Origin of the sequence: Marinobacter sp. OP 3.4, from assembly GCF_036224885.1 — a bacterium.
Taxonomy (GTDB): Bacteria; Pseudomonadota; Gammaproteobacteria; order Pseudomonadales; family Oleiphilaceae; genus Marinobacter.
In genome coordinates this window covers 1-46,428 of the sequence record NZ_JAVVLT010000084.1, presented here as the reverse complement: position 1 = coordinate 46,428, position 46,428 = coordinate 1, and the positions used below count along the sequence as shown (strand labels likewise).

The window sequence follows — 46,428 nt, the reverse complement described above, 5'->3', positions numbered from 1 at the left end:
ACGCCGCCCCAGGAGGGCGACGTCACGACGAACTCGACTTTTACAGTTCTTGGGCGGTGGGCCGCAAGATAATCTCGTTAATATCGACATCGGCCGGTTGCTCGATGGCATAAACGATGGCCCGCGCCACGGCATCGGCATCAATCGCAACGCTGTACAGATCTTCTGCCGCTTTCTTGGCATTTGGATCGGTAATGGTGCTGGTGAGTTCGGTCGCTACGGCACCCGGTGAGATGTTGGTGCTGCGAATCTCATCACCGGCTTCCATCCGCAAGCCTTCCGAGAGGGCTTTGACTGCGAATTTCGTTGCGCAGTAAACAGCGGCACCGGGGAAGAGCTTGTGACCGGCGACAGAGGACAGGTTTATCACGTGGCCGCTGTGCTGTTCCCGCATGGTGGGCAACACCGCCGCAATGCCGTACATCACACCTTTGATGTTTACATCCACCATCTGGTCCCACTCGTCTACCTTGAGCGCATCCAGCGGTGCCAATGGCATCAAGCCGGCATTATTGACCAGCACATCGATCCTGCCAAAAGCTTCTTTTGCCGAGGCGGCCAGGGCTTCCACCTGTTTGCGGTCGGTTACATCGGTGACCTGCCAGATGACTTCGGCGCCCTTGGCACTCAGGTCCTCAGACAGGGCTTTCAGGCGGTCTTCTCGGCGTGCTGCTAGCACCAGTTTTGCGCCGCGGTCGGCCAGGCGGCGGGCCGTAGCTTCACCGAGGCCACTGCTGGCGCCGGTGATAATCACAACTTTGCTATTGATCAGATCGTTGGTGTTGCTCATGGTTTGTTTCCTTTTGGTGATAAAAGTTTTCTTCAGGCGCTGACTTCGAGTTCTTCCAGCGTTGGGTAATCGGTATAGCCGCGCTCATCGCCGCCATAAAATGTGCTGTCGTCCCACTTGTTCAACTCGGCGTGCTCGCGGAAACGCGCCGGCAGGTCGGGATTGGCAATAAACGGACGGCCAAAGGTGACCAGGTCACAACGGCCAGCGCTGATGCGCTTGCGCGCTTCCTCTGCGGTATAGGCACCGTTGGCAATATAAGTGCCCTTGAATCCGGCCTTGATAACGTCGATCACTTCTTCCGGGCGGCCATTGGCATGGTTGCCCTGGAAGGAATCTTCAACCACTTCCAGATAGGCAATGCCCAGATCATTGAGGCGACTGGCAAAAGCACCGAAGGTTTCCACTGGATCTTCGTCATACATGGCATTGAAGCTGCCGGTCGGGCTGATACGCACACCGACGTTTTCTTTACCCCAGACGTCGATGACCGCTTTCACCACCATCAGCGGCAGGCGCATGCGGTTTTCCACCGCACCGCCAAATTCGTCGGTGCGCTGATTGCTGCCGCTTTTGAGGAACTGGTCCAGCAGGTAGCCATTGGCAGCGTGTACCTGAACACCGTCGAACCCTGCGGACTTGGCGTTGATGGCGCCCTGACGAAACTGCTCTACGATAGCCGACATCTCACCTGCGTCCAGAGCTTTTGGTTCCGGCACATCCACCATTCCTGAATCGGCACTGATGAAGGTTTTCGCACCCTCAGGCTGGATGGCAGACGGAGCCACTGGCTTATTGCCATCTGGCTGCAGGGCGGTGTGGGAAATCCGGCCTACGTGCCATAGCTGAGCGTGTATGCGTCCACCGGCCATGTGCACGGCAGTTGTTACCTTCTTCCAGCCCACAACCTGTTCCGGGGAATGAATGCCTGGGGTAAACGCATAGCCTTTGCCCTGGGGCGATACCTGAGTGGCCTCGCTCAAAATCAGGCCCGCATCGGCGCGCTGCTGGTAGTACCGGGCATTCATCTCATTCGGGATATCGCCGGGCTGAGTGGAACGGGCCCGGGTGAGGGGCGACATCAGTACCCGGTTGGGAAGGGCAAGATCGCCCAGAAGATATGGCTGAAACAGTGGATCGTTTGGATTGCTCATTAAGTATCCTTCCTGAGGATGAAATGATTTTAATTAGACCAGTCTACTAGTCGAATGGCGAAAAAAAAGGAAGTGTCAGGCAATGCCAAGACACTGACGGAAAAAGACGGAAACAAAACGCTCCATCGGCTCGGTGCTCTTCAGGACTTTGGCTCTCAGGATGGCGCCCTCCCAGCCTGAAAGCAGAAAGCTGGCTACATCGGCGGGAACGATGGATTCATCCACTTCTCCAGCCAGTCTGGCTTCTTCAATGCAGCGCTCGAAACGCTTTTCCCAGCCTTGAAATACAGTATCCAGACGTTTGCGGAAAACTTCATCTTGGCCGGCCAGTTCCTGGCCAAGATTGCCAATGAGGCAACCGCGGGTGAACTCGCAACTGGTCATGGTTTCCTGGCCGGTGTCGAAGTAGGCGCGAAGACAATCAAGGCAGGAACGACTGGTGTCGTTGAAAATCCGATCCAACTTTGCGTCATATTCCTCGGCGAAGAAATCAATGATGGCGAGTCCGAAATCGTTTTTACTCTTGAAATAATGGTAGAACGACCCTTTGGGCACGCCGGCCGATGTTAGTACGCCGTTGATGCCTGTCGCGCCAAACCCTTTCTGGCCGATCAGGTCGGCGCCGGTCTGGATGATGTGGTAACGCGTGTCAGTGGATGTCATGGTTGCTATAATAGACCGGTCGTCTACAATGAGTCAAATTCGTATAACCCGAGACATGTTGTCCGGAATAGCCGAATTACCCCTGAACTGTATTGAAGGAGTCTGCCAGTGATCAAATCCCGTGCCGCCGTGGCATTCGCGCCTAACAAGCCGCTGGAAATCGTAGAAGTTGACGTTGAAGCGCCAAAAAAAGGCGAAGTCCTGGTTCGCATCGTTGCGACCGGTGTTTGCCACACCGATGCCTATACCTTGTCCGGCGCCGATTCGGAGGGCATTTTCCCAGCCATTCTGGGCCATGAGGGCGGCGGTATTGTCGAAGCGGTTGGCGAGGGCGTGACGTCTGTAGAAGTCGGTGATCATGTTATTCCGCTGTATACGGCCGAGTGTGGGCAGTGCAAGTTCTGCACGTCCGGGAAAACCAACCTCTGTGGCTCCGTGCGTGAGACCCAGGGTAAAGGTGTGATGCCCGACGGCACCTCCCGCTTCAGCTACAAGGGTGAGCCGGTATATCACTATATGGGCTGCTCCACCTTCTCCGAGTATACGGTGCTGCCGGAAGTCTCGCTGGCAAAAATTCCCAAGGAAGCGCCGCTGGAAAAAGTCTGCTTGCTGGGCTGTGGCGTCACCACCGGTATCGGTGCCGTGCTCAATACTGCCAAGGTGGAAGAAGGCGCCACTGTAGCCATCTTCGGCCTGGGCGGTATCGGCCTGGCGGCGATTATTGGCGCCAAAATGGCCAAGGCCAGCCGCATCATCGCCATTGACATCAACCCGGGTAAATTCGACATCGCCAAGGACCTGGGCGCCACCGATGTGGTCAACCCCAAGGATTACGACAAGCCGATCCAGGAAGTCATTGTGGAAATGACCGACGGCGGGGTGGATTATTCCTTCGAGTGCGTCGGCAACGTCCAGCTGATGCGCTCGGCCCTGGAGTGCTGTCACAAGGGCTGGGGCGAATCCATCATTATCGGGGTGGCCGGTGCCGGTGAGGAAATCAGCACCCGTCCGTTCCAGCTGGTCACGGGCCGAGTCTGGAAAGGCTCTGCGTTCGGCGGGGTGAAAGGCCGCACCGAGCTGCCGGGCTACGTGGAAAAGGCCAAGACCGGAGAGATTCCGCTGGATGTCTTTATCACTCATGACATGAAGCTTGAACAGATCAATGACGCCTTTGACCTGATGCACGAAGGCAAAAGCATCCGTTCGGTGATTCACTTCTGATGTTCCGCTTTCGCTTCCGTCTGCGTTACGGTGAATGCGACGCCCAGAGCGTCGTGTTCAACGCCCGGTATGCGACCCTAGCGGGCACCGGTCATAAGTTATCTGGTGCTAAGTTCCCGCAAAGAAACGAAGAAGATCCCTGGCGACGACCGGCCACTCCCGCTCCGCCTGAAATGTGTGACTCATCCCTTCGTAGGATTTGAAATGACCACCCTCGCGTTTGGATCAGGCTCCTCCAGTCGCAAACAAAAGTAAACATTTGAAACCGATTACACCTTTATCTTTTTCGCAACGGCGTCAGTCAATGCTTCCGCCAGAGCGCGCACGCGCCGAGACTGTGATCGCCCCGGAGGAAACATCATCTGAAGAGGGGTCGGCGGCGGGCTGTACCCCTGCAACAGAGGCACCAGCCTCCCGGATTCAATGTCGGGCCCAACTTCCAGTTCTGACTTGAGGGCAATGCCAAGGCCATCAAGCGCCCATCGTCGCACTAAAGAGCCATCATTAACTGTCTTATTGCCACGCACCGTCACACTCATTGGGCTTTTCTCGGTACCAAAGCGCCACACATTGTCAGGGATCGCTCCGAACCGCATGACCAAGCAGTTATGTCGAATCAGGTCGGCAGGCTCTTGCGGTGCGCCATGTGCAGCAATGTATGCAGGAGATGCGCAGACAATCCGGCGATGGTGTCCAAGGTTTCGGGCCCTCAAGGTGCTGTCTGTCAACGTGCCAAAGCGCAACGCAAGATCGAAACCTTGGCCAACGATGTCCACATATCCGTCGGACAGGTGCAATTCGACTGAGATCGCGGGATGCTCAGTTGTGAAGGTCGAGATCACATCCGAAACGAAACTGCGGCCCAGACCGATCGGTGCACTGATGCGGATCGGCCCCGACAGTGTCTCGGCCCCGTGGCGGATTCGAGTGTCGAGGTCATCGATCTCGGCCAGCACCTCTTTGGCACCACTAAGCAAGGTCCGGCCTTCTTCGGTCAGGCTTAGCGACCGTGTGGTGCGGTTGAAAAGAACAACGCCGTAATGTGCTTCCAGAGCGGCAAGCCGCTCGGAAACCGTGGTTGCAGAAAGGCCCACCTCACGGCCGGCAGCGACAAGACTGCCTTTCTCGGCGATGGTTAGAAAAAGGCGGATGTTATCAATCAACATTAAAAGGAAGTTCCGAATTATCTCTTGTGATCTTATCGATTTATCCGACCATGGCAAACAGTTAAATGACTCGGCCTCTGTCAGGAAATTCCGAAAACCGAAGGCGATCGGGTTACTGGAACAGGGTATCTCCGTAAAAAATAATGTCCGGATTTTCCGGATTATTATTTCGTGTTTCGATCGTTTATCCGGCAATGGAAGGCTTGTACATTTGGTCCATCGAAACCGTCGTCACAAACAGTGGCGTGCCGTGCATCCCAAGCCACTTCTGGAGAACGAAAATGAAAGCTATCGGCTATACCATTAATGGCGCAATTGACCGCGCCAACGCCTTGATCGACCTTGAGATCGAAAAACCCACCGCGACCGGCCATGACATCCTCGTCAAGGTCGAGGCCGTGTCGGTTAACCCGATCGACACGAAAATCCGCCAAAGCCGCGCTGCCGAGGGCGGTACGCCAGTGATCCTCGGTTGGGACGCCGTGGGCGAGGTTGTAGAAATTGGCGACAAGGTTAGCCAGTTCAAAACCGGCGACAAGGTCTGGTATGCGGGTGCGATCAACCGCCCCGGCACCAATGCCGAATACCACCTCGTTGATGCCCGCATCGTCGGCCACGCGCCGAAAAGCATCGAAACGTCCGCAGCTGCCGCCTTGCCCCTGACGACACTGACAGCCCAGGAGATGATCTTTGACCGCCTGAAGGTCACCGATTCCGTGCCGGGTGCCGCGAATGCCATCGTGATCATTGGCGGCGCGGGCGGCGTTGGCTCTATTGCGATACAGCTTCTGCGCGAGCAGACCGATCTGACCATCATTGCAACGGCCTCGCGCCCCGAAACGCAAGAATGGGTCAAGGAGCTGGGCGCGCATTATGTCGTGGACCATTCCAAATCCTTGTCGGAACAGATTGCAGCCCTGAACATCGGCGCGCCAGGGTTCGTATTTTCGACCAACTATTCCGAAACCTACGTGCCGCAGATCGTCGAATTCATTGCGCCTCAGGGTCGGTTTGGCCTGATTGACGATCCTGAAGTGTTTGACATCATGCCATTCAAAGCTAAGGCCGTGTCGATTCATTGGGAGCTGATGTTCACGCGTTCGCTGTTCACCACCGACGACATCGCGCGTCAGGGTGAAATCCTGGATGCCGTCGCTGCTTTGATCGACGCCGCGAAGATTCGTTCGACCGCGACCGAGAGTTTCGGGACGATCAATGCCGAAAACCTCAAGCGCGCCCATGCCCTGATTGAAAGCGGAAAAGCGAAGGGCAAGATCGTTTTAGAGGGTTTCTGAAAGGCAGGTGAGCAGGCTTGATCAGGTCATAAAATTACCTGTGAAAAGCTCAACGGATAACTTGCTGACCAAAGTGGTGAGAGATCAAGGCGCTTGGAGCGTTTGCGTTTTTGGGGTTGGCGGTGACTGCATTGATACTTGCCGCCACGGCAATGCAAAACAGGATGAGCGTATGGCACTGAACGATCTTCTCTGGCGGCGACCGCGCCATTACATGGATGTGGATGATGCACACGACCATGTTCACTGGGTCGAACTGTTCTTCGATCTGATCCATGTTGTCACGATCTTCATTCTGGGGAACTAACTTTCCCACCATCTGGACTGGCCGGGCTTCTGGATTTTCACCGGTCTGTTCCTGGCGATTTTCTACGCCTGGGCAGACAGTTCGGTCTACAACTCGCTGTATATCTCCACGGACATGCCGCATCGCGTGGCGATGGCACTGCAGATCGTGACGATGATGGTGATTGCGGCGGCGATTCCAGACGTGGGCGGTAAAGGCTGGGTGTATTTCGCGCTGGGCTACGCGCTGAATCGGGCACTGACGGCCTATTTGTATTGGCGTGCGCGTTGTGTCGACAGCGCGGGTAACGAGTTGGCGCAGGAGCAGGGGCGGAATTTCTTCGTATTGGCCGGGTTGTTCGCGGTGTCGGCTTTTCTACCAAAACCACATGCTTACTGGGTTTTCGGTGCCGGCGTGGTAGCCATTCAGCTGCAGTACATGCTGCCGCGCGTCGGTACTCTGCGTTTCGAGCGCTTCGTGCCGAGTCTTGGCCATATCTCGAAGCGTTTCGGCCTGCTGATGTTGATTCTGCTGGGAGAGGGCTTCTTCAAGCTGGTGCTAACGCTGGCGGATAAGGGCATCTATAAGGTTGGCGCGGGGACGCTTTTCAATGTGACCATGGGCGGTTTGTCTCTCTTCGCGCTGGCCTGGATCTATTTCGACAGCGTCGGCAATGCGAAGCCGAAGAGCCGCCATGTCGATGTACTGGTGGGATACTGGCTGGGACACATCGCGATCCTTTGGAGCGCGGTGGCGATTAGCGTCGCGCTAGCCGGTGAAGTTTATGTCGGTCTGCAGGAGCCTTATCCTGAAGGCTATGGTGCGCTCGGTTCGGTCGGCCTCGCCGTTTTTCTTGCGGCGCTCTGGACGCTGCAGCGGATGGTGGCCAATGACGATGCCAACTGCCACTACCACAGCACTGGTTTGAGGGTGTTCGGTATTTTCATGGCCTTGGTCCTATTGGCCGTTCACCCTTTCGTGCCGTCGATTTTCGGCAACGCTCTTTGGGGGCTGGCGCTGTTCTCACAGATTGTCGTGCCGATTTATCGAGCTGTTAGGTCGATAGGTACTGCTGATGGCCACTAGCTGGCTGTCAATAAATCGAGCGGTGTCATTTACTGAGCACTGTCCAAGCTCCGCTTCTCGGCTCGGGCTTGTAGTGAACAGTACTTATGAACGTTCGCTTTGCGACCCCTGGTCACATTCCGGGCTCTGAGAAAAAGCGCAGGCGTTACGCCCGAATCTGAATGCCCGCTTTGCGACCGTAGCAGCTAAACAAAAGCGGTAAGCGTCCGGCTATCACACCTTGTCAGGTATAGCCGGCTTCCAGTTGTGGGGCAACAGCTCGTCGATGGCGTTGTTCTTCTGCGTCGGCAGGCGGGTCAGCACATCCTTCAGGTAGGCATAGGGATCATGCCCATTCAGCTTCGCCGACTGGATCAGGGTCATCACCGCAGCCGCACGTTGACCACCGCGCAGTGATCCCGCGAACAGCCAGTTGGAACGGCCCAGCGCCCAGGGCCGGATCTGGTTTTCCACCCAGTTGTTGTCGATGGGCACAGCACCATCGTTCAGGTAGCGCGTCAGCGCTGCCCAGCGTTTGAGGCTGTAATCCAGTGCTTTGGCCGTGCCGGAGCCATCCGGCACTTTCTGACGGTGGGCCAGCATCCACTGATGCAGCGCATCAGCAATGGGTCTGGCTTTCGCCTTGCGGATCTCCTGCCGTTTATCCGGTGGCAGTTCTTTGGTTTCCCGCTCGATTTCGTAAAGCGTACCGATGTACTCCAGGGCTTTTGCGGCCAATTCGCTCTTGTTGGCTTCGTGCAGGTCATAGAACTTCCGCCGGGCGTGGGCCATGCAGCCGATCTCAGTGATGCCGTTGCCGAACCCGGCCTTGTAGCCGGCGTAGTCGTCACAGACCAGCTTGCCCTGCCAGTCACCCAGGAAGGTGCGGGCGTGTTCGCCCGCCCGGCTTGGGGCGAAGTCATAAACGGTAGCTTTCAGGTCCGAGAACGGCGTGGTGCAGTAGGCCCAGACGTAGGCTTTGTGGGTTTTCTTCTTGCCCGGGGCCAGCATGCTGACCGGGGTTTCGTCTGCGTGCAGAACTCCGTGTTCCAGCAAGGCGCTTCTCAACGCATCCACCAGAGGTTGCAACTGCACACCGCAGGCACCGACCCATTCGGCCAGAGTTGAGCGCGGGATTTCGAGGCCGGCACGGCCGAAGATGCGTTCCTGACGATACAGCGGCAGATGGTCGGCGTATTTGGCCACCAGCACCTGGGCCAGCAGACCGGCGGTGGGGATGCCCTTGTCGATCACCTGCGGTGGCACCGGTGCCTGGATCAGGGTTTCGCATTTGTCGCAGGCCCACTTGCCGCGGATGTGCCGCTCCACCGTGAACTCGCCCGGGACGTAGTCCAGCTTCTCGCTGATGTCTTCGCCAATACGTTTGAGCTGGCAACCGCACTGGCAGTGGGTGTTGTCCGGTTCGTGATGGATCAGGGTGCGGGGTAGTTCTGGTGGCAGCGGGGTGCGCTTAGGCTTCTGCTTTGGCCGGGCCGCTTTCTGCTCCTCGGTCATCGCATGATCCAACTCGGCTTCGATGGCGGCCAGGTCGCTGTCGATCAGTTCGTCCAGCAGCTTCCCCTGAACCGCATCCAGTTGCTCACTGCGCCGGGCATACTTGTGACGCTTGAGGATAGCGACTTCGTGGGTCAGCTTCTCGATGATCGCATTGCTGCGCACCAACTCTCGCTCCTTCCGGCCCAGGACTTGATCTTTGGCGTCCAGAGAGTCCATCAGTTCCGTCGCCAGGGCACGGAGCTGATCGGCAGAGAGTTGGTTGATATCGGGGCGCTGAGTCATGCCGCCTAGTATGCCAAGTCCCTGTGCGGCAAGCGATTCGCGATTATTGCTATGGTCAATTAGTTCAGCTTGTGGTTACAGAATCGAGATCACGCCGTCGGCCCCAATACGCTGCCATGGCAAGCCCTGAACCAGGGCGGACAACTGTTCCTCACTCAGGCGCAGTTGGTCACCGCGCCAGGCTTCGCCCCAATGGAATTTGCCCCGGTTCAGCCGGCGGGCACACAGCCAGATGCCAAGACCATCGTGGATCAGAACCTTCATCCGGTTGCCCCGTTTGTTGGCGAACAGGTAGGCGCAATGGGGTCTGGCTGAACCGAACACCTGAACAACCCGGGCCAGAGCCTTGTCCGGTCCTGCCCGCATATCCAGCGGTTCGGTGGCCAGCCAAATCTCGTCAATGCGGATCATCCCAACAGATCCCGCAGCAAAGCGGCGCACTGGTGGGCCTGCTCCGCCGGCCACTCCACCACAACTGAACCACTGGCACGGGGAATCTCGATACGGATAGGGCTACGCTTGTCTGAGACTGATGGGTTGCCCGGTGCAGAGGTTGCCGCAGGCAGATTAACCGGGACAAAGCCAGGCGTTGTCGAAGGTGTTTTACCTGCTCGTCGAGCCTCACTGATCCAGCGCCGGACCATGTTGGCGTTGAGGCCGTTATCCAGTGAGATCCGGGAAACGGATGCGCCGGGTTCCAGGCATTGGGCAATGATCTGGGCTTTGAATTCTCGGGAAAAGCGGCGACGACGCTGGTAGGGTTTGGTTACGCTTAAGTCGTTCATGTTAAGTGTCCACTAGAAAATAAGTGGACACTATCCTGACGGCGGCAGCGACTGGCTCAAGATGGGATTACCGGACGCTTACCAAAAGCGAACATTAAAGATAGACGAATACGCAACAATCATTGGTATCGCTGGAGGAAGTTTTGCTCTCGTCAATCAGAACGTATATTCAAAAGCGGCTCCAGACCTTGAACTTTCCTGCATGGTTCTTGAGATCTCAGCGAAAACCTTTAAATGAATTGCGGATGCCGTCGACAATGTTTGTTGTCGCCTCGACTACTCCATGGATCTCGGCTTCAGCAGTCAATGCCAATTCTTCAGTAGATCTCTGATTGCGCTGGGCCGGGGTTCGAACCTCATCGGCAATGACGGAAAAGCCTCGGCGCTGCTCGCCAGCGCGGAGTGCTTCGATGGAGGCATTAAGGACAAGAAGGTTTGTCTGCTCGGCTATGATCGGACTCCACCCCATTCAATGACACTCGGTGGAAAGTGCAACGACGTTTATAGCTCCATCATAAGACACATCGTTTGTCCTCAAGGAACCACTTAACGCGTCTGGATAATACACCTCTGAAACTTTGATGGCCCAACGCGCTACTTCAAGAGTTCGAACGAGGCTCTCGCGGGTCTGATTAAAACGCGGCAGGGATTCCGGCACGAGCTGCTAGCGATTTCTTGCTTGCTGGCCAACCGTCGCAACATAAAGTCCTTAACCGTTACTCAATGCAGAACGTGTGTCCCAGACCCGCAGAAAGTCTCGATCAAAAACTCGGCCCTGATGTCCAGGCTGAACCAGCCCCAGAAGTTGCTGTTTAGCGCTCCAGAACCAGTGCAACCACGATGCCGGCCAGTAAATCGCCTCGGATGTTGGAAAGCCAGTCGGCTTTGAGTTTGTTAACCATAGTTGAGTTTCCAGTGCACTCGTCAAAACAGGAAGGGTGTCAGCGGGTTCTCTTTATCAACGAAAAGGCAGGTTACGAACACAACTTGCGGTGACAACGAGAGTAAAACGCGGGAAAACGGGTCGGAATTGCCCACCGACAGCGGGCGCGGAGCTTATCAAACTACAGGTTAAAAGGTAAGGCGCACGAGACAATAGCAGCGGATTAAACACCACTAATCTACATATTCGATTTATATCTCCTTTTTTATTCATTTTACAGATAACAATTTAAGGCATAACGTAATTCCATTAGATAATAAAGGAAAGCGTTATGTACAAAGGTCTTGGGTTATGTGTTCTATTCACCATCGGTGGTTTTTTGCTCACCGCGCTGACAGGCGACCGCGTCAGCCCGCTGGTGTTTGCTCTGGTGCTGGGGGTCATCGTCGGGAATCTTCCCATGCCATGGAAAAGCCAATCCGTTGAGGCCGGACTGAAATTTTCGACCCGCTGGCTGTTGCGCACAGGCATTGTGCTGTTCGGATTTTCCGTCACCATGCAGCAGGTCTTTGCGTTGGGGCCGCGCATTGTGGTTCTGGATCTGTTGGTCATTGTCACTGTTTTGTTTGTTGGCTACCAACTGGGCACCCGCTGGTTCAAGCTGGACCCGGAGACTGCCCTGCTGACCAGTGCGGGAAGCGCCATATGCGGGGCGGCGGCCATTCTGGCAACGGAAGCCACGATTCGGGCGCGGCCTGCCACTACGTCCATGGCAGTGGCAACGGTTGTATTGTTCGGTAGCCTGGCCATGGTGGTGGAGCCCGTGTTGTTTTCGATGATCGGCTGGGATCAGGGCCTGTATGGCATTTACATCGGTGCCACCGTGCACGAGGTCGCTCAAGTGGTTGCGGCCGGCAATGCAATTGGCCCAGAGGCGCTGGCGAACGCGGTTGTCGTCAAGCTGGTACGCGTGATGCTGTTGGTACCGTTCCTGCTGCTGGTGGGCAGATGGTGGCTCAATCGCCACGCAACCAGACAGGATGGCACCCAATCCGTCGGTAAACTGACCGTTCCCTGGTTCGCGTTCGGTTTTGTGGCGGTGGCGCTGTTTAACAGCGTTGTCACGCTGCCGGAAGCCTTGCACGAAAGCCTGACGCTGACGGGCCAGATCGCACTTACCATGGCTATGGCAGCGCTGGGTTATGAAACGCGCATGTCGAAGCTTCGCGCCCTGGGGATCAAGCCTTTTGCTCTGGCACTGATGTTGTTTGTACTGCTGATCGGTGGCGGGCTTGCGGTGACTCCGATGATTGCACTGGCCTGAAATGCTGGACGCAATCGCCCGGGGTGGGTATTACGACGCTCTGTTAAAAAATCGCTCAAGCCGGGTTGTCAGAAACTGAATGGTGTGGCCGCTGTGTCGCCAGAAATGCCAATACAGCGGAACACTCAGGGCCTGATTTTCTGCAATCATGCCGTAACCCACTCCGGCCAGTGCAAACTGGACAAATCCCTGCGAGGACGGGCACAGGTGATAGCGAAAACCGCCGTGATACCCAAAGCTGTCCATGAACCGATGCTGTAACTGGTCGTTTGGGCCGTAAACGATGGCGGGTGCGCGGCTCAGCGAGTCCAGGCTGATACCGTCTGCGAAGAAGTGGTCCCGAAACTCCGGCGAAGGCCCACGTCCTGATCCTCAATCACCAGATCCATCAGCACATCTTCCTGACTGAACCTAATGCAAATGATTCAACAGTTTCTGGCCCGTCGGGGTTGGCCGTTGTAGCCTTTTTCAATGTGATTCGTGGCAGCCTGGTGGCTTTTTTGCAGGTGCCAGCACTGCGTCCGTGATTTGGTTCGGTGCCATGATGGCTGCCATCGCACTGCATCTTGCCCGTAACGGTCTGCAGGGGCCCATGATCTGAACAGGTTCCAAACCTACGTCGGGAATAAATTCCGGCCCGGCAACGCCCTTGGCCCCTGAGTTCTTATCCGACCGGCTCGATCTTGGCATCGCGTTGCCACAGCATGGAGGCGGTCGGCTTTCATTCAGCGTTCGGGGCTTTCAGCATGCATCCAACCATCGGCCAATACGTTCTATCCTTCATCGCTGTTGCCGGAACGGCAATCGGTATCAGCTTGCCTGCCAATGCGGCTGAATCCACCCGCTTCGAGCGCGGGGCCAAGGTTTACAGCCAGCAGTGTGCGGCCTGCCATCAGGCACAGGGCCAGGGCATACCGGGCTCGTTTCCGCCCCAGAAAAACCACACCGCTGAACTGTACAACGCCACCGACGGCATTGGTGGCCGCCAGTATCTTGGCCACGTGCTGCAATACGGTTTGACGGGGTCCATCGAAGTGGGGGGCACGGCGTACAACGGCAACATGCCCGCCTGGGGCGGTGCCCTCACGAACCAGCAGATCGCGGATGTGCTGAACTACGTGTTGACAGCCTTTGGTAACGAGCAGCGTCTTGCGGGAGAGTTTCAGCCCTACACCGCTGAGGAGATCAAGGCGATTGCGGGCCAGAACCTGTCCGGCAAGGACGTGTACCAGTTGCGACAGGCGGTGCTGGGTCAGTCAGTAGCGCCATCCCGGGAAGGTCCAACCGCCCGGTCGGCCCCAGAGCTGAGCCTGGAGAACGCCATCCGCGATCCGCTTTATGTGGCCGTCCAGAACAGCGGTATTGTAAGAGCCTTACCGTCAAAACAGGCCTGGCCTGGCGTGGCAGGGGCGCACTACGATGCTCTGAGCCCGGATGGCTCTCGCCTGATGGTGTCTGGTTTTAAAACCGGTAATGTCTATGTTCTGGATACGGCCAATGGCGACGTCATGGCCAGTGTGGCGATTGGCGAGGTGGCCCAGGGCGTCAAGATCTCACCGGATGGCCGCTATGGCCTTGCGGTTGCGCCGACCCAGGGCGACGTTGCAGTGATCGACATGAACACCCTCGAACTGGTGAAGAAAATTCCGGTGGGCAAGGTACCCCACAATCTCATCTACAGCGCCGACGGCAAATTTGCCTACGTCACTTTGCAGGGCGAAGGCGCTCTGGCAGTCGTGAACATGCAAACCCTGGAAAAACAGCATCAGATTCCGACGCCGGGGCTTGAGACGCCTCACAACGTTGACATCAGCGCCAACGGCCAACGGCTGTGGCTGCGCGACTTTACGGGCAACGTGGGCGTGATGGACCTGGCCAGTGAAACCATGCTGAAAACCTTCAAGGTGGGCAGTGGGCATGGCGGCATCGACGTGGTGCCCGGCGGGAAATACATCGCGACCGGGGCGATTTCCGCGTCCGCCGTGACCCTGATCGACCCCGAAAGCCTGGAAATTGTCAAGAACGTCGATGTGGGCGTCGGCCCCCATGGCGTTCGCGCCAGCCGTGACGGCCGGTTCATATACGCCTCTGTCACGGCGGATAACCAGATTGCCGTGATTGACAGCCAATCCTTGAAGGTCGTTCGCCGGCAACCCGTGGACGGCAAGTTCCCGTTCTGGATTGCGGTTCCCGGCAACCCGTAAAAAAATGTGGCGACAGGGAATAAACTGAACACAGGCGACGTCTTTGGTTAACAAGTCCACCGATTCCAAACGGGCACACAAAATGCGCAGCACCGGAAGCAAGCAGCAGTTTGACACCCTAGTACGCCCCTGGCGTTACCGGCTGTACGGTGTTGCGCAACGCCAGTCCGCCTCGACTGAAATAGCGGAAGACTATACTCAGGAAACCCTGCTTCGGGCCTGGCGGGATTTTGGCCAGTTGGACGACCAGGTAGCAATCTATGCCTGGCTGCTCAGAATTCTCAACCGTGTGGTTGCCGATGGCTACCGCCGGGACAATCGGCGGCGGCAACTGGCCCCGGTACTCACAACCGAAGACGCCGTGCTGAGCGAACACCCCTGCGCCGCTCCCGGCCCGTTCGAGCAGGCACTGAAACATCAGACCGATGCGCAGGTGATGGCCGCCGTTCGCGACCTGCCGGACAACTTCCGGCAGGTGGTTCTGTTGAGGGACTTTGAAGATCTGAGCTATCAGGACATTGCGCAGATTCTGGACCTGGCGCCAGGCACGGTGATGAGCCGCCTGTCACGAGGCCGTCGCCTGCTGGCCGAGCGATTGATCAAGGTGGCATCCGACAATCCGGCTGCCAGTGACAACACGCACACAAGGGTGACCCCCCATGAGTGATAAGCCCTCTATCACCCCCTCTTCGGAATCCCATCAGTGGTCTGACCTGCACCACCAGATTCAGGACTGGCTGGCGGGCTATGCCGATGGCGAGCTGGATGAGCATCACATCACTCTGGTTGAAGCTCACCTTGCTGGCTGTGAGGCCTGCCGACACGATGCCGAACGCCAGCGGATGCTTTCTGAACGACTACAAGAGATACCCGCGCCCAGATTGTCCCCCGCATTTGCCAAGCGCCTCGACGATACCCTTGCCAGCGTCCAGACCAGCGACAGGCGCCCGGTCGGTCAGAAGCCTCTGGAAGGCCTGAAACACTGGTTGACCCGCCTGAGCCCATCGGCTGTCATCGGAGGCGGCGGCTGGGCGGTGGCCATGGTGCTGGCGGCGATGCTTCTGGTACCCAGCCTGACGCCCGAAGATCCCAATCAGATGGCGGTGGCCAGTCAGATTCCCATGGTCAACGACGTGCTGGCCGATTATCAGCGGGTGGTGGGCAACGATCTGCGCACGCCGTCTGACGACGCCGACCTGTCGCCGCCCATGCAGTGGGCCAATGGCCGCGTTCTGGCCCGTTGGACAACCAGAGTAGGTGGCGAGCCCGCCGAGGCCTACGCCGTGCGGCTGGGCAACAGCCTGATCGTTCAGTACCAAATATCGGAGCGCGTGTTTTTCCGGAATCCGGACGTGCGACAGGCCGTGGCCCGTGCCGGTGATTTTCGAACCCGTGACAACGAGCTGGAAGTTATTGGGTTGCCGATGCGGGCATCGGGCTTACTGGTTGTGGCGCCATCGGGCAATGTGCCACCCATCGACAAGTCAGCGATGAGTGCTTCCTGAACCGACCTCGGTGGTTATTTTCTAATCAATCCCTACACTTAACTCATGCATTCGCAATCAGCCCAACAACAAAACCGGAACCAGTCCGGAGTGATCAACAATGAGGGAAATACCATGTCGATCAATGATTCGCCCGCCATTGCCTCCCAGTCTCCGGCAGAGTCAATCCAAATGAGCCGTCGGCGCCTTTTATTGGGCTCCGCCGGTGCCATGGCGTCCGTCAGTCTGCTGGGGCTCAGCCCGCTGGCCAAAGCCGCAGAGCCCAAAACGCTGCCGGACTACGTTCGCTGGAAAAACGCCAATGACGTCATCGTTCACAGTGCCAACACCATCGAAACCGAACGGGGAGCGATTGGCAGTGGTGTGGTCACTGACAGTGACAAATTGTACGTGCGCAACAATCTGCCAGCCCCGAATGCCGATATCGTTGCTGACCGCGATGCCTGGAAAGTGACTTTTGAAGGCGTGAATGGCCCCCAGTCCCTGACCCTTGGCGACCTTAAAAAAATCGGCGTGGAAACTGTGACCACGGTGCTTCAGTGTTCAGGAAACGGGCGGGCCTACTATCAGCACGGGCCGGGGGGCACCCAGTGGGGCACAGGTGCGGCCGGTTGCCTGATCTGGACCGGTGTGCCATTACGGGAGGTTGTCGCAAAACTGGGCGGCGTGAAACCCGGGATGAATTACATCACCAGCACGGGCGGCGAGAGCCTGCCTGCCGGGCTGGACCCGAAAACCATTATGGTGGAACGGTCCATTCCCCTGAAGGCTCTGGATCAGGCCCTGCTGGCCTGGGACATGAATGATGAGCCCATGCCCCTGGCCCACGGCGGCCCTTTGCGCATGGTTGTGCCCGGCTATTTCGGGGTCAACAACGTGAAATACGTGGATCGGGTGGCGTTCACCGAGGGCCAGTCGGACGCCAAGATTCAGGCCTCCGGCTATCGCATTCGTCCCATTGGCGAGAAAGGAGCACCCGATCAGCCGTCCATGTGGGAGATGCCGGTCAAATCCTGGGTTACCGCCCCCCTGACCACCGCCAGCCAGGGCAAAAACCTGGTGTACGGCGTTGCCTTCGGCGGCATGAATGCTGTCAGCAAGGTGGAGGTGTCAGCCGACGGTGGCGAAACCTGGAAGACCGCCCGCTTCCTTGGGCCCGACATGGGGCGTTATGCCTGGCGGCCGTTTGTGGTGTCGATGGATCTGAGCGCCGGCGATCACCGGATTGTCAGCCGCGCAACCGACACCGAGGGCAATACCCAGCCGCCCACACGCACGGAAAACGAGCGCGGATACGGCAACACCAGTTGGAAAGACCATGGCGTGACCGTCACCGTTTCATAAATGCATGAACCTTGTGGCGGTTCGCCCGCCGGGCCGCCCGTTTCTTTGACCGAACCAGGATTTTCCATGTCACTACGTACACTGTTATTCGCTGTACTTGTCTCTGCGTCTGCCACCGTGATGGCGGATGAACAACTCGAACTGGGCAAGAAGGTGTTCACCGAGCAGGCTCAACCCTCCTGCACCATCTGTCACGCACTGAACGATGCAGGATCGGTTGGCGAAATTGGCCCCAATCTGGACGAGCTCAAACCCTCTGCGGAGCAGGTCCGCAATGCGGTAAAGAGTGGCGTGGGGATCATGCCAGCGTTCGGTGATTCGCTGTCGGAGCAACAGATCGAGGCCGTTGCTCACTACGTTGAATCCGTAACCGGGAAATAAACGCAGGAGGGACCGCCGTGCCGGTCCCGGAGTTCACCCAACCCTGCTGAGTTGCCTAGACCTTGTGCACCTCGTAATAGCGCATCATGCCATTGTCCTCGTGCTCCATATTGTGACAATGGTAAGGATAGAGTCCCGGGAAGTCGGTGAAGGTCAGCGCAATCCGGACCCTCTCTCCGGGCAGCACCAGCACGGTGTCGTGCAGCCCTGAATCCACGATGCCGGCCGCCAACTGCCCGGCAGCTAGTGCATCGGCGTAGCGTCGGCTTAGCACCCTGAACTGCAATCCACGGACATGCATGGGATTCGGTATCATGGTGTTGTTGAAGAACTCACAAACCTCGCTTTCGCCCAACAAAACAACTTCGCCATCGGCCACCGTCGCACCTTCAAACTGACGACCTTTGATGGTAAAGCCTTGCATCAATTTCATGCCAAGCCGGAACAATCGGGGGGGCTGTGATCGTGTCCGGGCGTGGCAGGTCGGCCAGTTCATTGCTCAGCCGTTCAGGGTGTGTGGATATTTACCCCATGTCAAAGCCTAAGTTTGGGATTTGACATTTCCTTGATAAATCCTTCAACAAACCTTGACCCACCATCCAGTCTGGACTTCCCCCACTAAACACGACAACCCCGAGCCTCAAACGGAGGCAAATTGGGCGGCATTGAAGGCCATTCCGAATGTTCGCTTTGCGACCGAGCCGAGCTTCCCAAGCTCTTAGACGCATGCGGACCCCCGCACGTTCATGATCCCTGAGAATGTCTGGCGCTATGGTGGTGCCATTGACCACACTAAAGGGCGGCAAAATTCAAATCGACTTCGTGACTAGAACAGAGATTTAACCCCCTTCCTTTTGTGGATTGTCCGTTGGAAAATGGTACAACAATGCCCAATCGGAGCGACTTGTATGACAACAGGAAAAGCCCACAGTCTGAGTGATCTCGTGGCCCAGTGTAGCCCGGACGCCCCGACTCCAGATACGCTCCGAGAATGGGAGCGGATAGAGCCAGTTGGATTGGAACTGGGCATCACGCGGCACACAATCGACGTTGTTCATCAGGCGATACGAATCTGGGAGTCGTCGGAACGAGCATTGGATTGGCTCCAGCGGCCCATTCAAGCGCTTGAGGATGAAAGGCCCTGCGATCTGTTGGGTACCCCTGAGGGGTGTAGCCGGATAGCGTCGGTCCTCCAGAAAATTGAACATGGTGAATTCAGCTGATCCTGCAGATTAATACTCACTTTTTCATGTTCATCGTGCTCGCCTGTGAGAATGCTACTGCTACCCAGGAATGTTGGCTAAACCAAACCGAGCACTAAGGCATTGGATTGACCGAAATGTGAATGGATCCTTATGTTGAGGCGTTTACATGACCAATCAAATCCTCTCTGAGGTTGCAGTTAGCATCTCAGAGCTTAAAAAAAATCCTATGGCGGCAGTAGATTCTGGGAAGGGCTCTCCAATCGCTGTTTTGAATCGGAATAAAACCGCTTTTTACTGCGTTCCTGCTGCAGTTTACGAGGCCATGCTCGACAGGCTGGATGATCAGGAGTTGATTGCCGTTGTTAACGAGCGCATTGCAGAACCAAGTATTCGAGTGGATCTTAATGAGTCGGCACTGTAACTCGCCGATATCTGGTGATTCCTCCGGCAACCCGGAGTTGACCATAAAACAGCCAATATCCGGCATAAATACCGCCCATTTTCATAGGGCCGAAGAAGCTCGGCGAGGTTCTCTCCATGCGACTGGCACCCTTCTTTTGTGGTCAGTACAGAAACTGAACATCGGAGCTTTTAACTCAGATATTCAAGGCGGGTCAATTTTATTGGGATAAAAGCAGAATCACTCCGTGAGTCCCTGGGCCGGATAACACAAGACATTTTTCTGCTGTCGAGACAGAGCTGATCTGATGCCCACGTAAGAGCTTAGGTAATGACTCCATGCTCCAACCGGCCAATTAACGTTCGGACCTTTTCTATGCCTTTCGGTGTGCTCATGAGTCCCTGAGGAGGTCGATTGCCAAGCCCTCGCTGAGCCGTTCTCATCCATTTCATGGCAGCCAGTTCATCGCCTTCAAATAGGGCTTTAGCCTCTTTTATGGCGAGCTCACGCAGTTCTTCTGTAGTCTTTGTTTCAGTCATTGGTCCGGCACTCCGTTAGCTCAGTTTGTCAGAAACACCATCCCAGCATTCCACACTTTTCGATCGATGCAAGGCATCTCCAAGCTTTGATTACAGGTTTGTAATTTTTGGTCAAATTACATTTTTACGGAAATTAGCCAAGAAAAGGTTCGCCTACAGGTCGTCACAATGACTCTCATCACTTTTGAGGAGAGCAGTATGGCTGACCACACCTATGCACTGAAAACGATCTCGCCTAAGGATGTTGAGGAATCCCCTTTATTGAGGGCTACCCACTTTCTTGAACAATTCGCAGCGCTACCCTTTCGGGCAAGCGCTCTGGATGAGTTGCCTGAGCCAGCAATCTTGGACTACCTGCACCGCCATCCGATAGTGGTCGAAGAGAGGAAGAAAAAGAAGAAAAAGAACGAAAGGGAGAAGGAGAGCAAAACCGAGAGCGACCTTATTTACATTGTAACGGGAAATCTGCGATCTGCGGTCTTGATCTCTTGTTTGAACCCTGAGACCCAAATTCCTGTTTTGGTTGAAAGTCCTCCAATCCCCACCGACATTTTGCTCACTGAAGTGATCGAGCGAGAGCTTTTGAATTTGTCCCTGATGGCAATGCAAACAGGGGGCTATGCCAAAGCTATCTCTTCTTTATTTGTCTTCATGAAGAGGTATGGCTCTGCTAGTTCGATCTTCCCTACAAAGAGTCGCTTATCCCAGATCTCTGGCGTGAATCGCAGAGAGATTTGAGCCAGGAACCTCCGATTATTTATCAAAAGTTAGGGAGTAAATGATGTCCCCGAGTGTTGCGCTTGAGCGGCTTATTCAGCCACCTGAAACCCGCGCCCAAATCCAGACTGTCGCCACAGCTTTTTTGCCGATTGCGGATCGAATGTCGTCGATTCTTGAGAAAAAGAGTCATCTTAATATGGATGAGCTGCGCAGGGTATTGCCGGAAATTATTGAGGTTTGTCGGGATATTATCGATGGTTTCTATGTTGACGAATTTTGGCATCCGACCTCTGACGAAAGGCCAAAAATCACTCCGTATCCTGTCTATGCCGCATTGCTGAAAATAGGAGAGCAAGGCTTTCTAAACAGCGAGCAAATGTCGATTCTGGCCCAGGTGTTTTTCTCAATCTGGGTCGGGGTTCCCGAGGCGCCAGATGGAAAAGTTCCGCTCTCGAACCTGCAAAAGGTTTTTCTGGAGTTCCGGCGAGCTCATCTTTGGATGGATGGACTTGAGAGCGTTGATACCTCGGAGCCCGAAAATTGCTATACCACGCTTGACCAATTGGAACAGCGACTTAGGGAGCGTGGTGACCTGCGAGCGGGGCATTTGTCGCCTATCCGTCGACTACTAGGACTGTCGTTGCAAAAAGAATCCCTCATTGAGCGGAGTGTGCGAACTGAGACTGAAAACCCGGCTGATACAGATGAGTATGAGAATGGGGCCGACAGCGACTTTGAGATGGAGCGAATTCCGATCGATGTTGAAGCAAGTGATGAAAGCGATTCCGCTGCGTTGATTGAGTGCTGCTCTTTCTCTATTAGGAGTGTTGGAGACCAGGACAAACTATTCCAAACAGCAGAGCGCAATGCACTCCCATCAGATGACCTTGTTCACCGGCCCATGGTTGTAACAAGCCAAGGATCCTCAACGCATCGCAACTCTTGGGCTGGAAAAAATGGGGTTGCTAGAGATCGCGCAAAATCCGATCAGCTTCGACGTTCTAATCAAACGCTGACAAATCGTTGGGAGCGGCCGACGGAGTACGAACTCTATGTTTACTGGAACGCGGTAACTGAGCCTGTTGATGCGGATCTCTCAGCTGCATTGGCACTCCTTTTGGTTCTTTTAACTGGGCGAGAGCTAGATTTGGTTCTGGAGACGCAACTGAAATCCCGGCTGGATGATTTGCCGGAACGTGGAGAAAACGGGCGAATATACATTTGCTATGAGTCTTCAGCTTGGCAAAGCGCCGCCCCGCAACCGGTACGGAAGACGCAGCTTGACGTAGAACTTCGGCACCAATTGGTTCAGACCGTGCGTTCGGTGCGGATGCCCGTTGTAGTTCCTCTCTGGAACCTGTTGGAACGTCATGTTGGATCTGATCCTCGTGACTGGCGTGGCGCGCTTTTCAAGAGCAACGAAAAAAAGAATATTGCGGCACGAGTGGATGCCTTGTTTGCTCGAATTAGGACGCAAGCGGACACCAGGCTGACTTTAAAAAGAATTCGACGAGCGTTGTTTTACCGTTTGTCTGACGGTGCCGGTGACATGGTTGAGGCGGTTCTCATTGCCGGTGAACACAAGGATGTGAGTCGACATGCCGGAATCCACTATTACTGTGCCTATGAATCAGATCTGCAAGAAAGTTACTTGCAGGCTATTTCACAGCTAGTGCCCGAATCTCGTAACACGTTGCATCCGGTAGCATTGGTGCAATCTGATCGGCGTATCGGTTCCCCTTATTGTCCTACACCTGACGCGCTGAGGCAGCTGGCGACGGATTTGAAAACGCATTTCCAGGTAACTTTGCGTCAGCCAATCGGGAAATCGACGCTTGCCGATATTCATAATGCATATACGTTATACACGGTCCTTCTTCTTTGCTTGTGCACTGGGTACCGAAGCGTTCAGGCGCCCCTATCTCGGATTACAGATGTAGATCTCAATCGCAGGTATGCGGTGATCGCGGACAAGGAAAGCGACCATTGGAGCCACTCGCGTATTGTACCTTTGACCGAAAATATCTTGAGTCACTGGGAGTATTATTTGCGCCACCGGCGCCATGTGGTGCGAATGGTCGAAGCGTATCTGGGCGAGCCTACCCCGGAGCATACCTTCTTTTTTCTCTCAACACCGACTCAGAGAATTGCGAAGCCGACCGCCGTAACGCCTGATGGGATTGAGGGCCACCTTTCACCATTCTCACGTTTACCGCTAAATGTTGGGCGTCATCTCCTGCGTAGTGAGCTGATACATCGCAAAGTCCCCGTTGCATTAGTGGATGCCTTGATGGGGCACTGGGTGGCGGGTCGAGAGCCCATGGGGAGATTCTCTACGCTGTCGCCGATTGAGTACAAGAGAGTTCTGGTGCCAGTGCTAGAGGAGATTCAAACGGAACTCGGTTGGACGCCGCTGAGAGGTTTGGGCTGATGGGTGATACAAGAGCCAAAAATAAAACGCTGCACGGCGATGAGCGGCGCGAGCACGAGCGGGCAAAGGTCGTAAAGCGCGAACGTGATGCTGTGGATCACATTCTTGCCCAGTCTTTTCCAGGGTTGGTTACAGGTGCTTTGCCTAATCCAATCGATGAGGGAATGATCGCGCGTATTTTCGATACTGTCTGCGCTGATGTGACAGGACATGCACTGCGCATCCGTCACAATCACTTGGTGAGGCGTCTCGATGAGATCGCCAAGAAGCATAGCCTCGAAATCCCAAACCGAGATTTTATGACAGTCGTTCGAATGGATACGCCACCGATGACGCCGCGGTCCTTTGAGCATAAATCGGCTTATCAGGAGATTGAGGTAGATTTCTGGAACAGCTTGGACAGTAGGGATTTGGCTGGGAACGAACGCCTGATGCATGATGCTGGCCGATTGATATATTCCATGATTTGGTTTGGCGGGCTATGCGCCCAGAAGCGGCTCAATGCCATCTGCGAAGTCATTTGCCACGGTTTGCAAACTGCAAAAAAACAACTTGGGGCAAGGAAGTTCTATTGGGTGGAATGTGATGAAGGGGCGGCATGCACCCGTTGGTTTCCTGACCCAGTCACGCTGTGTCTCCTGCATCGCTTTAATCGTGAGCATGGTTTGAAAGCGTTTCCGAGCGCTCCACCTGATTTTCTATTGGCAACGTTTGTTAAACGGATCACATCCACAAAGAATGTTGTCTCCGAGGACAAACACGATAGGTTTCTCCGTAATTTGATGGATGCGGCTTCGACAGTAGCATCGCTCGACATCATGGGAATTGCCGGTTTCGTACAAAACGCTACCGGCGTCTCCGCGTCTATGCATCCCGACGCCTGGATTAGATTGATTACCGGCCAAATTCCAACAATCCGGCACAGCAAATCGCCCAAACCCACCTCGGAGTTGATTAAGAGGGAATCACCTTGCCCGCTTTATGGATTAAAAGGCGAAAATGCCAACGAGGCAATGGAAGCAATCGCTCAAGCGTTGGCGCTCGACAAGGGGGTGAAGCGGCTTTCCAAAAAAAGTCTGAGCTACAAGGCTCTCATGAAAATTGCCAGTGCGAATTCCTTTTCACCCATCGTTAGGGTTTTGGCCTCGTGGTGCGCTTGTTTAAGATTTTCCGTGACAGACAGTTCTCTACAACGGTACCTGTCAGAGTTTGCTGAACCACTTGTCGCAGAGTTGATTGATGAAGAGGACCTCAATGATCTGGACGAAGATGATTGGGAAGGGCTGTACGCGCAGCTGCTACAGGCCAGCTCATCAATCCAACAGCGAGCCTACCGCTCTGGCGTTCTCAGACGATTTCATCGTGACCTGGTCACACAGTACGGTTTGCCAGACACGTACATTGAGGGAGTGAGCAGTAACGGTCAGGTGGATGCTGAGATATTAACGCCCGCAGAATATATGAGGGCTATGTCTATACTCGATGATGAGCCAGACCGACGGCTAGCTGAAGCAAGACAGATTGCACTCATATTCGGCTATCGGTGCGGTATGCGGCGAGGGGAAATCCGGCGATTGCTGCTTCGGGATTTGCAGGGATTGTATGAGCCCGCCTTGGCATATCCGACTTTAATTGTGCGGGGGAATAGGTTTGGCTCCACCAAGACGGCCAACGCCAACCGGGTGTTGCCACTATGGGCTCTTCTAACTCACGCTGAATTGGATTTGGTCCGGCGTTGGTATCGCCGGCGGGTCTTGGAGCAAACATCGAAGAAACCTAACCAATTGCTCCTGTGTGAGTTGCATCAGCCAAATTTTTTGATGCCGCCTAAGGCATTGATCGAACCAGTTCAGGATGCGATGCGAATCGCCTCGGGAACGCCGGGGCTGAGCTTCCATAATCTGCGACATTCCTGTGCCACGTTTAACGCTGTGCGATTGATGGAATCCTATCCAGGAGAGCTTTTCCCCGTTGAATGGGCCTGCAGTGATGACGATGAGATCGTCATGCCTCACTGGGGAAAGAACTGGTATGCGGTTTTGTGTGGGGAAGAGCAGTATGTGCCTGCTATCGATAAGCTTCAGTACCTAAGTTTTTTGATGGGCCACGCGACTCCGGGGCAAACCACCCGAGTATACACACATCTTCTGGACGTCACGGTTGGCCTGATGCGTTGGGCAGTACCGATGAGTCCTTTTTCAAACGATCGTCAGGCGGAGCTCCTGGGTTTTACCCGGGATAATTTTGATCAGCTGCGTAAACGTCGAGGTCTTAAAAAGGGTTCTACTCTTCCTCAACTGGCCCTGGTGTTGGGCCATTTTAAAAATCGGGGGGAGGTAGCCGTAGACAAGTCATTCGCTGAATATCAGCCGTTGGTCTCATCAGCAGTAGGGCTCAAGCCTGAGACACAGGATATGCCGGAATCGGCCTTGTTGGTTTATCGTGCGCTTGATCACATGGCTCAGCTCGTAAAGAACGGTGCAAAACTGGAAAATGCGATTGCTGGGACCGCAGACGTGTTTGATTTGTCCGAGTCTTGTTTGGCTCGGTGCCATAGGCGTGGCGAGTGGTTGATGGACCAATATGCACGGCATTTCAAAGAGGACCACCCGGGTCAACGCAACGCATTTACGTTGGGCAAGAGACCGAATGTCCACAGCATTGCTCACCGAGTTGGAGTGGGTGGAGTGGACAATCCTGTCCAGCGCACGTGTCCGGCGCCACCCAAACCAACTGCATCGTATCCGGCCGTCGAGAAGATGTATGAAAACCTGGTCGAACTTGCTCGCTCGGATGCTAAACGCTTTGTCGCGCTTGTAGAGAACGTTGTCAATGCGGTGCAGAGGAGCCACACGCAGTTGAAATTTTCTTCGACCGAGAAAAAAGTTTTATATCTCCAGTTTCTGAAGGTTATAGGTTTTCAGAAACTTGCGTGGGTAGATGTGCGTGCGCCCGAAAACGGTCCTGATAGACAGCAAATGAAGACATATTGGAGTAAGGAGCTGTCTCTGCCCGAATCTCGTGTTCGGGTGCGTTGGGATGATCCTGCAGGCCCAAGAAATGCAATGGGTGTCGCTCAAATAGTGGTCGATCAGCCCACTAAAGGTTTTGGTGGGCGCTCTCTGCAGCATGGCATGACAGCTATTCGATTTGTGGCATTTATCGCGCTGATTGGATTCGCTGGACGAGTGTATGTTGATGATAAAATCCAGAAGGAGAGGGCCATCCGTGGCCGCTGAATATAGTCCTTTTCTAAGGTGAAATGAGGCGTGTCGAGGAGTTAGTCAGGTGCGTTGACGCTGTGTGCATCAGTTCTGACTGGAGTTGTGCGGCAAGCAGGTGGGATGACTGCACAACCATAGCCCTTGGATCTGGCTGTGTAGGGCTTCCGATGCGGTACATCGAGGCGATAATAAACTGAATAGTTCGCGCCGCCTCAGGAAGTTTTTGCTCTAGTCGTTTTAGGTCTTCCGCCAGCAAGCCCAAGCTCTTCAAAACAACCTTTAGGTAATCGACTGGTTTAGCGTCATATAACTCAATCCGGCCTACCCCATGTAGAAGTCCCGCAATAGCCGCCAGCCAGCGTTCCGCTTCGTTATAACCGCCGCATGCATCGAATGATCGTATGGCTACATCAAGGCCGTGTCTTGCCAGGCTGCCTGGCTGTTGTAGGCCATCTTCTTGCATTGCGCCATTCAAGAAGCGCAGCCCAACTGATGGTCGACCCAGTACTCGTCGAACAAAATCAGCTAACGGTTGCACCGGGCATGCGTCGATGAACAGTTCAATATCGACCACCAGATCTGGGTAGACCAGTTTCGACTCAGGCAAATGCAGCAGCGTGTCAGGCGTGTCCAGCAGAATGACGGTGTCTGAGCGCGACACGGCATTCCCCCGCTCACCCTCCCAGAGCATCAGCTGAACAGCGCAGTCTGGGATTTGTGTGAGCTGAAGATCCCGGTGAGGCTGGAACATCACGACCTGGTACTGCTCGAAGGAATTTTCGATAGTCAGTTCTAGAACCGGCAGGTGCTCCCCGTTCGGGATTTCCGTCAAATGGGTAATAGTCCCGATGAAAATTTCCGGCTCGGTTTTCCAGGTGGTGTTGACGACAATGCTCATGCAAAGTCCTCCTGTGCAGAGTGCAGAAGACGTTCGAGATTGTTGAGCAGTTGCGGCAGCGGGTCCTGAAGGGCCTCGTCGTCCATCAACCACATCTCATTTTCCACCCAGTGAGTGAGCGCAGCGAGATTCGAGCTTTCGTCGCCTTCTCCAAGAATGGCGACGAGGTGCGTTCCGTCAGGAATTTGCATGGAAAAGGCCAATGCACTGGCCAGGCGCGTCGCGAAAGACTTTCGGCTGATAGAGAACGGCTGGGAATAGTTCATGAGCTACCTTCCTTTGTGGGATCAGTTTTAGCATTGAATTCGTTGATCAGCAGGCGTTCAAAAGCGCTGCCATCACGACGAGTGAGATTTGGCACGTATCGTGAGTAAACCCTGAACAACATTTCCGTGGTGGTGTGGCCCATCTGCCGGGCAATCCATTCAGGGTTCTCACCAGCGGCTAGCCACAGCGTCGCTGCGGTATGGCGGGTCTGGTAGGGCCTACGTTTACGCAGCCCAAGGTGACTGAGCAGCGGGTACCAAACCCTTTTCGTGACGTTGTTATGGTTAAGCGGCCCACCTGTTCTGGTACAAAAGACGAATTCATTTCCGCCAGTAGCCTTTTTCTGGTCCTCAAGTGCATCGACGACCAGTTGAGACATCTCAACGTGACGATAGCTACCATCGGTTTTCGTCTGCTCGATTTCCCCGTTCACTAGCGCCTGGCGAACCAGAATCTGCCTGCGCTGAAAATCGACGCAATCCCACTGCAAACCGTCTATTTCACCGGTCCGAAGACCGGTAAAGAAACGCACCGTGTAGTAGTTTCTGAAGTCCGCCCGAACCGTAGCGAGAATCAGCCGAACTTCTTCCAGAGAGAACGGTTCCACATCCGATCGGGGCACCTTCAGTGATTTGATCCCTTGGTAGGGTGAGGTAAACTCATATCGGTTGGCTGCCTCTCCCAGAATCATGCGCAATGGCGTCATGATGCGGTTGATACGGCTGGCGGAAAGTGGCTTTTTGCTCCGGGTTTCTACTTTGGCGAGTGACGCCCGGAACGAAAGAATTTCCTGCCTGGTGATGTGGCCAACCTCCGACTCTCCAAATTCCGGAATCAGATAGTTCTCCAGCGTTCCCTCAATCGTTGCGATGTAGGAGCGGCGCCACTGAATCCTCATTTCGTCCAGCCATGTTTGTGAAAACTCACTGAACAGCGGCGTGTCATGAGCCGCCCGAGCGCGCTGCAATTCAGCTTGCCGGGTAAATTCCTGCGCCTTGGGACTGTCGGGGAAATACGAGTGGTACTCGAAAGTCCCCAACGTGATTTCCGCTTCGATACGTTTCAGAATCGCTTGAAGCTTTTTCCGGTTAGCGGGTGTGTTGTCGAGGGCGGTCTGCTCTCGGCAACGCTTTCCGCGGTACTTGAAATCGAAAAACAACTTTTGCGTGGATTCACGCACTCGAACGCTACCCATTCATGCGCCCTCCGTTAGCCATAGGAATTGCAAGGGAGTGGTGGCCAGAATGTTCAAACATGTCCCTCTCAATCGGCTCCCACAGATACAAAATCTTCCGGCCGCCGAACGGCCTGATGTAGTGCACACCTTCAAGCAGAACCGAATCTTTCAGACGCTCCCGGATGGTCCGAGCGTCGTAACGAATGCGTTCCGCAAGCTCTTCGGTTGTAAGGTATTCTGTACTTTTCATATGTAGCTCCTTTGCGCTTTATGATGCGTACACGCTACATAATATGCGAATAAGCGACGCTGTCAAGCGTCTTTTGTAGATCTTGCTCAACATTGGATGAAAGTGGGCTGCTGATTCGGTAGAATTGAGGTCTTAGCTGAGGATGCCCCAATGATTAGATTCCGCCTAAAAGAGCTGATCGCCGAGAAAGGATTCCAAGAAAATCGTAGGGTTACACTGGATGAGGTTTCGAAAGAGACTGGGATTCATAGGACGACCCTGTCCAAAATAGCGAACCAGCGTGGCTACAACACGACGACAGAAATCCTGGACAAGCTTTGCATCTACTTTGGAGTGGAGCTGCAGGAAGTGGCACAGCACGTTGAAGAGCCAGAAGATGATGATTGAGAACCATCGGAAGGAAATCTTGTAAATTTCACCATTGGTGCAAGAGTCACGAAGAGCTGGATGTTCGATGCCAGCCAACGCTGCGGGCACATCGGAACGAACGTTTAACTGTTGAGTTTATTAACTTTTCCCACCTTTCTATACCTCCCCCTCCAGGGGGTGAGGTTCTAGCTTCCCTCGTGAAATCTCGCTATGGTAGCCTCAATGACCTTTGGTCGTTTTTCTAAAAATTATAATCACTCGCGGTACCACCGAACGGTTAAGGACATAGCGTGCAGTTCAAACGGTTGCTTGACACCCTGGCTCGGTCGTCAGCTCAAGCGGTTACAACGCTGGGGGCGGGACAAAAAGAGCAAAACGAGCTCAAAGAGTACCTCTACGTCGAAACGAGGATTGAGAAAGACTTCAGAGACCTTCTGAATTCGAACCTTTCGTCAAAAAGTGTCATCTTCTTGTGTGGCTCTTCCGGTGACGGAAAGTCTGAAATTCTAAAACGCTATTACGAGACCTACTCGGACAGAATCAGGTTTCACCTAGATGCTACTCATGCGTTTAAACCCGACCAAGATGCAATTGAAGCGTTAGATCAGCTCTTTGACGAGCATCGTGAGTCGGACAAGCCGCTGGTCATTGGAATAAATGTCGGGATGCTATTTAACTTTGCATCTCAAGGACATCCCCGCCACGAAAACATCAGGAGTGCCATTGAATCCTACCTCCAAAGTGGGGACGAAATTTCAGTCTCATACAAGTTCCTTAACTTTGAACAGTATCCGAAATTCAGTATTGAGGACGGAAAGACCGGATCGAGCTTTATCAGTGAACTGTTTTCGCGCGTAGTTGCCTCCAATGAAAAAAATCCGCTACATCTTGCATATCTGGATGCGGTGCGAACGAATCCCAGCACTCTGACTCTGAACTATGAGTTACTCAAACACGAGCAGGTGCGTGATCGGATAGTCCACTTGCTTCTTTCTGCTAGATTAAAATTTGATCAATTTCTTTCTGCGCGGGCTCTGCTCGATTTCGTTCACCATTTGATTTGCGGCCCCAGCTTGCTTTTCAACAATCTATTTGTGGCTGGTCACAATGACTTGAGTGACGTTATCAGCCATTTTGACCCATGCACGATTAGGTCTCGGAATATTGATCAGTTCCTCATTCAGCATCCTCTAGGTATCAGAGAAGAGGCTTTCGATGAGTTCCAGAATTCAGTGCAGGAAACCCTTGGCATAGTCGACATTGAGTCGGCTGGTTGGTTGCGATTTTTCTATCTGTTTCAGGATATCGCCATTGGGAATAACTTTCATCAACGTTTCAAAAAGGATTTTGAACAACCACTTTACGACAGATACATTGAGATTTGGCGTTTACATAAAAGCTATGATGGAAGCGCTGAGGAGCGTCAAAAGCTGAGAAGTTTCTATAAGGATGAGCTTGTATATGCATTGGTTCGATTCGGAAACAGGTTGGATCCGTCATTAACTGCAAAACAGCATTTATTTTTGTGCTCCAGAAACGGCGCCTTTATTTCGGCAGTAGCCGATATTAAGCCTGACCTCAAAAGAATTGAAAATGAAGAGATGGCAAATATCCACGAGTTTCCGGTTTGCCTTAAGGTTGCTGATGAACCACTTCAAACGTTTAATGTAAACCTTAGTTTTCTTGAGCTGGTTTCTAAAATAAACGATGGGTACAGGCCGAATAAGCACGATAAGAATACGATTGTGATTTTGGAGGAGATCGTCGACGACGTAATAAAAGTCGTCATTCGTTCAAACAAGCTGATGCTTTCGGATGGTAGACAACACGTTTATCTTACGAATGAAGTTGAAGACAGTGAGATCGTTGTCGGAGGTGTCGAGTGAGTATTTCCGATAACTTGTTTGCGCTGGATGAACAAGAAATTCAGAACAAAAACTTCGTTAACCATTTTCTGCCATTTCGGTCTCAGTCGTCTGGCCTTGATTTCGAAGCAATAGCTGGAAGCATTTTGACGGTGGCTTTTCAAAAGCGGCTTGAGAAAGGCTCAACGTTAGAGAGTTTTAAGTCCTCAGTTTATAGTCGCTTACAGTATAAGCTGACGGACCAAGAAATTTTCCCTCTTATTGAAAAAATGTATTTCGATAATGAAGCGGTAGGTTTGTTTAAAGTTTCTCCGGAATTTCTAATTGCCAAAGCCGCTCAGGCTGAGGCATCTACTAATAAACATGTTGCGCAAGTTTTTATCGGCTTCATTCGTGACTCGAATCGAAGATTTCCAAAACTCAGCAGTGAAGTGAATTTCTTAGAGCAAGAGCTTGTTGAAGCGTTCCAACAGCAATTGACTGATTGTAAAGAGGATCCCGTTGAGAGGCCTTATTTGCCATTTATGTCAGAGCTCTTTTCCCAGGATCTTGGCTTTCTTTTGGAGCACCCCGGATATTTCTTAGACAACCTTAGAGCATTTTTTAGCCTTTATACCTTTTTATATAGCTCCCAGTTGGCATTGAACATCAATGGTTGGACGGAGCAGCCTGCTAGTAAACCACTTTTTTTCATTCTTGATACCGAGAAGGCTAGCTTAGAGCGGAATAAGGTTAGAGAAGCTTTTCGTCACCTGAGGACGAAAGCTTTCGATCTATTCCCGGTTCTTTCTATGCTTGAATATCTGAATCAACCGAAGAATAGGAAAGCGATAAAGTTTCCTCTTTGGAAGATTTTTTTAGATATAAACGAGATGGATACGTTACAGCGTAATAGCATTAATAGCTCGCTGATAAGGTTCTGCGAAAAATATCGAGAAAAAAGAAAATTTCCACCTCTTGAAGAATATCCTCAATCAACGAAAGAACTGATTGAGATACTCAGTAGAACTGCCAAGGAAATTTTTGGGACAAAAGGTACGAACCAACACGCTGTAAACAATAAATTTGTGAACGCATTTGAGAATGAAATTGCTCCACACTTTGTCCAGGTGAGGGGGCGCTCAGGAAGAGTGCTGACAATTTCTCAAGATTATCTACTCCTTCTCACAAACCTGGCTATCGGCAGCAGAAAGCAGATTCAGTTCCAAGAGCTGCTTCAGGAGTTTAGAAAACGTGGGGTCTGGTTCGACAGACAGTCAGAGCAAGCGATCATCAGGTTTTTGGAGCGAATTGGTAACGTCGAGCGAATGAGCGATAGCGGAGATGCGGTTTATGTCCGAAAAACACTTTGAAGCCTTCTTGGTAAGTAATCTACGTGGTTGGCTTCAGTCCCGGATAGAAGCGGGCGCCCGGTATCAGTTCAAATCACCAGACCCGGAAAATACGGTACGTCTTGTTTCGGAGTTGTTAGAACAGTGTGATGGTCGACTACGTTATGGCGAGCACGAACTTTCATATCTCCAGATTAATGATGTACGTTTGTTGGTGACCGGGCATTTGGAGCAGCCTGATATTCAGAATGGTTGCTACACGGAAAACTACATATCAAACCTTCGGGATACTGTGGCAGCTGAGATGCCCCCTTTCGAGGGGTGCGCTTTGCTAATCGTACATAACAGCCTTCTTGATACTTTGATTAATAGTGCGTTCGACCTGGCCCAGGGCGACGCTGTTTGGTCGCCTAATCAAACAAAAAATGAGCTGGATCTCATGATATCTGGTGGGCTTCAGAATCAAGTTGCTTCCCGGTGTCTCTTAGAGCACCAAGCCCGGATAATCACAGAAGAAGGCTCCAGTGTATTCGGATTTCGACACCTCCATGATGCATTGCTAGACGGAGACCTGCGATTCCAGGAGCTAGGGCTGTTCAACGACCCGCAGGTGTTAAGCAATTCGAACGAGAAGCAGGTAGCGCGCCGACTGGAGTCGAATCGCCAGCTGAGGGAAGAGATTGAGTTTGCCGTTGAGCATTTCCCGAATGACTTGGAAGACAAGCTGACAAAGTTTGGATCAAAATTCATACAAGAACATTTTGGAGAAGGAGCCGAAGTTCCCTGGACCGAGCTCAACTACCAAGAGTTTCGAGACGAAGAGGAGCTTCAGAAAAAGCTGACTCTCGATTATGAAGGAATCGAGGTTAATGGCTGCCAAATCGACGTAAGAGATAAGAAAGACACCTCGGCGGGTAGGCGAGATAAGCATCTGATTATTGAGGTTCCGAGTGGTCAGGACCTGTTCAGCTTCAAGATCAAGTTCGTTGGTCAGCGATTAGAAAAAAAGGAGCTTTTGGTTACGCCAAGAGCCATGTCCGACGTCATTGACATTGACTTCTCTTTTAGAGGTGACAAGTCGACCTTCACTATCTCCGGACCATGTAGTGGTGAACCAGAGTTTTTTAGTCTGAGACTCAATCGAGATTCTTCGAACGAAAAATACAGCTTTCATTGCCTGGTAGTGCAACAGGGGGTCTTTTATCTTTCGGCCTTTGAGAATCGCTTTCTCATCGATAGAAGGAGAAGAGCACTCGTACTCCAGGCAGACCAACATTGCCTTGACGTTAATCCTGACGTCACCCCTGAGACCGTGTTATCCGACAGCGGTGAAACAATTGACGTAAATTCAGTGGGAAAGATCGATTTCGAGCAGCTCTACGATGAGTCTGACGAAGTTAATTTCACCCTGACGAATGGGGACAGGTCTCTCTTTGTACTCGTTGAAGGAGAACCGAGCAAAGAAGCACTGCGGCTACCAGTGATTTTTGATCCAAGTCGGTTTGCCAGGCTTTTTAAAGACGATAACTTCAATGGTGTGTATCGGCCAGGGAAAGAGACCGTCGTCTTCGATAGCCAAGAATCGGAGCCAGTGTTCTTCCGAAAAGCCTTGCTCCAGGCAGAGTCTGCCTTCGTTAATGAAGAGTGCATCGAATGGGACAATGATCGACGCAAAGGAATTCCACTTTCAAACCTTTCGCTCGCCGACGACAGAATATATCAAGCCTATGCCGCCCTTGTTTCTTACTTTCAACAGCGTAAGACGTTGCCCTCGCTGGCTAGCTGGGGGCCTGAACTTGTTGCCCTAGGTAAAGAGTATGTTCTGGCTTCCGTTGAGTACTTGGAAAAAATTAAGAAGGGGAAGCCGCTCGATAGCTCTGAACGGCTGGTGATTCGCATTGGGCTGGCAACAGTGGAGGAGCGTCGATTTTTTACTCCGTTCCATCCGCTGGTCATGGCCTACTATCTGAGTTTGGTTGAAGAAATCGTTGAAGATGGTGAAGCGCGTAGCTTTCGCGAATTACCAGAGGTTACGAAAGGCCGATTAAACGCACGGGGATTACTCCCTCACCTTTTCGACAGAGACAATCGTTACAGTTATACACAGGCTGTGCCAGAGAACCCCCTCTGGTTGGAGATAGTGCCACATCAGGATACAAGCTTTGATTTTGTGATAAACCTTGTAAAGCACAAAATCGAGGAGTTCACGTCTACATTTGAGCAGCTATTCCGCCAGGTCGATGACGCCCCTCTGTTAATAAACTCTGTCAACAACGCAGAAAACTCAGAGTTATTCAGAGGGCTGGTGTCCTACTATCAGGCGAACTTGCTCGGCGGCCGTCACATACACGTCAATCTCTACGACGAGAAGTTAGTCGAGACTGAGTTTGATGTTTTCGCTGAGATGGGGATGTATGACGAAATCAAGGAACGGTACGGGCTCGATAAGGGGGCTGCACGTCGCAATGCCGACGCGGTAATCGATCTACTGCGGACCAGGCTAACGTTTAGCAAGTTTCAGCATAGCCACGTGGAAGAGCAAGCTTATGCTCATCTGACATTTTTTAAGAATGATCAGAAAGTGGAAGCTGTGGACAACAATATTGATGAGCACGTTTCGGGTGTTGCCTGCGCTGGACTGTTGTCAGGTGAGTCTTCGAGGAGCGAGGGTGACCGATACTTCACGGCTTTTGGCCTGAAAGGTGTCGATTACAGCTCTTTACTGCACTTGAAGTTGGCTAAGTTAATAGGAACGCTTTGGCGCCCCTCTCAGTCCAAGAACGATGTCTATCATGATCATTCGGCCACGAGCCTCGCAGTGAGTCAGGAGTTTATGTCCTTGCTGGAGCGCTCATACGATAGTTCAGTATGGACGACCATCATAGATCCAAAGGTCACGCTGAAGTTCTTTGAAGCCACCGAAGGCGTGATTCTCATCCACTACTCCGACCAATACACAAGCTCGTCGGGTTATGACGCGATCACCGTAACCAAGCAAGTTGACCTTTATAAGAATGTCTTGGGCAATGCTGGCAATGAATTGATTCGAGAGTTCAATGCGTTCAATGGTGAATGGCTGCTCAGACTGATTACCGACCACTCGAAAGAAAAGATTGCGAAAGAAGGCATTATCGGCGCCTATAAAATCGTTAGTACCCTTTTGGCTCAGTCAGATATCACCTGGATCCCTATCTCTGTCGCTGAAATGATCAGAGTGGCCGGCAATATTGGCCTTGCGATGACGGATAGTGATTTCTCGCGCCACAATCGCAAGATCAAAAAAGGTGCAATCTCTGACGATATCTTGTTCGCAGGTTTTAAGGAAGGCCAACTCTACCTGCTACCTGTGGAGGTAAAAGCTGGGGGCCGCCCTGATTTCTCCAAGGCGAGAGACCAGGCGGTTGAGTTGAAACGATACATGGAAGAAGACCTCTTGGGACCGGACACGCTTGCGTCGCGTCTCTATCGCGGGCTATTCATTCGCCAAGTGCTTCTGCAAATCGAGAAGTATCAGTTGTATCGAGTTTTCGAGGATAACCATTTCGAGGATTTCTTAAACCATCGCGAAGAATGGTTAGAAGGCCAGTATGGGATCGGTCAGCTCCCGAATTATCCCGGTGCAATGGTAGTAGCTCACATCAACAATGAGTCCTGTTTTGAAGAGAAGTATGAGATAGCTGAAGAAGTTCTTCAGGCTGAAATACCGATGGGGCTACTGGATGAGCTAGTAAGGACCCCTTACCAAGACCTTAGAGCGAAAATCGACAACTCGTCACTCCTTCATGTGCCCAAAGAGTATTTTCTGCAGCCTTTCACAGAGCAACAACTTGCAGGCACAAAAGAGGATGAAGCGAAGAAGCCTGCCCCCACTAAGGCGGAAATGGTCGTGTACCCATTTTCAAAACATGATAGCGGTGTCTTCCCCGCTGCGGCTGATGATACTTCTGAAGAGAAGGTGGGCGATTCCGAACCTGTGGCACCTGCCGAGCCGCTCAGGGTAGAGTTTGGCAAGGACGTTCAAAGCGGTGAGGTAGTCTATTGGGAGCCCACGAATACCGAAAAGCTCTTCAATACGAATACCGGAATTATTGGCACGATGGGCACAGGGAAGACCCAATTCACTAAGTCGCTGATTACTCAGCTTGTTCGAAATCAGAATCATAACGTTGACGGAGCCCCAATAGGGATACTGATCTTCGACTACAAGGCTGACTACGTTAAAGACGATTTTGTTCAGGCCACTAATGCCAAGGTTTTCGAACTTGACTGCTTGCCTTTCAACCCGTTCGCCTTGTTTGGAGACAAGAAAAAGCTACCGGTGCATGTTGCTGGTCAGTTCATTTCGTCGATGTCCAAGTCTTATAACCTTGGCGTAAAGCAGCAAAGCAAATTGCGCACGGTGATCCGGGACGCCTATGAAGCCGCCGGCATTTACTCAAATGATGAAAGCACTTGGAGTAGGCCCGCTCCGACTCTGGAGGATGTCTGGGCAGCGTATCAGGAGCAGGAGAAGATCGACCATGACTCTTTATACGCGGCGCTCGAAGTGCTATCTGCCTATGAAATTTTTGAACCGGATACGAGCAAGACCCTGTCACTCTATGACCTCATCGATGGTGTTACCGTCATCAATCTTTCGGGTTACGATCGCACCATCCAGAACCTCGTCGTCGCACTCACGTTAGATCTCTTCTATACACAGATGCATCAGCAAGGTAGCTCGAAACTAGACGGTAATTTTCGTCAGATCTCTAAAATGATACTGGTCGACGAAGCCGATAATTTTATGTCTCAAGACTTCGAGAGCCTCAAGAAGATTTTGAAGGAGGGACGGGAGTTTGGAGTTGGGACTATCCTTTCGACACAGGAATTGACGCACTTCAAAACCGGCGACAATGACTACTCAACGCTTATCCTATCTTGGGTGATTCACCAGGTCGCCAATATTAAATCGCAGGAGATAAAGGCCATCTTCAATACACAGAGCAAGCAAGACGAGGAGTACTTTATGAGCCAGATAAGAAAGCTTGATAAACACGTCAGCTTGTGTGTGGATGGGAAAAAGAAAGTGGTTAAAGTTAAAGATTTGGCCTTTTGGGAGATCAAGTAATTGAAAGATAATTTTTTAGAATTAGTTGATATGTACAAAAAGGTATTTCTATCATGCGCCTCGACCTTTTTTCATATACTTAAGTCTGCGCATTTTGTTTTTTTCTCCGTGGTGTGCCTTGGAATCGGGACCATGGGGATTTGGATCCCTGTGGTTTTCCAGTTAGATGTCAGTGCGCCAGCCTCAAAGCTTTCCAGTAACATAACCTATGACAATATTGCAATATTTATGTATGTCGTAAGTGTTCTTGGTACGGTCGCTGCTGAATATTTCGTAAAAAATGAAGATCTAAAAGACCCGGATAGTAAGTCTATACACTCATTTGCTATGTTCATTTGGTTCTTGGCAATTTTGCTTGCTTTCTGGGCTCTAAAAGAACCTCGGGGGACAACTTGGCACCTTTGGGTTAGTCTGTTGTTAACCATTTCCATCTGGATGAGTTTTACAATAAAAAAGGAAGAGTTTAATTTCGATCAAGACGAGGTCTCGGGGAAACTTTCAGGAGCACTGTCAGACAGCTCAGTAATTCAAGGCAAAGGGATCTAAAGTGGGGAAAATTCCGTTGAGTGTAAATGAGTTTCTGGCAATAAGGGTTGATCAGCCATTTGGTTCCTTTTATTCAGTGCGACTCAATTCGAAGTTTATTTTACAGAGAGCTTATTCAAAGTCCGCATCTTTTGATGGTGCAGAAATAACGGGTGCACAACGCAAGCTTAGGCGAGAGCGTTTGAAAGAGATCGGTGAGTTTATCGATAGCGATGACGCTATGTTCCCATCATCTATAATAATCGCGGCTAATTATTATGAGGATGACAGGCTCGCGGAAGAAGATGACCAATGGCGAGTTGAGGCCGTTGATGAAGGTCTGAATCTTTACAAGCTGATTGTTCCTTCAGATAAAATTGTTTGCTCTATTGTCGACGGTCAGCATCGTCTATTTGGATTTGAGTATGCGACCGAAGATTTTGATCTTAATTGTTCTCTTTATCTTGATTTGCCGCCATCTCTTCAGGCTTCGGTGTTTGCGACCGTGAACTTTAATCAATCGCCAGTAGATAAAAGTCTCGCGTACAATTTATTTGGCTACCAGCTAGATCGTTTGGATTCGGAAATTTGGTCTCCAGATTTGCTCGCGATAAATCTGTGTCGATATTTCGCTATCACTCCCGGCGAGTTTTTTTGTGGCCATATTAATTTCAGGTTAAAGGAAAAAAATGTACCTAAGGGTAATTGGGTTATTTCCACTGCGGCTTTTGTTGATGGTGTTTTGAGGTTGATAAGTAGAAATCCAAGACTTGATAGGTATGAAATTAACAAAAAAACTATGTGGGGGTTGGCTGGGAGGAAAGCTATAAAAGCTGACGAATCGTTTTCAATGCGAGAGTATTTTAGGGTTAAAAATGATAAGGCGATAGAGCAAGTTATAAGTGCTTTTTTTAATGCTGTTGGGTCAATATTTGATATAAAGGATCACTCGGATCACGTTTTCGTGAAAACAATTGGCATATCAGCGCTGTTTCAGCTGTTAAACGAGATGCTTTTAAAATACGGAGTCGACAAGGATACGATTGACGAGTTTCCGGTCTTACTTCGAAAAGCAAAGGTTATCAATCTAGAAGACACTGAGTTCTTTCCGTCAAGCACCAAAGGGCAAAACCGGCTTTTGAGAATGCTGTTGCATTTTGTTCTCGACAAGCCCTTCGCGGAAATGGAGCTCAGGGAAGAGGCAGAAAATGAGCTCAGCGATAAAGCTGAGCAATATCGTCAGCGCTAATTCAAGACTCGATCCTAGCTGCACTTTCTGATAATCGGGAAAGAATGATGTTACCTTTATAGAGCTCATGCATCAAAAGGTGACATCGTATAGTTAAACTTATTTCTGGTGTGTCAAAAGCTTCTGGAGAAGATACTATGCATATCTATGAGATTCTTGATGTGCCCCATTTTGTGTAATCCGCTATCGATTAAAGAGCGGATAATGTTTTGAGGATCGGTGTCGACTCCTTGCTCTGAGCAAAACTGCTTGATCATAGCTTCATAAGCATGTTCCTGATCACCAAAAAGAACGTCACGATTGATAACGTGAACCTGTTCGGGTCTGGTGTCATTTATTGTAGCGGTACGTGTATCGCGCAGCGCAAGCGAAATAGCTGTGCGTGCCAGCACATTAGGAGTGAGGCGCGTTTTTGTTTGCAAGAACTGCAGCCTATCCCAGGTCTTTTTACTCAACTGAATGCGGGTGGGAAACATCTCAGCTCGCCTCCTTTTGGTGCCAAAAATAACCTTCACGGACGCGAGTCGCTCCGGCTTTTGAATCATATTCGAGCTTATAGGCCCGGGATATGTCGGGTGCGAGATCAGAATAGAATGATTCATCCACCTCAGTGTCTGTAGAGAGCACAATCATCTGGTGGCTTGCGATAGGGAAATAGCCTTCTATCAGCTTGGTTCTGTGCTCGGAGTCTAGCCTCCCTAATGGAGTATCGACGATCATAGGCAACTGACGTCCGGAGGTTTTTGCAAGCGCCTCAAGAACAGCAATTGCAAATATCTGTTTTTCACCAGCTGAAAGCTCGTCTTTCGCTATCGTCCGCCCGTTACCGGTCAATAGTTCTACGTGGAAGGTCTTTGGGTTGATCCGAATTTGTAGATCCATGTCCTCTTTCCGAGCTAGTTTGGCAAAGCACTCGGTGAACTGGATTTCAAGGTCTCGAACCTTGGCGGTCGCTGTCTGATCGACATAGTCCGCGAGCAAGCCATTGGCGTTGTTGACGTAGTCGATAACTCTCTTTTGGTCGCTCAGCTTCGCAGCAGTTTCGTAAAGTCGGTCAAGCCGGCGGGCTATTTCGACGGCTTCATTAGCTGCGTCTTTTCCTTTCGCCCGCGCTGACTCGATTTCAGCATCTAACCTGCCAAGTTTTTGCTGTAGCTGCTGCAAGTTTTCGAAATCAGAGGCAATCAAAGAATCGTCCGGAGCGCGGGCCAGAGACGCCCCAATTTCATCGAGTTCTGCTTCGATACGCTCCAGAGCATCAAACAATCTAATCAAATCCTGCCGCTGTCTACTAGCATCCTCGAATGTTGAGTATATTTTCCCTGCTTGAGAGGGCGTTAAGTCGTGAACCAAAGTCTGGGATTCGAGGTCTTGATGGGAGTTGCCCAGTTTATCTATCTCAGCGAGCACGATAGCCAAAGAATCGGGTGCCAGCTTTGAATCGAGAGCGTCTTCCAGGTGTGTTCGGTATTCGTTGTGGATTCTGTGTTCCTGCAAAAGCCCCTGAAGCTGGAGGTCTTGCTCAATCTGCTCTTTAGTTCTTCGGCAAAAGTCCTCTGCCAAGGCAATGGGTGCGGCGCCGGATATAAGGACATTGATGTCGGATATTAAGTTATCTCGCTCGCTTTGGAGCTGACTCAATCTGGCTTCTAGCTGAGCCCGAGATGTGGAGAAATGCCCCCCCCGATCATCGATGTCTTTTTGGAGTCTGTTCGCGCGGTCTTGTAACTCAGCGCGCTGAGCGAGGATGGTTGAGATCTCTTGACGGACGATCTCAGCTTGCTTCCGACAGTTTGTCAGTTTGGACTGTTCAGCATCGATTTGTGCCTGCATTTCCTGAGCTGACGATCGTTTAGCCAGGTTCCGATTAAGAACAGTGAGATCGCCGGAGAGCCGTTCCACGACGTCGAGCCCGAGTAATTTCTTGATAGACTGTTCGAGGGCTATTCCTCCGGAATCATCAGCTAGTTGGGCGATTTTCTCACCATCAAAAAAGAATAAGTCGGATACACCTGCAGGTATCAGTTCATTCAGAAAATTCTGAGCTTGCTCGTAGCTCAGACCTTTAATAGGCGTATCATTCTCCAAGACAGTGAGTGTTTCCTTAACGCCTTTGCCCTTTCGTTCCCATTCACGCTTAACGTGGTACTGGCTTTCCGTTCCGAGCTTTGCGTAAGTGAATTTGAGCTCAACAGACGAAGAGTTGGCAGAGCGACCAGTCTCTCTTGAGTGATGGATGGCGTCGAGCAGAAACTCATCATAGCGCTTTTGGGAAACTGCACTGCCCAGACACAAACGTCCGTAGAGCGCCAACCTTACGCCCAAAAGGATGCTTGTTTTACCCGCGCCATTTAAACCGCCAAAAAGAATGATGGGCCGTGTTTTGGCCGCACGCTTTTCGGGCGTGAGGTTGAAGGAGTTTTTCCCTTCGTAGACTCGAAAGTCGGTAAGCGTAAGCTCTTTAATCAGCATTAGTTCAAAAACTCTGAAAATTCGTCTTTCACTTCCTCAACGTATGATTTGCCACGCTTACGAAAGGAATGGTTGCGCTCATTGATCGCGTCGAGATCCTCCCAATCTCTTTGGAGGATACTCTCCAGGCTGTTCAGTATGCCCCTTCGATTGCCTAGACCCGATACTTGAAGTTCTGCTTCCAGCATCTTGCGAACAAGCGCTGATGGAACACCGTATTTTTCTGCGAGCCTCTCAAGTGTTTCGGAATCTGCTCGTGTAAATGCGCCAGCATCGTCCTCTACCCAGTCAAGGTCCTCTCCATAGACTTCGCGATAAATCCGTGGCAGGGAGTCTTCCCAGTCCGGTTCATTTGGGTCGCGTAGCCATTCTCTTCTTATCATGTGTAACTCGGGGCGAGTAATCAGTTCGATAGACTCACCACTCTCGTTAATTCCCTTCTCAATAGTGAGCAATTCACGGAGGAATTCTTGTCGCTTGGTCAGCCAATAGGGACCCGGGATATGGCGCACTTCTCGCACACTATCATCACTGATGTCGCCCGAGTTGTAAGAGACCCTTCCTGTTCTTCGCCGAAAGTTGCGATACTCCTCAGAGTTTTCTGGTTGGCGGGACATGTATAGTTTGTTTCTGAACGCCAACAAAGGCTTCATCCAATTGGCACCCGACTCGATAAGGCCATGCAGCGCTTTGTCGTCAGTCACAACGGTGCACGTCCAGCACCCGAAACGGCTGTTCCCACACGAGGGCGTACTTTTATCGATTACCAGCGGGCACTCGCCTTGGTTCGACCCTTTGTACAATTCGAGCAACTCTTGGTTTGATCCTCCCCATGGGCATGGGGCACTCATTAGGTACATCCACACTTCGTCTGCGGACCAGCTTTCGATGGGCATATACGTGTAGGCGTTTGGAAGAGAGCTGTGGCGGCTAAGCGCAGAACCATCGATTTTATGTTTCGCGATAACCTGGGCGCGAGACGCACTCTCCTGGCTGCGAGAGCCCAACACTACAACGGCCTCACCAAATTTAGCGACCTTATCGAGTATAAACTCGCTCACAGGGTCTATCTTCATTCGTTCCGTGCACCAGCGGAACGTCTGATTTGGCGCAGGATAACCACGACCGAGCAAATTCACCCAAAAGGTTTGATCTGTCTTTGGCACAACACTGTGTGCACTTATAGGTAGGCCCTCTTTCGGCGCTGCCTCATTAATCAGCTTTATTACTCTCTTGATCATGTCGACCACGACAGGGGTCTCAACCAAGGTGTCAGACGAGACCACATAAACATGTTTGGTTCGCTTTTCGGCAGGAAGCTGCAGTAGTGCCATGTAGATCAAGGAAAGAACGCAAGTAGAGTCTTTTCCTCCACTGAAGCCAATAATCCAGGGCCGGTCGTCAGAGCAATATATGTTCTGAATTTCGCGCACTAGGTCCACTAGAGGGCGGTTGCCAAGAGAAAACTCCTGAATCATGGATAGATGATCCGGGAAAACGAACTGTTCCTGCGCAGTCATGTCTTAAGCGACTCCTCGTATTCCTGCTCGGAAGGGGTGAGAGGAACACTTAATTGCTGTTTGATGTAGTTGCCCGTGAGGACGACGCTACTGCGAGCCTTGCTAATGCGACCGTGATGCATTGCTCGACCTTCCCACTCATTGTTAGCTCGTGCCCAATCAATGTCTTGAAGACCTTGCAGTATCCGGCTCCACTGAGATTTTGGCTTGAACAAAAGGTCGGCGCCTATTTGGCCCATGGCCTGCAGCATGACGCCATGAGCATGAACGTATTGCTCACGGAGCTCGCAGGTCGCTACTTTCTTTTCCAGAGCGAGTTGCCAGTCTCTCATGTTAGCCGCGACTTCATTCCAGTATTCAATTGCCAACTGCTGCTCATCCTCGCTAACTAGGTCACTCTTCCCTTTCATCAGCAGAGCCTTTGAGGCGTTCTTGATAGCCGACAACGTAAAAAGTTTGCTGCTTCGGTTGGATATGCTGGACCTCTCCATTTCCGTCAGCCGGGAGAATACCTTCACCTCACGAGCAACAACTCGGGCTAGTTCGGATAAGTGATCCCGGTGGTCATAGAGCGTGCTGATAGAGTCGCTTGGCCGGACAGCGTGCTTGTTGAGATCTGCGAACATTTGCTGGCTGCGCTTCAGACCTTCGTCAATAAAGAACAACACAGGGACGTTGTCGTAACCGAGTTCTGGATTTTGTTCGATTGCCTGAACGATGGCCTCACGGCGGTGTTGGCCGTCGTTGATCAGGATTTTTGCATCCATGGGGATCGACAGTAGCCCCAGGTTTTGAGCGATACCTGTGTCGGTACTGGGTTCAAACGAGACCTGACCATCTACAGACGCTGTGATTCCCGAAAGCGTATAGTCCGTTGGGTTGTCGACCAAATAGCTGACAATGTCTGGTATTCGGGTTCGATTCAATACTCGTTGGGCTCTCAGTTCTGGAGGAACCTCCTGCCCATCGAAGATGAAAATTTTTGGTATTAGTCGTAACGGGCACATGGCCACGTAGCAAGGCCGTCCGGACTGAACGCCTCTCGCTGCCGGGAAGGTGTGGGAGAACTCGGCCATGAGGGTCTCCGGGAATGGAAGTTAAAAGTTGGAATGGAAGTTAATTTACCCAAAATAAACTTCCGGGTCAACGTGGCCAGGGCGAGGTTTCAGATTGGAGAGTTATCTAAGTCCATGAAATCGTTGAGAGAGTAAGATCTTGGGATTAGTCGTTCGTTCGCAGAGCTTCGCTTCATCACCGTTACCTGCTTGGCAGGTGTCTCGCTGAAACTTACGTGAATTGGCCGGTCTTGGCCATAGAAATACATCCTATCGAATTCGAGGTTTTCCGCGATCCATTGACTGACCTCGAACATGTCCTCATCTTCGACGATAAAGTCTACTGCGGCGCCCCCGCGCATGCAGATGGGGTTGCCTAACCTGTTCAGTTCATGGGATGCGTGCTGATCTAGTTTCGGAGCGATCCTACGCCGTATATTTTTGCTCAGTTCTGACGAGCAAAAGCCATAAGTGAGCTTGATCATGCCGAAATAGTCCACGATAGGATCGATAAGATTATTGGCTAGGTCGAGGAGGGCGGTGTAAGTCTCTGGTTGGAGCGGGTGATTCTCGATTTTAAGCGACTTCTGCGTTTCGCCGCATTCAATCAGGTCGCGATATTTGAAGTATTGGCCGCAGGGATGATCGAGGTTCGGAATTTCGGTACTCCTTGTCAGGCTGTGTCCTTCTATTGCCCATCTCTTGTCGCGCAGCGCGTTCTGAAAATCTCTGTCAGGAGGGCCGAAGCCGCTAAAATCGCCAACTCCCAGTTGTTCAAGCGCTTCATCAAAACGCAATTGTTCGGCATAGTTTTCTTGATCCTCATGCATATACCTGCTCTTCAGGTAGAGGTTGGGAGGGGCAAACTCATCACCGTATTGGTAAACATCGATCCGCTGATTTCTCAAATTAATCTTAGTGCGAACGAGCATTTTCGGAATGGCCTTTCCGAAGAAGTCGTCGTAACTCATGAGGGAAAGCTTCCCGGAACGGATGTGGATTTTGACTAGATCGGCAGAACTTGGGTCTCCGAATAGGCTAGATGCACATGTGATGTAAATTCGGAGGACTGGGGGCAATCTTGGTATTAACTCAGTGTGTAGTTGCAGTGAGTGATCGTCATGCAGCCACCCCAAGCCCTGTTCAGAGGCTTCGATACAAGCAGACAGGATCGCACTCTTATCTAATACTTGAACGAGATGATCTTCTCCGATTGTTTGGGCATTCGCTAGGGTCCCACAAAAATGTCTGACATCTTCCTTGAGCTTGTCAGGCATAGGGCGTGGGGGAGCGCTCCGGAAGAATCGTAGTTCGGCAAACTGAACAATCAGATCGTCCTTGCGCGCCTGTTCAGCCCTCGCTAATGCTAACGCTCCCTCCTCATCTTTGACGGTCTCAAGAATTCTCAATGCGGCTGGGTAGGAGCCCAGAAATCTCCGAATGTCATTGAGGTTTTCGATCTCGCTTGGCTTGGGTTTTCTGCCAAAATCTAGCCAAGTGCTCCACAACTTTTCGAAAATATCCTTGTTGTTTTCATACTTCCGTAGACTAGCCGGTGCCCGGCGCTCAGGTTTCTGGCTGTTGAGCGGTCTTTTCGCTCGAAGTAGTCGAGGGCGGCTTCGTTTAACGCTTTTTCTAGCCAGGAAGTCAGTCTTCGCTGCATCCGTCTTGAAAGCGTAAAAAATTCCCGGAGCTATCGGAACAGGCTCTGTTCTGAGCACTGATTCAATGTAAGTTGCCAGTTCGCCTTGTGAAAAATACTTTTGGAAAGTGTTTCGCGAGGTGCGCACACCATCCCTGAAAGGCAGTCCACCCCGAGCATTTGCGTTTTCCAGCATCGCAGAAACGACTAAGATTTCTGACGCAAGTTCATAGGCGCTGGTCAGGACGAGGTGGCGTTTGCGTAAACCGCTGAAGGTTGCCACCCATTCCACGTGAAGCCTGCCACCCGGACC

General features: G+C 52.1%; 40 protein-coding genes. 20 read left to right on the top strand and 20 right to left on the bottom strand.

Annotated elements, in window-relative coordinates:
- Positions 1-40: 40 nt before the first annotated feature.
- From RO069_RS14115 to RO069_RS14105, 3 genes are all read right to left on the bottom strand, one after another.
- Positions 41-790 (bottom strand): SDR family oxidoreductase, encoded by a 750-nt coding sequence (locus tag RO069_RS14115; protein ID WP_022992095.1) that lies wholly within the window; start codon positions 788-790, stop codon positions 41-43.
- A gap of 32 nt (positions 791-822) precedes the next feature.
- Positions 823-1,944 (bottom strand): alkene reductase, encoded by a 1,122-nt coding sequence (locus tag RO069_RS14110; protein WP_022992096.1) that lies wholly within the window; start codon positions 1,942-1,944, stop codon positions 823-825.
- Between the two features lie 75 nt (positions 1,945-2,019).
- Positions 2,020-2,607 (bottom strand): TetR/AcrR family transcriptional regulator, encoded by a 588-nt coding sequence (locus RO069_RS14105; protein ID WP_022992097.1) that lies wholly within the window; start codon positions 2,605-2,607, stop codon positions 2,020-2,022.
- Positions 2,608-2,715: 108 nt separating this feature from the next.
- Here RO069_RS14105 and RO069_RS14100 point away from each other — a divergent pair, with 108 nt between their 5' ends.
- Entirely contained in the window at positions 2,716-3,828 is a 1,113-nt protein-coding gene (locus RO069_RS14100; RefSeq protein ID WP_022992098.1) for an S-(hydroxymethyl)glutathione dehydrogenase/class III alcohol dehydrogenase, read from the top strand.
- Positions 3,829-4,097: 269 nt separating this feature from the next.
- On the opposite strand, the gene RO069_RS14095 is transcribed toward RO069_RS14100, so the two are convergent.
- A complete protein-coding gene (locus tag RO069_RS14095; protein ID WP_036211062.1) occupies positions 4,098-4,994 on the bottom strand; it encodes a LysR family transcriptional regulator in 897 nt (298 codons plus the stop codon).
- 281 nt (positions 4,995-5,275) lie between these two features.
- Between RO069_RS14095 and RO069_RS14090 the strand changes: the two genes are divergently transcribed.
- Positions 5,276-6,289, top strand: coding sequence for a zinc-binding alcohol dehydrogenase family protein (locus RO069_RS14090; protein ID WP_022992100.1), 1,014 nt, complete (start codon positions 5,276-5,278; stop codon positions 6,287-6,289).
- Positions 6,290-6,338: 49 nt separating this feature from the next.
- Here RO069_RS14090 and RO069_RS14085 read toward each other — a convergent pair whose 3' ends face one another.
- The gene (locus tag RO069_RS14085) at positions 6,339-6,566 is read right to left on the bottom strand and encodes a hypothetical protein (protein WP_164732071.1); all 228 of its coding nucleotides are present in this window, start codon (positions 6,564-6,566) and stop codon (positions 6,339-6,341) included.
- Positions 6,567-6,608: 42 nt separating this feature from the next.
- On the opposite strand from RO069_RS14085, the gene RO069_RS14080 reads away from it, so the two are divergent.
- A complete protein-coding gene (locus tag RO069_RS14080) occupies positions 6,609-7,661 on the top strand; it encodes a low temperature requirement protein A (RefSeq protein WP_227544344.1) in 1,053 nt (350 codons plus the stop codon).
- 213 nt (positions 7,662-7,874) lie between these two features.
- On the opposite strand, the gene tnpC is transcribed toward RO069_RS14080, so the two are convergent.
- The 4 genes from tnpC to RO069_RS14060 form a co-directional block, all read right to left on the bottom strand.
- Positions 7,875-9,440 carry an IS66 family transposase gene (gene tnpC / locus RO069_RS14075; RefSeq protein ID WP_328188374.1) on the bottom strand — a complete coding sequence of 522 codons (1,566 nt, stop codon included), beginning with the start codon at positions 9,438-9,440 and terminating at the stop codon, positions 7,875-7,877.
- Positions 9,441-9,515: 75 nt separating this feature from the next.
- Positions 9,516-9,851, bottom strand: a complete 336-nt coding sequence (tnpB, locus tag RO069_RS14070; protein WP_328188372.1) for an IS66 family insertion sequence element accessory protein TnpB — start codon at positions 9,849-9,851, stop codon at positions 9,516-9,518.
- A complete protein-coding gene (gene tnpA, locus RO069_RS14065; protein ID WP_328188371.1) occupies positions 9,848-10,225 on the bottom strand; it encodes an IS66-like element accessory protein TnpA in 378 nt (125 codons plus the stop codon). The genes tnpB and tnpA overlap by 4 nt, the downstream gene beginning before the upstream one ends.
- 217 nt (positions 10,226-10,442) lie before the next feature.
- Entirely contained in the window at positions 10,443-10,694 is a 252-nt protein-coding gene (locus RO069_RS14060; RefSeq protein WP_069184683.1) for a methyl-accepting chemotaxis protein, read from the bottom strand.
- A 745-nt stretch (positions 10,695-11,439) separates the two neighbouring features.
- On the opposite strand from RO069_RS14060, the gene RO069_RS14055 reads away from it, so the two are divergent.
- The 6 genes from RO069_RS14055 (at position 11,440) to sorU (ending at position 17,866) form a co-directional block, all read left to right on the top strand.
- On the top strand, positions 11,440-12,432 hold the full coding sequence (locus tag RO069_RS14055; RefSeq protein ID WP_069184684.1) for a YeiH family protein: 993 nt from the start codon (positions 11,440-11,442) through the stop codon (positions 12,430-12,432).
- 746 nt (positions 12,433-13,178) lie between these two features.
- Entirely contained in the window at positions 13,179-14,636 is a 1,458-nt protein-coding gene (locus RO069_RS14050; RefSeq protein ID WP_248185497.1) for a cytochrome D1 domain-containing protein, read from the top strand.
- 82 nt (positions 14,637-14,718) lie between these two features.
- On the top strand, positions 14,719-15,303 hold the full coding sequence (locus tag RO069_RS14045; RefSeq protein ID WP_141697240.1) for an RNA polymerase sigma factor: 585 nt from the start codon (positions 14,719-14,721) through the stop codon (positions 15,301-15,303).
- Positions 15,296-16,141: an anti-sigma factor family protein gene (locus RO069_RS14040; RefSeq protein WP_069184688.1), complete on the top strand. Its 846-nt coding sequence runs from the start codon at positions 15,296-15,298 to the stop codon at positions 16,139-16,141. Before RO069_RS14045 ends, RO069_RS14040 begins: the two co-directional genes overlap by 8 nt.
- A 171-nt stretch (positions 16,142-16,312) precedes the next feature.
- On the top strand, positions 16,313-17,485 hold the full coding sequence (gene sorT, locus RO069_RS14035) for a SorT family sulfite dehydrogenase catalytic subunit (RefSeq protein ID WP_069184825.1): 1,173 nt from the start codon (positions 16,313-16,315) through the stop codon (positions 17,483-17,485).
- Positions 17,486-17,551: 66 nt separating this feature from the next.
- A complete protein-coding gene (gene sorU, locus RO069_RS14030) occupies positions 17,552-17,866 on the top strand; it encodes a SorU family sulfite dehydrogenase c-type cytochrome subunit (RefSeq protein WP_069184689.1) in 315 nt (104 codons plus the stop codon).
- A gap of 55 nt (positions 17,867-17,921) precedes the next feature.
- Here sorU and RO069_RS14025 read toward each other — a convergent pair whose 3' ends face one another.
- The gene (locus RO069_RS14025; protein ID WP_069184690.1) at positions 17,922-18,299 is read right to left on the bottom strand and encodes a multicopper oxidase domain-containing protein; all 378 of its coding nucleotides are present in this window, start codon (positions 18,297-18,299) and stop codon (positions 17,922-17,924) included.
- A gap of 442 nt (positions 18,300-18,741) precedes the next feature.
- Between RO069_RS14025 and RO069_RS22140 the strand changes: the two genes are divergently transcribed.
- Together RO069_RS22140 and RO069_RS14020 are read left to right on the top strand one after the other, a co-directional pair.
- Positions 18,742-19,089 carry an antitoxin Xre/MbcA/ParS toxin-binding domain-containing protein gene (locus RO069_RS22140; RefSeq protein ID WP_442915374.1) on the top strand — a complete coding sequence of 116 codons (348 nt, stop codon included), beginning with the start codon at positions 18,742-18,744 and terminating at the stop codon, positions 19,087-19,089.
- A 148-nt stretch (positions 19,090-19,237) separates the two neighbouring features.
- Positions 19,238-19,492 (top strand): type II toxin-antitoxin system Phd/YefM family antitoxin, encoded by a 255-nt coding sequence (locus RO069_RS14020; protein ID WP_328188369.1) that lies wholly within the window; start codon positions 19,238-19,240, stop codon positions 19,490-19,492.
- A gap of 302 nt (positions 19,493-19,794) precedes the next feature.
- On the opposite strand, the gene RO069_RS14015 is transcribed toward RO069_RS14020, so the two are convergent.
- Positions 19,795-20,010, bottom strand: coding sequence for an MbcA/ParS/Xre antitoxin family protein (locus RO069_RS14015; RefSeq protein WP_328188367.1), 216 nt, complete (start codon positions 20,008-20,010; stop codon positions 19,795-19,797).
- A 198-nt stretch (positions 20,011-20,208) separates the two neighbouring features.
- Between RO069_RS14015 and RO069_RS14010 the strand changes: the two genes are divergently transcribed.
- From RO069_RS14010 to RO069_RS14000, 3 genes are read left to right on the top strand one after another with little or no spacing between them, the layout of a single operon-like run.
- Positions 20,209-20,748, top strand: a complete 540-nt coding sequence (locus RO069_RS14010) for a hypothetical protein (protein WP_328188366.1) — start codon at positions 20,209-20,211, stop codon at positions 20,746-20,748.
- A gap of 43 nt (positions 20,749-20,791) precedes the next feature.
- Positions 20,792-23,161: a hypothetical protein gene (locus RO069_RS14005; protein WP_328188364.1), complete on the top strand. Its 2,370-nt coding sequence runs from the start codon at positions 20,792-20,794 to the stop codon at positions 23,159-23,161.
- Complete coding sequence (locus RO069_RS14000) at positions 23,161-26,400, top strand: site-specific integrase (protein WP_328188363.1); 3,240 nt, start codon at positions 23,161-23,163, stop codon at positions 26,398-26,400. The genes RO069_RS14005 and RO069_RS14000 overlap by 1 nt, the downstream gene beginning before the upstream one ends.
- Positions 26,401-26,413: 13 nt before the next feature.
- On the opposite strand, the gene RO069_RS13995 is transcribed toward RO069_RS14000, so the two are convergent.
- From RO069_RS13995 to RO069_RS13980, 4 genes are read right to left on the bottom strand one after another with little or no spacing between them, the layout of a single operon-like run.
- Positions 26,414-27,283 (bottom strand): hypothetical protein, encoded by an 870-nt coding sequence (locus RO069_RS13995; RefSeq protein ID WP_328188361.1) that lies wholly within the window; start codon positions 27,281-27,283, stop codon positions 26,414-26,416.
- The gene (locus RO069_RS13990; protein WP_328188360.1) at positions 27,280-27,549 is read right to left on the bottom strand and encodes a hypothetical protein; all 270 of its coding nucleotides are present in this window, start codon (positions 27,547-27,549) and stop codon (positions 27,280-27,282) included. The genes RO069_RS13995 and RO069_RS13990 overlap by 4 nt, the downstream gene beginning before the upstream one ends.
- Complete coding sequence (locus RO069_RS13985; protein ID WP_328188358.1) at positions 27,546-28,745, bottom strand: Arm DNA-binding domain-containing protein; 1,200 nt, start codon at positions 28,743-28,745, stop codon at positions 27,546-27,548. The genes RO069_RS13990 and RO069_RS13985 overlap by 4 nt, the downstream gene beginning before the upstream one ends.
- Positions 28,738-28,977: a hypothetical protein gene (locus RO069_RS13980; RefSeq protein WP_328188357.1), complete on the bottom strand. Its 240-nt coding sequence runs from the start codon at positions 28,975-28,977 to the stop codon at positions 28,738-28,740. Before RO069_RS13980 ends, RO069_RS13985 begins: the two co-directional genes overlap by 8 nt.
- 150 nt (positions 28,978-29,127) lie before the next feature.
- Between RO069_RS13980 and RO069_RS13975 the strand changes: the two genes are divergently transcribed.
- The 6 genes from RO069_RS13975 to RO069_RS13950 all read left to right on the top strand — a co-directional run bounded on the left by RO069_RS13975 (position 29,128) and on the right by RO069_RS13950 (position 39,426).
- Positions 29,128-29,364, top strand: coding sequence for a helix-turn-helix domain-containing protein (locus RO069_RS13975; RefSeq protein WP_328188355.1), 237 nt, complete (start codon positions 29,128-29,130; stop codon positions 29,362-29,364).
- A gap of 272 nt (positions 29,365-29,636) precedes the next feature.
- Positions 29,637-31,232 carry a DNA phosphorothioation-dependent restriction protein DptF gene (gene dptF, locus RO069_RS13970; RefSeq protein WP_328188354.1) on the top strand — a complete coding sequence of 532 codons (1,596 nt, stop codon included), beginning with the start codon at positions 29,637-29,639 and terminating at the stop codon, positions 31,230-31,232.
- The gene (gene dptG / locus RO069_RS13965; protein ID WP_328188352.1) at positions 31,229-32,563 is read left to right on the top strand and encodes a DNA phosphorothioation-dependent restriction protein DptG; all 1,335 of its coding nucleotides are present in this window, start codon (positions 31,229-31,231) and stop codon (positions 32,561-32,563) included. The genes dptF and dptG overlap by 4 nt, the downstream gene beginning before the upstream one ends.
- Entirely contained in the window at positions 32,544-37,652 is a 5,109-nt protein-coding gene (gene dptH, locus RO069_RS13960; RefSeq protein ID WP_328188350.1) for a DNA phosphorothioation-dependent restriction protein DptH, read from the top strand. The genes dptG and dptH overlap by 20 nt, the downstream gene beginning before the upstream one ends.
- On the top strand, positions 37,653-38,198 hold the full coding sequence (locus tag RO069_RS13955; RefSeq protein ID WP_288367001.1) for a hypothetical protein: 546 nt from the start codon (positions 37,653-37,655) through the stop codon (positions 38,196-38,198).
- 16 nt (positions 38,199-38,214) lie between these two features.
- On the top strand, positions 38,215-39,426 hold the full coding sequence (locus RO069_RS13950; protein WP_328188348.1) for a DGQHR domain-containing protein: 1,212 nt from the start codon (positions 38,215-38,217) through the stop codon (positions 39,424-39,426).
- 113 nt (positions 39,427-39,539) lie between these two features.
- On the opposite strand, the gene RO069_RS13945 is transcribed toward RO069_RS13950, so the two are convergent.
- The 5 genes from RO069_RS13945 to RO069_RS13925 all read right to left on the bottom strand — a co-directional run.
- The gene (locus RO069_RS13945) at positions 39,540-39,902 is read right to left on the bottom strand and encodes a DndE family protein (protein ID WP_288367004.1); all 363 of its coding nucleotides are present in this window, start codon (positions 39,900-39,902) and stop codon (positions 39,540-39,542) included.
- A 1-nt stretch (position 39,903) separates the two neighbouring features.
- Complete coding sequence (dndD, locus tag RO069_RS13940; RefSeq protein ID WP_328188347.1) at positions 39,904-41,898, bottom strand: DNA sulfur modification protein DndD; 1,995 nt, start codon at positions 41,896-41,898, stop codon at positions 39,904-39,906.
- On the bottom strand, positions 41,898-43,418 hold the full coding sequence (gene dndC / locus RO069_RS13935; RefSeq protein WP_288367006.1) for a DNA phosphorothioation system sulfurtransferase DndC: 1,521 nt from the start codon (positions 43,416-43,418) through the stop codon (positions 41,898-41,900). Before dndC ends, dndD begins: the two co-directional genes overlap by 1 nt.
- Entirely contained in the window at positions 43,415-44,494 is a 1,080-nt protein-coding gene (gene dndB, locus RO069_RS13930; protein WP_022992092.1) for a DNA sulfur modification protein DndB, read from the bottom strand. Before dndB ends, dndC begins: the two co-directional genes overlap by 4 nt.
- 89 nt (positions 44,495-44,583) lie before the next feature.
- On the bottom strand, positions 44,584-46,428 hold a 1,845-nt coding region (locus RO069_RS13925), incomplete at its 5' end, for a DNA phosphorothioation-associated putative methyltransferase (RefSeq protein ID WP_328188345.1).

Excerpts from the sequence above, each read along its gene's own strand:
- RO069_RS14115 (WP_022992095.1), bottom strand. The coding sequence starts at position 790 with ATGAGCAACACCAACGATCTGATCAATAGCAAAGTTGTGATTATCACC.
- RO069_RS14110 (WP_022992096.1), bottom strand. The coding sequence starts at position 1,944 with ATGAGCAATCCAAACGATCCACTGTTTCAGCCATATCTTCTGGGCGAT.
- RO069_RS14105 (WP_022992097.1), bottom strand. The coding sequence starts at position 2,607 with ATGACATCCACTGACACGCGTTACCACATCATCCAGACCGGCGCCGAC.
- RO069_RS14095 (WP_036211062.1), bottom strand. The coding sequence starts at position 4,994 with ATGTTGATTGATAACATCCGCCTTTTTCTAACCATCGCCGAGAAAGGC.
- RO069_RS14090 (WP_022992100.1), top strand. The coding sequence starts at position 5,276 with ATGAAAGCTATCGGCTATACCATTAATGGCGCAATTGACCGCGCCAAC.
- RO069_RS14085 (WP_164732071.1), bottom strand. The coding sequence starts at position 6,566 with ATGGATCAGATCGAAGAACAGTTCGACCCAGTGAACATGGTCGTGTGC.
- tnpC (WP_328188374.1), bottom strand. The coding sequence starts at position 9,440 with ATGACTCAGCGCCCCGATATCAACCAACTCTCTGCCGATCAGCTCCGT.
- tnpB (WP_328188372.1), bottom strand. The coding sequence starts at position 9,851 with ATGATCCGCATTGACGAGATTTGGCTGGCCACCGAACCGCTGGATATG.
- tnpA (WP_328188371.1), bottom strand. The coding sequence starts at position 10,225 with ATGAACGACTTAAGCGTAACCAAACCCTACCAGCGTCGTCGCCGCTTT.
- RO069_RS14060 (WP_069184683.1), bottom strand. The coding sequence starts at position 10,694 with ATGGGGTGGAGTCCGATCATAGCCGAGCAGACAAACCTTCTTGTCCTT.
- RO069_RS14055 (WP_069184684.1), top strand. The coding sequence starts at position 11,440 with ATGTACAAAGGTCTTGGGTTATGTGTTCTATTCACCATCGGTGGTTTT.
- RO069_RS14050 (WP_248185497.1), top strand. The coding sequence starts at position 13,179 with ATGCATCCAACCATCGGCCAATACGTTCTATCCTTCATCGCTGTTGCC.
- RO069_RS14045 (WP_141697240.1), top strand. The coding sequence starts at position 14,719 with ATGCGCAGCACCGGAAGCAAGCAGCAGTTTGACACCCTAGTACGCCCC.
- RO069_RS14040 (WP_069184688.1), top strand. The coding sequence starts at position 15,296 with ATGAGTGATAAGCCCTCTATCACCCCCTCTTCGGAATCCCATCAGTGG.
- sorT (WP_069184825.1), top strand. The coding sequence starts at position 16,313 with ATGAGCCGTCGGCGCCTTTTATTGGGCTCCGCCGGTGCCATGGCGTCC.
- sorU (WP_069184689.1), top strand. The coding sequence starts at position 17,552 with ATGTCACTACGTACACTGTTATTCGCTGTACTTGTCTCTGCGTCTGCC.
- RO069_RS14025 (WP_069184690.1), bottom strand. The coding sequence starts at position 18,299 with ATGAAATTGATGCAAGGCTTTACCATCAAAGGTCGTCAGTTTGAAGGT.
- RO069_RS22140 (WP_442915374.1), top strand. The coding sequence starts at position 18,742 with ATGGTACAACAATGCCCAATCGGAGCGACTTGTATGACAACAGGAAAA.
- RO069_RS14020 (WP_328188369.1), top strand. The coding sequence starts at position 19,238 with ATGACCAATCAAATCCTCTCTGAGGTTGCAGTTAGCATCTCAGAGCTT.
- RO069_RS14015 (WP_328188367.1), bottom strand. The coding sequence starts at position 20,010 with ATGACTGAAACAAAGACTACAGAAGAACTGCGTGAGCTCGCCATAAAA.
- RO069_RS14010 (WP_328188366.1), top strand. The coding sequence starts at position 20,209 with ATGGCTGACCACACCTATGCACTGAAAACGATCTCGCCTAAGGATGTT.
- RO069_RS14005 (WP_328188364.1), top strand. The coding sequence starts at position 20,792 with ATGTCCCCGAGTGTTGCGCTTGAGCGGCTTATTCAGCCACCTGAAACC.
- RO069_RS14000 (WP_328188363.1), top strand. The coding sequence starts at position 23,161 with ATGGGTGATACAAGAGCCAAAAATAAAACGCTGCACGGCGATGAGCGG.
- RO069_RS13995 (WP_328188361.1), bottom strand. The coding sequence starts at position 27,283 with ATGAGCATTGTCGTCAACACCACCTGGAAAACCGAGCCGGAAATTTTC.
- RO069_RS13990 (WP_328188360.1), bottom strand. The coding sequence starts at position 27,549 with ATGAACTATTCCCAGCCGTTCTCTATCAGCCGAAAGTCTTTCGCGACG.
- RO069_RS13985 (WP_328188358.1), bottom strand. The coding sequence starts at position 28,745 with ATGGGTAGCGTTCGAGTGCGTGAATCCACGCAAAAGTTGTTTTTCGAT.
- RO069_RS13980 (WP_328188357.1), bottom strand. The coding sequence starts at position 28,977 with ATGAAAAGTACAGAATACCTTACAACCGAAGAGCTTGCGGAACGCATT.
- RO069_RS13975 (WP_328188355.1), top strand. The coding sequence starts at position 29,128 with ATGATTAGATTCCGCCTAAAAGAGCTGATCGCCGAGAAAGGATTCCAA.
- dptH (WP_328188350.1), top strand. The coding sequence starts at position 32,544 with ATGTCCGAAAAACACTTTGAAGCCTTCTTGGTAAGTAATCTACGTGGT.
- RO069_RS13945 (WP_288367004.1), bottom strand. The coding sequence starts at position 39,902 with ATGTTTCCCACCCGCATTCAGTTGAGTAAAAAGACCTGGGATAGGCTG.
- dndD (WP_328188347.1), bottom strand. The coding sequence starts at position 41,898 with ATGCTGATTAAAGAGCTTACGCTTACCGACTTTCGAGTCTACGAAGGG.
- dndC (WP_288367006.1), bottom strand. The coding sequence starts at position 43,418 with ATGACTGCGCAGGAACAGTTCGTTTTCCCGGATCATCTATCCATGATT.
- dndB (WP_022992092.1), bottom strand. The coding sequence starts at position 44,494 with ATGGCCGAGTTCTCCCACACCTTCCCGGCAGCGAGAGGCGTTCAGTCC.